General features: G+C 59.7%; 54 protein-coding genes and 1 tRNA gene (2 of these 55 only partly in view). 11 read left to right on the top strand and 44 right to left on the bottom strand.

The genetic code is table 11. The annotated features are described in order from the left end of the window. Together AC07OO_RS20375 and AC07OO_RS20370 are read right to left on the bottom strand one after the other, a co-directional pair. On the bottom strand, positions 1-1,397 hold the 5' portion of the coding sequence (locus AC07OO_RS20375; protein WP_495084120.1) for an acyl-CoA dehydrogenase. 460 nt of this gene lie to the left of the window's left edge; only the first 1,397 of its 1,857 coding nucleotides appear in the window; the start codon lies at positions 1,395-1,397; its stop codon lies beyond the left edge, outside the window. Positions 1,398-1,581: 184 nt separating this feature from the next. Beyond that, positions 1,582-4,929: a TonB-dependent receptor gene (locus tag AC07OO_RS20370; RefSeq protein ID WP_495083973.1), complete on the bottom strand. Its 3,348-nt coding sequence runs from the start codon at positions 4,927-4,929 to the stop codon at positions 1,582-1,584. Between the two features lie 409 nt (positions 4,930-5,338). Between AC07OO_RS20370 and AC07OO_RS20365 the strand changes: the two genes are divergently transcribed. Next, positions 5,339-6,943: a bifunctional metallophosphatase/5'-nucleotidase gene (locus AC07OO_RS20365; RefSeq protein ID WP_495083972.1), complete on the top strand. Its 1,605-nt coding sequence runs from the start codon at positions 5,339-5,341 to the stop codon at positions 6,941-6,943. Between the two features lie 95 nt (positions 6,944-7,038). Here the strand turns inward: AC07OO_RS20365 and AC07OO_RS20360 are convergent, their stop codons facing one another. Then, positions 7,039-9,012, bottom strand: a complete 1,974-nt coding sequence (locus AC07OO_RS20360) for a bifunctional 2',3'-cyclic-nucleotide 2'-phosphodiesterase/3'-nucleotidase (RefSeq protein WP_495083971.1) — start codon at positions 9,010-9,012, stop codon at positions 7,039-7,041. A gap of 101 nt (positions 9,013-9,113) precedes the next feature. Between AC07OO_RS20360 and AC07OO_RS20355 the strand changes: the two genes are divergently transcribed. Beyond that, complete coding sequence (locus tag AC07OO_RS20355; RefSeq protein ID WP_495083970.1) at positions 9,114-9,734, top strand: chromate transporter; 621 nt, start codon at positions 9,114-9,116, stop codon at positions 9,732-9,734. Beyond that, entirely contained in the window at positions 9,731-10,327 is a 597-nt protein-coding gene (locus tag AC07OO_RS20350) for a chromate transporter (protein ID WP_495083969.1), read from the top strand. The genes AC07OO_RS20355 and AC07OO_RS20350 overlap by 4 nt, the downstream gene beginning before the upstream one ends. A 10-nt stretch (positions 10,328-10,337) precedes the next feature. Here the strand turns inward: AC07OO_RS20350 and AC07OO_RS20345 are convergent, their stop codons facing one another. From AC07OO_RS20345 to AC07OO_RS20335, 3 genes are read right to left on the bottom strand one after another with little or no spacing between them, the layout of a single operon-like run. Continuing rightward, positions 10,338-10,688, bottom strand: coding sequence for a hypothetical protein (locus AC07OO_RS20345; RefSeq protein ID WP_495083968.1), 351 nt, complete (start codon positions 10,686-10,688; stop codon positions 10,338-10,340). A gap of 21 nt (positions 10,689-10,709) precedes the next feature. After that, positions 10,710-11,480: a 23S rRNA (guanosine(2251)-2'-O)-methyltransferase RlmB gene (gene rlmB, locus AC07OO_RS20340; RefSeq protein WP_495083967.1), complete on the bottom strand. Its 771-nt coding sequence runs from the start codon at positions 11,478-11,480 to the stop codon at positions 10,710-10,712. 29 nt (positions 11,481-11,509) lie between these two features. Continuing rightward, on the bottom strand, positions 11,510-12,181 hold the full coding sequence (locus AC07OO_RS20335; protein WP_495083966.1) for an ABC transporter ATP-binding protein: 672 nt from the start codon (positions 12,179-12,181) through the stop codon (positions 11,510-11,512). Here AC07OO_RS20335 and AC07OO_RS20330 point away from each other — a divergent pair. Together AC07OO_RS20330 and mnmH are read left to right on the top strand one after the other, a co-directional pair. Then, the gene (locus AC07OO_RS20330; RefSeq protein ID WP_495083965.1) at positions 12,165-12,839 is read left to right on the top strand and encodes an arylesterase; all 675 of its coding nucleotides are present in this window, start codon (positions 12,165-12,167) and stop codon (positions 12,837-12,839) included. The two genes, AC07OO_RS20335 and AC07OO_RS20330, sit on opposite strands and share 17 nt — an antisense overlap. Next, on the top strand, positions 12,836-13,903 hold the full coding sequence (gene mnmH / locus AC07OO_RS20325) for a tRNA 2-selenouridine(34) synthase MnmH (protein WP_495083964.1): 1,068 nt from the start codon (positions 12,836-12,838) through the stop codon (positions 13,901-13,903). Before AC07OO_RS20330 ends, mnmH begins: the two co-directional genes overlap by 4 nt. A 27-nt stretch (positions 13,904-13,930) precedes the next feature. Here mnmH and AC07OO_RS20320 read toward each other — a convergent pair whose 3' ends face one another. From AC07OO_RS20320 to AC07OO_RS20220, 21 genes are all read right to left on the bottom strand, one after another. After that, the gene (locus AC07OO_RS20320; RefSeq protein ID WP_495083963.1) at positions 13,931-14,125 is read right to left on the bottom strand and encodes a hypothetical protein; all 195 of its coding nucleotides are present in this window, start codon (positions 14,123-14,125) and stop codon (positions 13,931-13,933) included. A 69-nt stretch (positions 14,126-14,194) separates the two neighbouring features. Further along, positions 14,195-15,400 (bottom strand): PLP-dependent transferase, encoded by a 1,206-nt coding sequence (locus AC07OO_RS20315; protein ID WP_495083962.1) that lies wholly within the window; start codon positions 15,398-15,400, stop codon positions 14,195-14,197. A 19-nt stretch (positions 15,401-15,419) separates the two neighbouring features. Further along, entirely contained in the window at positions 15,420-15,944 is a 525-nt protein-coding gene (locus AC07OO_RS20310) for a phosphoribosyltransferase (RefSeq protein ID WP_495083961.1), read from the bottom strand. 78 nt (positions 15,945-16,022) lie between these two features. After that, positions 16,023-17,399 carry an adenylosuccinate synthase gene (locus AC07OO_RS20305; RefSeq protein WP_495083960.1) on the bottom strand — a complete coding sequence of 459 codons (1,377 nt, stop codon included), beginning with the start codon at positions 17,397-17,399 and terminating at the stop codon, positions 16,023-16,025. A gap of 61 nt (positions 17,400-17,460) precedes the next feature. After that, positions 17,461-18,609 carry an ATP phosphoribosyltransferase regulatory subunit gene (locus tag AC07OO_RS20300; protein ID WP_495083959.1) on the bottom strand — a complete coding sequence of 383 codons (1,149 nt, stop codon included), beginning with the start codon at positions 18,607-18,609 and terminating at the stop codon, positions 17,461-17,463. 54 nt (positions 18,610-18,663) lie between these two features. Beyond that, the gene (locus AC07OO_RS20295) at positions 18,664-18,855 is read right to left on the bottom strand and encodes a DUF2065 domain-containing protein (RefSeq protein ID WP_495083958.1); all 192 of its coding nucleotides are present in this window, start codon (positions 18,853-18,855) and stop codon (positions 18,664-18,666) included. Between the two features lie 12 nt (positions 18,856-18,867). Beyond that, positions 18,868-19,773, bottom strand: coding sequence for a protease modulator HflC (gene hflC / locus AC07OO_RS20290; RefSeq protein WP_495083957.1), 906 nt, complete (start codon positions 19,771-19,773; stop codon positions 18,868-18,870). 12 nt (positions 19,774-19,785) lie between these two features. Then, positions 19,786-21,093, bottom strand: a complete 1,308-nt coding sequence (gene hflK / locus AC07OO_RS20285) for an FtsH protease activity modulator HflK (RefSeq protein ID WP_495083956.1) — start codon at positions 21,091-21,093, stop codon at positions 19,786-19,788. Positions 21,094-21,198: 105 nt separating this feature from the next. Beyond that, positions 21,199-22,371, bottom strand: coding sequence for a GTPase HflX (hflX, locus tag AC07OO_RS20280; RefSeq protein WP_495083955.1), 1,173 nt, complete (start codon positions 22,369-22,371; stop codon positions 21,199-21,201). A 54-nt stretch (positions 22,372-22,425) separates the two neighbouring features. Then, complete coding sequence (gene hfq / locus AC07OO_RS20275) at positions 22,426-22,674, bottom strand: RNA chaperone Hfq (protein ID WP_495083954.1); 249 nt, start codon at positions 22,672-22,674, stop codon at positions 22,426-22,428. A 113-nt stretch (positions 22,675-22,787) separates the two neighbouring features. After that, positions 22,788-24,131 (bottom strand): ribosome biogenesis GTPase Der, encoded by a 1,344-nt coding sequence (gene der / locus AC07OO_RS20270; RefSeq protein WP_495083953.1) that lies wholly within the window; start codon positions 24,129-24,131, stop codon positions 22,788-22,790. A gap of 18 nt (positions 24,132-24,149) precedes the next feature. Further along, entirely contained in the window at positions 24,150-25,271 is a 1,122-nt protein-coding gene (gene bamB / locus AC07OO_RS20265; protein ID WP_495083952.1) for an outer membrane protein assembly factor BamB, read from the bottom strand. Positions 25,272-25,276: 5 nt separating this feature from the next. Then, complete coding sequence (locus AC07OO_RS20260; RefSeq protein ID WP_495083951.1) at positions 25,277-25,960, bottom strand: YfgM family protein; 684 nt, start codon at positions 25,958-25,960, stop codon at positions 25,277-25,279. A 70-nt stretch (positions 25,961-26,030) separates the two neighbouring features. Beyond that, complete coding sequence (gene ispG, locus AC07OO_RS20255) at positions 26,031-27,308, bottom strand: flavodoxin-dependent (E)-4-hydroxy-3-methylbut-2-enyl-diphosphate synthase (protein ID WP_495083950.1); 1,278 nt, start codon at positions 27,306-27,308, stop codon at positions 26,031-26,033. Beyond that, positions 27,308-28,375 (bottom strand): helix-turn-helix domain-containing protein, encoded by a 1,068-nt coding sequence (locus AC07OO_RS20250; RefSeq protein WP_495083949.1) that lies wholly within the window; start codon positions 28,373-28,375, stop codon positions 27,308-27,310. The genes ispG and AC07OO_RS20250 overlap by 1 nt, the downstream gene beginning before the upstream one ends. Further along, entirely contained in the window at positions 28,368-29,195 is an 828-nt protein-coding gene (pilW, locus tag AC07OO_RS20245; RefSeq protein WP_495083948.1) for a type IV pilus biogenesis/stability protein PilW, read from the bottom strand. Before pilW ends, AC07OO_RS20250 begins: the two co-directional genes overlap by 8 nt. Then, positions 29,188-30,348: a dual-specificity RNA methyltransferase RlmN gene (rlmN, locus tag AC07OO_RS20240; protein ID WP_495083947.1), complete on the bottom strand. Its 1,161-nt coding sequence runs from the start codon at positions 30,346-30,348 to the stop codon at positions 29,188-29,190. Before rlmN ends, pilW begins: the two co-directional genes overlap by 8 nt. 8 nt (positions 30,349-30,356) lie before the next feature. Continuing rightward, positions 30,357-30,782 carry a nucleoside-diphosphate kinase gene (gene ndk, locus AC07OO_RS20235; RefSeq protein WP_495083946.1) on the bottom strand — a complete coding sequence of 142 codons (426 nt, stop codon included), beginning with the start codon at positions 30,780-30,782 and terminating at the stop codon, positions 30,357-30,359. A gap of 78 nt (positions 30,783-30,860) precedes the next feature. Further along, positions 30,861-32,234 carry a pseudouridine synthase gene (locus tag AC07OO_RS20230; protein WP_495083945.1) on the bottom strand — a complete coding sequence of 458 codons (1,374 nt, stop codon included), beginning with the start codon at positions 32,232-32,234 and terminating at the stop codon, positions 30,861-30,863. Next, a complete protein-coding gene (gene scpB, locus AC07OO_RS20225; RefSeq protein ID WP_495083944.1) occupies positions 32,231-32,911 on the bottom strand; it encodes an SMC-Scp complex subunit ScpB in 681 nt (226 codons plus the stop codon). Before scpB ends, AC07OO_RS20230 begins: the two co-directional genes overlap by 4 nt. Before the next feature lie 115 nt (positions 32,912-33,026). After that, positions 33,027-34,019, bottom strand: coding sequence for an RluA family pseudouridine synthase (locus AC07OO_RS20220; RefSeq protein ID WP_495083943.1), 993 nt, complete (start codon positions 34,017-34,019; stop codon positions 33,027-33,029). 50 nt (positions 34,020-34,069) lie between these two features. Between AC07OO_RS20220 and AC07OO_RS20215 the strand changes: the two genes are divergently transcribed. Further along, a complete protein-coding gene (locus tag AC07OO_RS20215) occupies positions 34,070-34,876 on the top strand; it encodes an outer membrane protein assembly factor BamD (protein WP_495083942.1) in 807 nt (268 codons plus the stop codon). Here AC07OO_RS20215 and yoaA read toward each other — a convergent pair. Continuing rightward, positions 34,848-36,854: a DNA repair helicase YoaA gene (yoaA, locus tag AC07OO_RS20210; protein WP_495083941.1), complete on the bottom strand. Its 2,007-nt coding sequence runs from the start codon at positions 36,852-36,854 to the stop codon at positions 34,848-34,850. The two genes, AC07OO_RS20215 and yoaA, sit on opposite strands and share 29 nt — an antisense overlap. A gap of 4 nt (positions 36,855-36,858) precedes the next feature. Continuing rightward, positions 36,859-37,062: a YdcH family protein gene (locus AC07OO_RS20205; RefSeq protein ID WP_495083940.1), complete on the bottom strand. Its 204-nt coding sequence runs from the start codon at positions 37,060-37,062 to the stop codon at positions 36,859-36,861. 111 nt (positions 37,063-37,173) lie between these two features. Between AC07OO_RS20205 and AC07OO_RS20200 the strand changes: the two genes are divergently transcribed. Beyond that, entirely contained in the window at positions 37,174-37,935 is a 762-nt protein-coding gene (locus AC07OO_RS20200) for a PP2C family protein-serine/threonine phosphatase (RefSeq protein ID WP_495083939.1), read from the top strand. Positions 37,936-37,945: 10 nt separating this feature from the next. On the opposite strand, the gene AC07OO_RS20195 is transcribed toward AC07OO_RS20200, so the two are convergent. From AC07OO_RS20195 to AC07OO_RS20175, 5 genes are all read right to left on the bottom strand, one after another. Beyond that, entirely contained in the window at positions 37,946-38,572 is a 627-nt protein-coding gene (locus AC07OO_RS20195; RefSeq protein ID WP_495083938.1) for a hypothetical protein, read from the bottom strand. Continuing rightward, entirely contained in the window at positions 38,569-39,666 is a 1,098-nt protein-coding gene (zapE, locus tag AC07OO_RS20190) for a cell division protein ZapE (RefSeq protein WP_495083937.1), read from the bottom strand. Before zapE ends, AC07OO_RS20195 begins: the two co-directional genes overlap by 4 nt. Before the next feature lie 85 nt (positions 39,667-39,751). After that, a complete protein-coding gene (gene lpdA / locus AC07OO_RS20185) occupies positions 39,752-41,179 on the bottom strand; it encodes a dihydrolipoyl dehydrogenase (protein ID WP_495083936.1) in 1,428 nt (475 codons plus the stop codon). A 60-nt stretch (positions 41,180-41,239) separates the two neighbouring features. Further along, on the bottom strand, positions 41,240-42,508 hold the full coding sequence (gene odhB, locus AC07OO_RS20180) for a 2-oxoglutarate dehydrogenase complex dihydrolipoyllysine-residue succinyltransferase (RefSeq protein WP_495083935.1): 1,269 nt from the start codon (positions 42,506-42,508) through the stop codon (positions 41,240-41,242). 42 nt (positions 42,509-42,550) lie between these two features. Further along, positions 42,551-45,442 (bottom strand): 2-oxoglutarate dehydrogenase E1 component, encoded by a 2,892-nt coding sequence (locus AC07OO_RS20175; protein WP_495083934.1) that lies wholly within the window; start codon positions 45,440-45,442, stop codon positions 42,551-42,553. Positions 45,443-45,778: 336 nt separating this feature from the next. Between AC07OO_RS20175 and AC07OO_RS20170 the strand changes: the two genes are divergently transcribed. After that, entirely contained in the window at positions 45,779-46,237 is a 459-nt protein-coding gene (locus AC07OO_RS20170; RefSeq protein WP_495083933.1) for a YybH family protein, read from the top strand. Between the two features lie 191 nt (positions 46,238-46,428). Here the strand turns inward: AC07OO_RS20170 and AC07OO_RS20165 are convergent. The 10 genes from AC07OO_RS20165 to AC07OO_RS20120 all read right to left on the bottom strand — a co-directional run bounded on the left by AC07OO_RS20165 (position 46,429) and on the right by AC07OO_RS20120 (position 55,894). Then, positions 46,429-46,505 (bottom strand) — tRNA-Pro (locus AC07OO_RS20165). 39 nt (positions 46,506-46,544) lie between these two features. Next, positions 46,545-46,991 (bottom strand): MerR family transcriptional regulator, encoded by a 447-nt coding sequence (locus AC07OO_RS20160; RefSeq protein WP_495083932.1) that lies wholly within the window; start codon positions 46,989-46,991, stop codon positions 46,545-46,547. Positions 46,992-47,112: 121 nt separating this feature from the next. Next, positions 47,113-47,430, bottom strand: coding sequence for an integration host factor subunit alpha (locus AC07OO_RS20155; RefSeq protein WP_495083931.1), 318 nt, complete (start codon positions 47,428-47,430; stop codon positions 47,113-47,115). Positions 47,431-47,467: 37 nt separating this feature from the next. Beyond that, positions 47,468-49,903 carry a phenylalanine--tRNA ligase subunit beta gene (gene pheT / locus AC07OO_RS20150; protein ID WP_495083930.1) on the bottom strand — a complete coding sequence of 812 codons (2,436 nt, stop codon included), beginning with the start codon at positions 49,901-49,903 and terminating at the stop codon, positions 47,468-47,470. A gap of 29 nt (positions 49,904-49,932) precedes the next feature. After that, positions 49,933-51,003 (bottom strand): phenylalanine--tRNA ligase subunit alpha, encoded by a 1,071-nt coding sequence (gene pheS / locus AC07OO_RS20145; protein WP_495083929.1) that lies wholly within the window; start codon positions 51,001-51,003, stop codon positions 49,933-49,935. 116 nt (positions 51,004-51,119) lie between these two features. Next, the gene (rplT, locus tag AC07OO_RS20140; protein WP_495083928.1) at positions 51,120-51,479 is read right to left on the bottom strand and encodes a 50S ribosomal protein L20; all 360 of its coding nucleotides are present in this window, start codon (positions 51,477-51,479) and stop codon (positions 51,120-51,122) included. 25 nt (positions 51,480-51,504) lie between these two features. Next, positions 51,505-51,708 carry a 50S ribosomal protein L35 gene (gene rpmI, locus AC07OO_RS20135; RefSeq protein ID WP_094481090.1) on the bottom strand — a complete coding sequence of 68 codons (204 nt, stop codon included), beginning with the start codon at positions 51,706-51,708 and terminating at the stop codon, positions 51,505-51,507. 169 nt (positions 51,709-51,877) lie between these two features. Beyond that, positions 51,878-52,474, bottom strand: a complete 597-nt coding sequence (infC, locus tag AC07OO_RS20130) for a translation initiation factor IF-3 (RefSeq protein WP_495084119.1) — start codon at positions 52,472-52,474, stop codon at positions 51,878-51,880. 77 nt (positions 52,475-52,551) lie between these two features. Beyond that, positions 52,552-54,462, bottom strand: a complete 1,911-nt coding sequence (gene thrS / locus AC07OO_RS20125; protein WP_495083927.1) for a threonine--tRNA ligase — start codon at positions 54,460-54,462, stop codon at positions 52,552-52,554. A gap of 232 nt (positions 54,463-54,694) precedes the next feature. Continuing rightward, positions 54,695-55,894, bottom strand: a complete 1,200-nt coding sequence (locus tag AC07OO_RS20120) for a hypothetical protein (protein WP_495083926.1) — start codon at positions 55,892-55,894, stop codon at positions 54,695-54,697. Positions 55,895-56,049: 155 nt separating this feature from the next. Here AC07OO_RS20120 and AC07OO_RS20115 point away from each other — a divergent pair, with 155 nt between their 5' ends. The 3 genes from AC07OO_RS20115 to AC07OO_RS20105 form a co-directional block, all read left to right on the top strand. Then, positions 56,050-56,349 carry a flagellar basal body protein gene (locus AC07OO_RS20115; RefSeq protein WP_495083925.1) on the top strand — a complete coding sequence of 100 codons (300 nt, stop codon included), beginning with the start codon at positions 56,050-56,052 and terminating at the stop codon, positions 56,347-56,349. A gap of 282 nt (positions 56,350-56,631) precedes the next feature. After that, positions 56,632-56,922, top strand: a complete 291-nt coding sequence (locus tag AC07OO_RS20110) for a DnaJ domain-containing protein (protein WP_495083924.1) — start codon at positions 56,632-56,634, stop codon at positions 56,920-56,922. Further along, on the top strand, positions 56,919-57,225 hold the 5' portion of the coding sequence (locus AC07OO_RS20105) for a hypothetical protein (protein WP_495083923.1). It continues 224 nt past the right edge of the window; the window shows 307 of its 531 coding nt (coding positions 1-307); the start codon lies at positions 56,919-56,921; its stop codon lies off the right edge, out of view. The genes AC07OO_RS20110 and AC07OO_RS20105 overlap by 4 nt, the downstream gene beginning before the upstream one ends.

Genomic DNA, 57,225 nt, shown 5'->3' with positions numbered 1-57,225 from the left:
TCGTGGATCATGTTCAGGCGGTTGTCGCGCCAGTACTGCTCCACCGGGAAGTCACGGGTGTAGCCGTAGCCCCCATGGATCTGGATGGCGAGGGAGTTGGCCTCCAGGCAAAATTCGCTGGGCCAGCTCTTGGCGATGGGGGTCAGCACCTCCAGCAGCAGGCGGGCATCATTGGCCACTGCGCCACCGGCCGTGTGGTGTTCGTCGACCAGGCGGGCGCAGTACAACTCCAACGCCAGTGCGCCTTCACAGTAGGATTTTTGGGCCAGCAGCATGCGCTTGACGTCGGCATGTTCGATGATGGCGACCTGGGGTTGCGATGCATCCTTGCCACCGCCGCCAGCCTGGATGGGCCGGCCCTGCGGCCGGTTGCGGGCATAGTCCAGTGAGGCGTAGTAACCCGCCATGCCCAACATGGCCGCTGCAATGCCCACGCCAATGCGCACCTCGTTCATCATGTGGAACATGCATTGCAGGCCCTTGCCGGGTTGGCCCACCAGGTAGCCCACGGCGCCCGCGCCCTTGCCGTAGGGGCCGTCCTGCCCCACAGGGAATTTGCCTTCGCCAAAGTTCAGCAGCGTGTTGACCGTGCCGCGCCACCCGAGTTTGTGGTTCAGGCCGGCCAGGGCCACATCATTGCGTGCACCGCTCAGGCTGCCATCGGTATTGACCAGCTTCTTGGGCACGATGAACAGCGAGATGCCGCGCGTGCCGGGCACCAGCTTGCCGTTTTCATCCGGGATCTTGGCCAGCACCAGGTGGATGATGTTCTCGGTCAGCTCGTGTTCGCCGTTGGAAATCCACATCTTGTTGCCCTTGAGGCGGTAACGTGGTCCCAGGGGGTCTGCTTCAAAGCCCTCGCCGTCTGGCACGGCGCGGGTCGCCACATCGGACAGGCTGGAGCCTGCTTGCGGCTCGGACAGGCACATGGTGCCCGCCCAGCGGCCGGCAAACTCATTCTTGGCGAACACCTCTTTCTGCAAAGCCGTGCCATGGGTCATCAGCAGATTGGCATTGCCAATGCTGAGCATGCCAGCGCCCAGGCCCACCGAGGCGCAGGCGAAAAAGGCGTTGGCGGCGGCCTCCACGCTATAGGGCAACTGCATGCCGCCCATGTCGTAGTCTTGTGCCGCGCTGAGCATGCCGGACTCGGCATAGGCCCGGTTGGCATCGTGGTTGGCCTGCGGTTGAATCACTTTCTCACCATCAAACCGCGGCTCTTCGACATCGACCAGGCGGTTGAACGGGGCGAATTTTTCGCGGGCAATGCGCTCGCAGGTGTCCAGCACGGCGTCAAAGGTGTCGCGCGAATGGTCGGCGAAGCGAGGGCGTTGGGTCAGGGACTCGGTGTTGAGCCAGTCGTTGAGCAAAAAATCGATCGTGGGGCGCAGGTTCATGGTCGTGGTCGGTTCCAGCAAGAGATGGACCACAGCGTAATGGATGGCACGGCGCTTGGCTGGCACCAAAGAGACAAGCATCCCCAACGGGTGAGCAAAAAAAAAGCTCCTGCCATCACTGGAAGGAGCCTTAAATGCGCCGGGCGTTGCCACCCGGGCTGAGAAACCCGAAACTACCCCGAAATCAGAACTCGTAGCGTGCAGTGACTTGCAATGCCCACTGCGACTCGCCCTTGGCTTGGCGCAGGGTCAGGTCGTCTTCTGCAGACTTGACGGAGTACACATAACGGCCTTGGGAATCGATACCACCATAGTTCACGAAGGTACGGCGATTGCCACCAGAAGACTGGAAGCCCATTTCGTTGATACGACCCCATTCCTTGTTGATCAGGTTGCCGATATTCAAGATGTCGAAGGAGATCACGCCTTTGTGCTTGGGTGCGAAGCCAGGTGTCTCTTGGCTGATGCGCAAGTCAAAGTTGTGGACCACGGGGGCGTAGCTGCCATTGCGGCTGACCACGCTGCCCTTGGCATCCGACAATTCCTTGTTGGCGTTGACGATGGCCCAGAAGCGGTCTTCGTTAGGGTGGTTGGTGGCGGTATCACCCGCAAACACCACTTCGCCCGATTGAGGACCCTTGGGGATATACATCAGGTCATTGCCGGAGATGTTGTCACCGTTCATGTCGTTGGCATAGGTCCAGCTATAGGGCTTGCCGGAGCGGCCTTCATAGAACAGACCGAAAGTGGTCTTGTACTTGCCGAAGAACGCAGCAGACCAGTTGATGGACGCGTTCAGGCGATCCTTGACCAGGTAGGCGGAATTGGCAGCCACTTCTTCATTGGGGTTGAAGATGGAGCGGGCGTTGAAGTTGGACGAGGAAACCGACGATGTCAGCGGGCTGACTTCGGTCGCATCGGTGCGGGTGTAGGCCACATTCCAGTCCATGCCGTAGACGCGGGGACCGGTCAGCGTCAGCGTGACGGCATTGCCGCCGCCTTCGCTGGTCTTGCTGGCCTTCAGCACGTCGGCAAATGCCACATTGCTCATGGCCTTGGTGGACACACCGCAGGTGCTGACGGCACTGCCGTTAGCCCAGCAAGCTGGGTCGTAGCCCTTGGCGTTGTAGAACATCTGGCGGCCATCGGGCCCAGTGCGTGTGGGGCCACCCAGGTTCAGGTGCTGGTAGTAGATACCGTTCTTGTTCTTGGTACCCAGCCACTCGGCGCCGACCACCAGGCCTGCCCATGGCAGTTCGGCGTCAATCGCGAGGTTGGCCTTCCAGACTGAAGGTTGACCCAGACCGTTCTCAATGTAGTCCACATTGGATGCAGGGGATGCGCCGGAGAAGTTGGTAGGTTGCTTGGTTGGGTCAGCCGAGAAAATGCCGCCATCGGGTGGGCAAGCCGCAAAGCCCAAGGTACCGCATGCAATGATGCGGGTTGCCAAACCGGTGTTGGAATAGGGGTTGGACAGCCACACATTGGCCGCCGCACCCTGGAACAGGCCAAAGCCACCGCGAATCTGGGTCTTTTGCTTGTTCTCGCTGTCCAGCGCGTAGTTGAAGCCCACGCGGGGTTGGAACAGTTGCTGGCCGTCTACGGTTGCGGAGTTGTCCAGACCAAAACCACCGGTGTTGCGGGTGACAACACCAGCTGCCGTCACGTTGCCGGCCACGGTGGGCGCGGCGGCAGCGGCGTTGTACTGGGGTTTGTCATTGGTGTTGAGCTGGTCCATGCGCACACCGGCGGTCAGCGTCAGCTGCTTGCTGGCGGTCCAGGTGTCTTGGAAGAACACGCCGGTGTTGCGCAGTGTCCATTGGGCAATGCCGTTGTCCAGGGAGCCGCCTGGCACAGGAACCTGCACCTGGTAGCTGCTGGGGCGGCCACGGTTGAAGTTTTCCAGGATGGCTGCGTCGATTTGCGCAGCGGTTGCAGTGGCGCAATTGATGGAGCCGAAGCTGTAGGTGTAGGTCGCGCTGCTGTTCTGGCAACTGAAGGTGTAGTTGCCCTTGGTGTTCTGGAAGAAGGCGTTGTAGACCTTGTTGTTGTCCAGGTCGCCACCGAACTTCAGCTCGTGGGCATCCAGTGCCCAGGTAGCACCGAAATAACCGTTCAGCGTCTTGGTGTCCAGCACGTTGGTGTGGCGGCTACGCTCGGTACCGAAGTTCAGGAAGCGGCTGCCGGTGTTGACGCCAGCGGGTGCGCCATCGGGTGCCGGACCGGTGTACTGGAAGGCCATGGCGGGCAGATCGCTGTAGTTGATCGGCACGCTGTTGTAGTCGCGGTTGGAGAGCTTGAACTCTGTCGAGAATGTAGGCGTCCAGTCGGCAAACCATTGGGCCACCACGGTGTCGATCTTCTTCTTCTGATCCCACCATTGCGAGGTCAATTGCAGGCCGGTGGCGCTGTAGGTGGTGAAGGCGCCGTTGTTGGTGTCAAGCTGTTCGGTGCGCGCAAAACGGATATTGGCGCGGTGCTGCTCATTGATGTTCCAGTCCACCTTGAACAAATAGTCTTTGGCCGACAAGGTGGTGGGGCCGGTCACGTCGCCGGTGGCAAAGCCGTAGCGTGTGGCGGCGGCGTTCTTCAGTGCGTCGATGGACGACTGCGAAATCGCCACATTCGTCAGTTGGCTGCCTACGGCACCGAATTCGGGTTGCGCGCGGTTGCTCTTGAGTTCTTCGTAGCTGGTGAAGAAGAACAGCTTGTCTTCGATGATGGGGCCACCCAGAGTGAAGCCCTTGGTGTCTTCCTTGAAAGGCAAGAAGCTGAAGTAGCTGTCGGTGGTCTTGTTGTAGCGCTGGCCGCCCATGCCTTCGTTGCGGTACACGTAGGACACGGTGCCCTTGAGCTCATTCGTGCCGGACTTGGTGACGGCATTGATGTTGGCGCCGGTGTAGCCCTGTTGTGTGACGTCGTAGTTGGACAGGTTGACCTGCACCGACTGGATGGCATCAATGGAGATGGGCTGTTTCGTCGTCGGCAGGTTATTGGCTTCCAGACCAAAGGTGTCGTTGATACGCACGCCGTCGATGGTGATGGAGTTGTAGCGGCTGTTCTGGCCGCCTGCGGAGATTTCACCACGCTCCTTGTCGGTCTGCGACAGGCGGGGATCGGCACGGGCATAGTCTTGCAGGTTACGGCCGATGGAGGCGTAGGCTTCCAACTCTTTGCGGCCGATGTTGGTGCCGGAGCCCATGTTGGCGGAGTTGAACTTGCTGTTGGCGGCACCGGTCACCACCACGGTTTCCAGAGCGGGGCCACCAAGCTTCAGGTCCAGCGAAAAGGTTTCGGCCAACTGCAGGAACACGTCATCGCGTGTGGCCTTGTCGCTACCCTTGGTCACCACGATGGTGTAGGGACCACCGACGCGCAGACCACGGGCCGAGAAGCGGCCTTCGTTGTCGGTCGTCAGTTTGTTCGACGAACCCGACTCCGCGTGAACGATGCTGACCGATGCGCCGGCAACGGGCTTGCCGTCGGAGCCGGTTATCTGGCCGCCGATGGCAGCCGTGGTGTTTTGCGCCATGGCGGGCGCTGCAACAACGATCGCGACCGCTGCGCTAAGCACCGTCCGCGAAAAGGTGGAAAAAACGTGGTCCTGACTGCGCATCCTGAAAGCTCCTAAGCGAGATGGGCCCCAACGGGGTGATTTATTGGAAGAAGTAAAAAAACGTAAAGAACCGTAATACTACCCATGAAGTTAACCATATAGTCAGGAAAGTTTTGTGACAACTGTTGTATTCCAGACACCACCGCTATGATTCACCGCCCCCCGTCCGCCACGCCCTAAAACGGGTCCCTACTTTGGAGCAAAACCCTTGCAAACGCACCGTTTTCGCGCACTTTTGAAGCGCTTTTCTACGCCCGTATTAGGGTTTGTCCTGAGCAGTTTTTTTATAGGTTGCGCCACCCAAAGGCCGGCCGAAGCACCGTCCATGGCGGCGCCGTCGACCATCGAGCTCAGCATTTTTTCGATTAACGACTTCCACGGCCATATCCAGCCCAAGTTGCCCACGCCGATTTCGCCACGCTTGCCCGATCCCAAAACCGGCGAGGTCAAACCCCAAGCCGCCGGTGGCGTGGCCTACTTGGCGACGGTGTTGAACGGCCTACGCGCGCAGCGTAAGAACCAGGTGTTTGTCGCGGCGGGCGATCTGATGGGCGCATCGCCGCAGATGTCGTCCTTGCTGAAAGATGAACCCACACTGACCGCCTTGGGTGAGTTGGGTTTGTTGGCCACATCGCTGGGCAACCACGACCTGGACCAAGGGCTGTCGGAACTGCTGCGCAAGACCCGGGGCGAGTGTCCCAATGGCACCTGCGTTTGGCCTGAGTTCAAGGGGCCCGGCTTCCCGTATCTAGCCGCGAATATGTTTGAGATCGAAAGCGGCAAGCGCGTGCTACCCAGCCACATCATCAAAGAGGTGGGCGGCTTGAAGATTGCCTTTGTGGGTGCTGTGACGCGGGATACGCCCAAGGTGGTGATTCCCAAGAGCATCGTGGGCCTGCGCTTTGCCGATGAGGCCGAGACGCTGAACGCCCTGGTGCCCGAGTTGCGCGCGCAAGGCGCGCAGGTGCTGGTGGCCATCATGCACGAGGGTGCCATGTACGACGGCGATGCCACCGATCCCACCTACGCCTGCCCTGGCCTGCAGGGCCGCGGTATCGACGTGGCCAAGCGCCTGGACCCCGCCTACGCCATCATCGTCAGCGGCCACACGCACCAAGCCTATACCTGCAAGATCGATGGTCGCTTGATGGTGCAAGCCGGCAGCTTTGGCGGCTGGTTGACCGAGAGCCGTTTGACCTTTGACACAACTGGCAAGCTGCTGGATGCGCAGTCCGTCAACCACCCGGTGCTGCAGGGCGAGTACGCTCCCAATCCCGCCTTTGCGGCCCTGGTGCAACGCGCTTCCGCCTTGACGACGGCCGCACGCAACAAGCCCGTGGCCTTGTTGTCACGCGGCGCCACGCGCTCCGTGACACCGCCCTTTGGCGATTCCACGCTGGGCAATCTGGTGGCCGACGCGCATCTGGGCTTTGCCAAGAAGCGCACAGCGGTCGATATTGCAATGACCAACTCCGGCGGCATACGGGCCGATCTAACGGTGATACCCGGGCAGACCACCACGCTCAGCGATCTGTTTGCGATCCAACCCTTTACCAACGAACTGATCGCGTTGACTTTGACCGGTCCGCAGTTGCAGGAATTGATACGCCGTCAGCTCAAGAGTCGGCGCACCGATGGCCCCGCGACATTGCAGGTGTCCAACAATCTGCGCTACCAGTGGAGCCAAGCCCAAGGTGCCGAGCCGGTATTGGAGTCGGTCACCGTAGATGGAAAACCATTGGATCTGACGCGCGACTACCGCATCGTCGTCAACACCTTCATGGCCGAAGGTGGTAACGATTTGAACGTGCTCAAGCAAGGGCGCAACCGCGAGGTTGTGGGCATGGATATCGATGCCTTCGAGGAGTGGCTGCACGAAAACCCCAAGGCAGTGGACCAGATCGAATCGGGGCGTATCGTAAAGAAATAGCCCCCACGCTCCACCGCTACGCGGGTCGCTGCCCCCCGAGGGGGCTAAATCCGCTTGGGGCGGCCCGACGCGGATTTTTCGCCCCCACGCTCAGCTCAAGGCGTTACTTCGTACAGCGCTGAGCCATCACCGTTGTCCTTGATCAGGTGAATGTGGGGATGGCTGCTCAGGTAGCGCTTGCCGGCACTGGCCGATAGAAAGGTCAGGCGCACACCCGGCACCGGCGCGATGCGCCAATTGCCATCGGCTGAAGGGTTGACCTGCTTGTTGGCCGATAACGTGTCCATCATGCGCAGGTATTCGATCAGCACCTGGCGGTTTTCTTCTGGCGCTTCCAGAATCACTTTGCTGGCGTTCAAACCCGGGAAATTGCCACCGCCAAAGGCGCGGTAATTGTTGGTGGCGACCACAAACTTGGCATCAGACTGCACCGGTTGGCCCTGGTACTGCAGCTTCTTGACGCGGTGGGCGTCGGGGGCTACCAGCTTGCCGTTGGCGTCGTAGCGCGCGGGCTGGGTCACATCGATCTCGTAGCTGACGCCGTCCAAGGTATCGAAGTTATAGGAGCGGAAGCTGTCGTTGAGCAACGCTTGCTGGGCCGCGCCCTTGGGGTCGATCTGGTTGTATTGCCCTGCCGACATTTCAATCCACTCCTGCACCTCGGCACCAGTCAGCAGCATGGCCTTCAGCGAGTTGGGGTAGACATAAAGGTCGGCCACATTCTTGATGGCCAAGGGGCCAGCTGGAATATCGGTGTAGTAGTCCCACCCCTGACGGCCACCGGTCTTGAAGGGAGCGGCTGCCGACAGCACGGGGTACTTCTCGTAATCCGTGCCCTGCATGGCCCGCTTCACATAGGCGATCTGCGCATTGGCGACGATTTGCACGGAGGGATCATCGGCCACCAGCGCGAAATAGCTGTAGATGGGCGCGCTGCTGAAGGCCACCTTGTTGCGCACATAGTCCAGCGTGCCGGTTTGTTCGGCAGCCAATGTCTTCTCCACCAGCGGGTCGGCCGCCGCTACGGACTGGCGCGTGGTCTTGTCAAAGATGGGGTGTATCGTGGCTTTGCTGTTGAGCACTTTCCATTGGCCGCCGGTCTCGTTCAGCGTGAAGTCGATGACGCCCAGATGGTCGCCCCAACGGCCCGGCATGACGGCCGCTACGCCATTGATGGTGCCGCGCTCCAGGTTGACCTTGGGGTGCTCCGCGAAGGCGGCGCCGGGGAATTCGGCATGGGCGTGGCCGAACAGCACGGCATCGACACCCGCAACCTCGGTCAAGCCCCCAACCGCGTTCTCGGACAAGCGGGACACCGCTCCTTTCTCAAAGCCGGAATGGGGAATGGCAATCACCAGTTGCGCGCCCTGGGCCCGCATCAAGGGCACATATTTTTGGGCAGTCTCCACCATGTCGCGAACCACGACCTTGCCCTCCAGGTTGGTTTTGTCCCATTGCATGATCTGCGGCGGCGCAAAGCCGATGATGCCGATCTTGATGCGGTGGGGCTTGCCCTGGCCATCGACCAATTCGCGGTCCAACAGCACATAGGGGGTGAAGGCATGCTTGGCCTGGTCGGTGTCGCGATCCTTGTCGTCCAGGTAGACATTGGCGTTGACGTAGGGGAACTGCGCGCCCTTCAGCGAGCGGCGCAAAAAGTCCAGGCCAAAGTTGAAGTCGTGGTTGCCGATATTGGCCGCGTCATAGCCCATCTGGTTCATGACTTTGTAGGCGGGGTGGGTCTCGCCGTCCTTCAGCGGTTTGACCTTGGCCACATAGTCGCCCATGGGGTTGCCCTGCAAGAGGTCGCCGTTATCGAACAGCAGGCTGTTAGGGGCCTCAGCGCGCGCGGCCTTGATTAACGAAAAGGTACGGGCCAGGCCGTATTGGTCGGTGACCTTGTCTTGGTAGTAGTCGTAGCTCAGCATGTTCATGTGCAGGTCGGTGGTCTCCATGATGCGCAGGCGCACCTCGGTAGCCTGGCCTGCACTGGCCAGCAGCATCGCCATACCTCCAAAACCCAACAAGCGCACCACGGCGGGCACGCACTTCAAACGACCACAGCTCATTAATATCTCCTATGCACCACGCGGTGCTTGCTACAACAACGACAGCCTGCAACTGTAACCAATCTGACTACAAGGTCAGGTATTTCGGCTAAAGTGGGACTATGACATCCCAGGAACACGACCCGCAGCCGGCGGGCGCTGCGCCCCATCCGCGGCCGCAGTCCAAAACAGACCTCTTCATTTCATTCTCCGTGCTGGCACTGCAGGGCTTTGGCGGCGTGCTGGCCATCGTGCAGCGCGAACTGGTCGAAAAAAAGAAGTGGCTCACCCAGGAGGAATTTGTCGAAGACTGGGCCGTGGCCCAGATCCTGCCCGGGCCCAATGTGGTCAACCTATCCTTGATGATTGGTGACCGCTACTTCGGCTTCAGCGGCGCGCTGACGGCCCTGGCCGGCATGCTGGCCTTTCCGCTGGTCATTGTGCTGGCGCTGGCCGCAGTGTTTGGTGGCGTTGCAGATACCGCTGCAGCACAGGGCGCCCTGCGCGGCATGGGCGCCGTGGCCGCGGGCCTGATCACGGCCACCGGCATCAAACTCATCGGTGCGCTGAAGAGCAATGTGATGGGGCTGGCCGTGTGTTGGGGCTTGGCGGTGCTGAGTTTTGTGGCCATCGCGCTGCTGCGCCTGCCACTGGTGTGGGTGCTGCTCGGCGTGGGGGGACTGGCCTGCGTGTGGGCCTATACCCAACTGGCCAGTGCCCAGGCAACGGAGGGTGCGCGATGACAACCGGTTTCTCGGCCGCCGATTGGATGTCCCTGCTGCTGCACTTCATGTCGTTGTCGCTGCTGGCCATTGGCGGGGCCATCACCACAGCGCCGGAGATGCACAGCTACCTGGTCAACGACAAGGCCTGGCTCACCGACAGCCAGTTCACATCATCTATCGCGTTGGCGCAGGCTGCGCCCGGACCGAATGTGCTCTTCATTGCGCTGCTGGGGTGGAACGTGGGCATGAATGCGGGCGGCGGCATGGGGGCCGGCCTGCACGCTTGGTGGATGGCTTTGGGAGGCGTGGTGGTGGCCATGGTGGGCATCATGCTGCCCAGCACGACGCTGACCTTTGTTGCCGCGCGCTGGGGCCACCAGAACCGCGAACTGCGCGCCGTAAGGGCCTTCAAGCAGGGCATGGCCCCGATCGTCATTGCGCTGCTGATTGCCACCGGCTGGATTTTGGCCACCAGCCACGGCAATCCGCTGGAGCATTGGCGGCCGTGGCTGCTGACCGTGGCCACCGCTTTTCTGGTGTGGCGCACCAAGCTGCATATGCTGTGGCTGCTGGGCGCGGGTGCTGTGCTGGGCGCCCTAGGCTGGGTGTGACCGTGAAAACTTAGCGCGGGTTCTCAAAGAACACGTAGTTGGTCGCATAGTCACTGATTTCGAAGTAAACCTTCTTCTCGCCCGGGTCGGCCTGCATATTGAGGTTTTCGTCCAGCACGCCGTAGCCATAGCGGTAGGGTCTTGGTTTGTTGTCGTCGGTGCCCATGGCGGTGGAGAGCTTGTCGATCTTGATAAAGCGACGCACCAGCTTGTCGCCGGCGTAGATTTCCAGCACGCCATTGGTGCCGGTCCAGTTCTGGATGTCGCGGCTGATCTTGTTTTGCTGCTCCTGGGTGCAGGCACTCAAGACAAATAGGGCGATAGCCCCCGTCAATACTGCACAATACGCTCTGAATTTCATAGCAAACACAGGCACCCTCCCCTAGGCCGTGCGTTGGCGCAAGGCCTCGTACAGGCATACGCCACTGGCTACCGACACGTTCAGGCTCTCGACCGCGCCCCGCATGGGAATGCTCACCAAGGCGTCGCAGGTTTTAGCTGTCAGTTGGCGCATGCCGGCACCCTCGGCGCCCAGCACTAGGGCCACCGGGCCTTTGAGGTCTGTCTGGTACAAGGTGGCGGGAGCCTGGTCGCTGGTGCCGATGATCCAGATGTTGCGCTCTTTCAATTCATTGAGCGTGCGTGCCAGGTTGGTGACCATGAAGTACGGCACGGTCTCGGCCGCTCCGCTGGCGACCTTGGCCACAGTGGCGTTGATGCCGGCCGCATGGTCCTTGGGCGCAATCACGGCGTGGGCACCTGCGCCATCGGCCACACGCAGGCAGGCGCCCAGGTTGTGCGGATCGGTCACGCCGTCCAGCACCAAAATCAGCGGTGGATTGCGCTCTTCCTTCGGCAAGGCTGCGTTGGCGGCTTCCAGGTCTTCGAGCAATTCGTCCAGAGAATGCACCTGGGCCAGGGCCTGCACCTTGGCTGCTACACCCTGGTGCCCATGACCACCACACAACTTGGCTAAGCGCGCGCTATCGGACTCCACCAGCTTGACCCCCGCCTCATTGGCACGGTCCAGAAAGCTACGCATGCGCGCATCGCGGCGCGTAGGCTCAAAGTAAATCTCGATGATGGATTGCGGTGCGGTTTTGAGGCGCACGCCCAGGGCATGGAAGCCGAATAGAACTTTGGGGGATGACATGCGGGGATTATCGCCCCACCCCATCCACTTCAGACCACCCTTCCGGCCTCGATGGTGATGCGCCGGTCGCAGCGCGCAGCGATAGCGCGGTCATGGGTGACCAGCACCAGCGTCGTGCCCTGCTCCCGATTCAAATCAAACATCAACTCCATGATCTTTTCACCAGTAGCGAAATCCAGGCTACCCGTGGGCTCATCAGCCAGCAGTACGGCTGGGTGCACGACAAAGGCACGGGCCAGGGCCACGCGCTGTTGCTCGCCGCCGCTGAGCACCTTGGGATAAGCGCTCAGGCGCTGCGACAGGCCTACGCGGGCCAACATCTCGGTGGCGGCCTGCCGCGCGTCCTTGCGTGCGGCCAGCTCCAGCGGCAGCATCACGTTTTCCAGGGCTGTGAGATTGCCCAGCAGTTGAAAACTCTGGAACACAAAACCCACCTGACTGGCCCGTAAACCGGCCCGTTCGTCTTCACCCATGGCGAACAGATTGGCGCCGGCCAGATGAACCGAACCACTGGTGGGAGTGTCCAAGCCCGCGATGATGGACAGCAAGGTGCTTTTGCCCGAACCCGATGCGCCCACAATGGCGGCGGTCTCGCGTGCTTTTAGCGCAAAATCAATATCGCGCAGAATCTCCAGCGTGCCGGTGGAATCGGTCACCGACTTGCAAACGTGTTCAACAGAAATAATGACTTCTTCACTCATGGGGCTCTCTTTGGTTCGTCGACACTGTATCGCGCTGGGTCTGCTGGCCGGGTTCGCGGGGTTATTGCCCGCATGGGCCGCGCCAACACCGGCCCGCGCACCCGCAACCATCCTCGTGGTGGGCGATTCCCTGAGCGCCGAGTATGGCCTCAAACGGGGCAGCGGCTGGGTGGCCTTGATGGAGCAGCGCCTGACACAAGAGAAAATCACGGCCACCGTCGTCAATGCCAGCATCAGCGGCGACACGACATCGGGTGGGCGCTCGCGCCTGCCGGCCCTGCTGAGCAAACACCAGCCCACCCTGGTCATCATCGAACTGGGCGGCAATGATGCACTGCGTGGGCTGCCGCTGGGTATGACACAAGACAACCTGCAAGCCATGACCCAGGCCGCACAGGCCGCCAAGGCCAAGGTGCTGCTGCTGGGCATGCAGATGCCGCCCAACTATGGCCAGGATTACGGTGCACGCTTTACCGCCCTGTATGCCACTGTGGCCAAGGCCAACAGGGCAGCGCTTGTGCCCTTTTTGCTGAAGGATGTTGCGGATGGCCCCGATGCGCTACGCCTGTTCCAGAACGACCGCATACACCCCACCGAAGCCGCCCATCCCACGATACTGAACAATGTGTGGCCGACGGTGAAGAAGCAACTTTCATGAGCCTGCACATCCTGCCGGCCACTGCGGTGCTGGCGCAGCTGGATAGCTTCGATACCGTCATCGACGCCCGCAGCGAAGCCGAGTTTGCACTGGACCGGCTGCCCGGAGCGGTGAACTGGCCCACGCTGAACGATGAAGAGCGCAAACTCATCGGCACGATGTATGTGCAGGTCAATCCGTTTGAAGCCAAGAAGCGCGGAGCGGCCATTGCGGCACGCAATATCGCCCACCACATCGAAAGCCATGTGCTGGAAAAGCCCAAGGAATGGAGACCCCTGGCCTACTGCTGGCGCGGTGGCAAGCGCAGCGGGTCCCTATCGCTGGTGCTGGACCAGATAGGCTTTCGCGTGACGCTGGTCCAAGGCGGATACAAGGCATTCAGAGCCGCCGTGCTGGTGGATATGGCACAGCGAGTGTCGCAACTCAATTTACAGGTGGTCTGCGGCACCACCGGGTCGGGCAAGACCCGCTTGCTGCATGCGCTGTCCCAGGCTGGCGCACAGGTGCTGGACTTGGAAGCACTGGCCCAACACCGCAGCTCCGTATTGGGCGCCATTCCCGGGCAATCGCAGCCGGTTCAGAAACGCTTTGATACCTTGATTTGGGATGCCCTGCGGCACTTTGACCCACAACGCCCGGTATTTGTGGAAAGCGAAAGCAAGAAGGTGGGCAATGTGGCCCTGCCCATGCCCCTTGTCGAGCGCATGCGCGCCAGTCCTTGTTGGGATGTAAGCCTGCCCATGGTGGAACGGGTGGCTTTGCTGCTGGAAGACTATGATTTTTTCGTCAAGGACAGCCGCTACTTCTGCGAGCGCCTGGATGTGCTGGCCGAATTCCGCGGCAAGGCAGTTGTGCAGGCCTGGAAGGATTTGGTTGCCGTGGGCAACTGGGAGCCCGTGGTGCAGGACCTGCTGACGCAGCACTACGATCCCGTGTACCTGCAGTCCATGCAGCGCAATTTCACGCAATACGCCAACGCGCAAGCCATTTCATCCGGGGATAGATCGCAGGAATCCATGGGCCAACTGGCGCGGCGTATGTTGCAGGATTTGGAGAGGGCCTAAGCCCTTGTCAGAGTACCCGTTTGCGGGTCAATTCGCCGACGGCCTGGGAGCCGGACTGGGGTTGTCGGTGTGCAATGTGTCGTTGTCATCCGTAGCAACGCTGCCGTCATCGGCTGGGCCATGGGCCTTGCGCGCATTCTTTTCCTTTAGCTTCTCTTCCTTCTTTTTCTTCTTTGCCAGTTCTTTCTGGCGCTTTTCGTAGCCGTAATTGGGTGTTGCCAAGGTGTACTTTCTGTTGTTGACGACACTGTACCACCTTGGCAGCAGTGGCTAGTCACGCCCCGCTGTGTGTCAGGACAGGAATTGCAGGGCTTGTGCGATGTCGGCCTGCAAATCTTCCACCGCCTCCAGGCCAGCGGAGAAGCGCACCACGGTACCGCGGGCCAGGTAGGCTGGCCAGCCGGTGCGCATGCTTGGCAACGCGTAGGGCACCACCAGGCTGATGGGGCCACCCCAGCTATAACCCAGACGGAACAGGCGCAGCGCGTTGCAAAAAGCATCCACTTGGTCTTGGCTGTAGCGGGCATCGATTACCACGCTGAACAGGCCTGCCGCACCACCCATGCCGTTTTGGCACAAGGATTTCCAATGGGCATGCCCCGGTGAATCGGGCAACACGGGGTGCAGCACCTGGGCAAATGCCGGCTGTGCCTGGCACCACTGCGCCAGCGCGCGGGCCGTGGCATCGTGCGCCGCATAGCGCAGGGCGATACTGGGCAGGCCACGCAGCACGGCTTCGGCATCATTGGCACCCACACCCAAGCCCAGGCGCATATGGGTCAGCTTGAGCCGCAGGTGCAGACCCAAGTCACGGGTGATGACACTGCCCATCAGCACGTCACCGCCGCCGCTCGGGTATTTGGTCAGCGCATGGGTTGTGATATCGACGCCCAAGCCAGGTGCCTCTGAGGGCAACAGATCAAAGGGCTTGAATGCCAGGCCAGCACCCCAGGTGTTGTCCAACGCCACGCACACGCCCTTGGCTTTGCACAGACGCACCAGGGCTACCAGATCAGGAAACTCCAACGTCACCGAGCCGGCAGCCTCCACCCACACCAAGCGGGTGCGATCGGACAAGCGGGCTTGCAGATCCGCCGGGTTCATCGGGTCGTAGTACTGATGCGTGATGCCCCAGCATTGCAACTCGCCTTCGGCCAGCGTCTTGTTCGGGCCATAGACGTTATCGGGCATCAGCACCTCGTCGCCGGGCTTGAGCAGCGACAACGCCACCAGCGCTAAAGCGGCCAAACCACTGGGGGCCAGCAGACACTGCAGGCCGCCCTCCAGCGTACACAGGCGTTCCTCCAGCGCGTAGGTGGTGGGCGTGCCGTGCAGGCCGTAGGTATAGGCAGTCTTGTCCTTCCACTGGTGGCTGCGCATCGCGGCCACCGAGGGAAAGAAAACGGTGGAGGCCTTGAACACGCCCGGTTGCGGCGCTTCAAAACCCGATGGCGGCACGTAAGGGTGGTGGATCAGCCCGGTGGTCTGCTGGGTCATGGGAAGAGGCCCTCGCCAGCTACACGCTCCATTTCTGGATCAGTTGTTCGGGACGCATCGCGTCGTAGCCCTCGAAAGGTTGGTGGATCCAGGGGTTGGTGGGCAGATACTCCACCGAGTAGTCGGGTGAGAATGTGGACAGTGCCTTGGTCCAGATGACGGCGCTACGCAGTTCGCTGATGGGGGCGTAATCGTGGCGGAGCTGGTGCACCACCGCATTCAGCGTGTGGCCGGAGTCGGCCAAGTCATCGACCAGCAGAACCCGGCCTGCGATCTCGCCCTTGGGCGTGGTGATGTAGCGCGCAATGTCCAGCTTGCCCTGCTGGGTGCCGGCCTCGGCCCGGTAGGAGCTGGTGGACATGATGGCCAGGGGCTTGTCAAAGACACGCGACAAGATGTCGCCCGGGCGCATGCCGCCGCGGGCCAGGCACAGTATGGTGTCGAATTCCCAGCCCGACTGGTGGACTTTGATGGCCAGTTTCTCAATCAGGTTGTGGTACTCGTCATAGCTCACATAGAGGTGCTTGCCGTCTTCTGTCAACATAAGATGCTCCTGTATTTATAGCTGTCTACGTAATGTTTACGAGGGCTAGCGCCCCATTTTCCTTAAGCGACTGGTGAATCACTCGGCCAGGTAGGGGTGGCGCATCATGATGGTGTGGTCGCGGTCCGGGCTGGTCGACACCATATGGATGGGCACGCCGGTGACCTGTTCGATGCGCTGCAGGTACAGGCGGGCGGCCACCGGCAGCTTGTCGTACTGGGTCACGCCCACGGTGCTGTCGCTCCAACCTTCCATGGTTTCGTAGATCGGCTTGCAGCGCGCAATGTCGTCTGCACCCATGGGCAGGATGTCAATGGTTTCGCCATCCAGCTCGTAGCCGGTGCACAGCAGCAGTTCTTTCAACCCGTCCAGCACATCCAGCTTGGTGATGCACAAGCCCGACAGGCCATTGACCTGGGCCGAGCGCTTGAGCAAGGCAGCGTCAAACCAGCCACAGCGGCGTGAGCGGCCGGTGGTGACGCCCTTCTCTGCCCCCACGGTGCTCATGTGGTAGCCCGGCGTGCCCTCCACTTCCCAGTCCAGCTCGGTAGGAAACGGTCCACCACCGACGCGGGTGCAATAGGCCTTGGTGATACCCAGGATGTAGTGCAACATGCCAGGGCCAACACCAGCACCGGCTGCGGCGTTACCGGCCACGCAGTTGCTGGATGTAACGTACGGGTAGGTTCCATGGTCCACATCGAGCAGCGTGCCCTGTGCGCCTTCAAACAGGAGGTTGGCGCCGTGGTGGTGGGCTTCGTTCAACTCACGCGAAACGTCAGCCATCATGGGCTTGAGCAGCTCCGCATGGCGCATGGCTTCGGCGTACACGGGCTCGAACTGCACCTGGCCGTCCTTCATGTAGGGGGCCAGCGTGGGGCCAAAGTCGAACGCAGCCGAGCCCAGGTAGCTGGTCAGCACATGGTTGTGCAGGTCCAGCAGCTCGCGCAGCTTGGCGGCGAAGCGCTCGGGGTATTTCAAATCCTGCACGCGCAGCGCGCGGCGGGCGATCTTGTCTTCGTAGGCCGGACCGATGCCGCGGCCGGTGGTGCCGATCTTGTCGGTGCCCCCCTTTTCGCGGAAGGCCTCGCGCGCCACGTCCAGTGCGGCGTGGAACGGCAGGATCAGCGGGCAGGCCTCGCTGATGCGCAGGCGCGAACGCAGCTCCACGCCGACTTTTTCCAGGCCTTCGATCTCTTCGAACAACTTGGCAGCCGACAGCACCACACCGTTGCCGATATAGCACTTCACTCCGGGACGCATGATGCCGCTGGGGATCAAATGCAGCGCCGTCTTCTTGCCGTTGATGACGAGCGTATGGCCCGCATTGTGGCCGCCCTGGAAGCGGACCACGCCCTGCGCGCTTTCGGTGAGCCAGTCGACCAGTTTGCCCTTGCCTTCATCGCCCCATTGCGTGCCGACGACGACGACGTTGCGTCCTTTGGTTGTGTTCATGTGATGTCCAAATGGTTGGGGACAGAGCTTCGCTGCGCGACGAACTGGCCCACAAGGGTTTTCATAAAACTTTGACAAGCCATTGGCCGGCGGACTGCTGCAGTTCGCGGTCGCAATGGAATTCATCAACTTCGCTTTCGTGGCCCGGCAGCACGCAGACCACGGTTTCACCTTGGCGGCGCAGCGCGGCTATCGCCGCACGCAGTTCGGCAGCCTCCCCCCAGGGCGCGCGGATGGCGGCCCGCAGGGGGCGGTCCGCGGCCACGGCGGTCAATGCCTTAATGTCCAGGCTGAAACCCACGGCTGGACGCTTGCGGCCAAATACCAGGCCCACCTCGTCATACCGCCCACCGCGTGCCAACGCAACGCTGGCACCGGGCGCGTAGAGCGAGAAGGTCGCGCCGCTGTAGTAGGCATAACCCCGCAGGTCGGCCAGGTCGAACGACACACTGGCTCCTTCCACATGGCTGGATAGCCATTTCAAATGAGCCAAGGCGGCTTGAATCTCGGGTGTGTCGGGCAGTAGCTTCTGGGCTTCTTGCAGAACAGCGGCGTCACCATAGAGCTGCAGCAAATTCACCAGGGTGTTTGATGTGCTGGCCGACACCTGGTGCAACAGGCTCTTGAGCGCGCTGGCGTCTTTGGCGGCCAGCGCGGCATGGACCTGTGCCAATTGGGCGGCATCCAGCTGCAGGCCTTTGAGCAAAGCGTGCAGGATGCGGGCGTCGGCCATATCGACGCTGATATTGCCGACCTGGGCGGCCTTGACGCAGTCCAGTGCCAGGGTCAGTATTTCCAGATCGGCCTCCAGGCCCGTGTGGCCATAGAGTTCGGCGCCAAATTGCAGGGGTTCGCGCGTGGCGTGGGGGCCATCAGGCCGTGTGTGCAACACAGGACCGCAGTAGCACAGACGGGCAACGCCCTGGCGGTTCAACAAATGGGCATCTATGCGGGCAACCTGGGGTGTGCTGTCGGCGCGCAGGCCCATCATGCGACCCGACAATTGGTCCACCAACTTGAAAGTCTGCAGGTCTAGCGCCTCACCGGTACCGGATAGCAGCGACTCCAGGTGCTCCAGCAACGGAGGCATGACCAACTCGTAGCCATAGCATCTCGCCATGTCCAACAGGTCTCTTCGTATTTCTTCGATGTGGCGCGCCTCGGAAGGCAGCACATCGGCAATGTGATCCGGTAAGACCCAGGCTGACATGTGAAAAGTGCAGGCTATTAAAACCCAGATTTTACCGGGCTTGGCGCCCGGTTTTCAGGATGCGAGCAGCCAAATCATCAGCAACCCACCCAAGATGCTGCATACACCAAAGAAGCGAATCTGCCCATCGCTGAGTGTCAGCAACTGGGCAAACATGCGACGCCAACCCGCAGGCGACAGAAAAGGGAACAGCCCTTCGATGACCAATACCAGCGCAATGGCCAGCCAAAGGGTGTCGCTGTTCAAGGCCGTCTGCTATTACTTCTTGCCAGGGGCAACGGCCGGCGCAACACCGCCGCGGAAGACCTTGAAGAACTCGCTGGAAGCGGGGTCCAGCACCATGACGTCGCTCTTGTTGTTGAACGTCGCCTTGTAGGCATCCAGGCTACGGTAGAACTGCGCGAACTGCGGGTCCTTGCCAAAGGCCTCGGCATAAATGCGCGCCGCCTCGGCATCACCCTCGCCCTTGATTTTTTGTGCATCGCGGTAGGCATTGGCAATCGTCACTTCGCGCTGGCGGTCGGCGTCGGCACGGATTTTTTCACCCTCGGCGGCACCGGTGGACCGCAACTCGTTGGCAACGCGCTTACGCTCGGCTTCCATGCGGCGGTAGACCGATTCGGTGATCGCTTCCACATAGTCAACACGGGTGATACGCACGTCCACGATGTCAACGCCCCAGGGTTTTGCACCCTTGACCTTGGCCAGCACCTCGGCCTTGACGTCTGCCATCAGATCTTCGCGCTTGAGCGACAGCAACTCCTTGACAGTGCGCTTATTGACTTCTTCCTGGAAAGCATTGCGGACCACACGAGTCAGCTGGAGGGTGCCGGCACCTTCATTCGAACCCACGTTGCGGATGTACTCGGCAGGCTCCGAGATGCGCCAACGCACATACCAATCTATCACCACGCGCTGCTTCTCGGCTGTCAGCATGGGTTCTGTATCCGAGCTGTCCAGCGTCAACAAGCGCTTGTCGATGTACAGCACATTTTGAAACGGCGGTGGCAACTTGAAGTTGAGGCCGGGCTCTTGGATCACTTGCGCGAGCTTGCCGAACTCGTAGACCAATCCAAATTGGCGCTGATCCACGACAAACAAAGTAGAACTCGCCAGCGCGATCAACACCAACAGCGACGAAAAAACAAATCCAATACGGTTCATGGCAGGTGGCTCCTAGCGGGATTCGCGGTCACGTGTGCGGGCAGCATCACGGCTGCGGGCGTCGTTGGTCGCGGCGGCGGGTGGCGTCACGTGAACGGGCGGCATTGTGGCAGGCGATGTGTTCACCCCGGTGTCACCCGGAGCCCCACTCATCTGCATGATTTTGTCCAGCGGCAAATACAAGAGGTTGGAGCCTTGCTTGGAATCCACCAAGACCTTGGTCGCATTGCCGTAGATTTGTTGCATGGTGTCCAGGTACATACGATCACGCGTCACCTGTGGCGCTTTCTGGTATTCGGCAAACACCGATCGGAAGCGCTGGGCATCACCTTGGGCTTGCGCCACGACCTTGGCTTTGTAGGCTTCGGCTTCTTCCTTCAGGCGAGATGCAGAGCCCACCGCGCGCGGGATCACATCGTTGGCATAAGCCTGTGCCTCATTCTTGGTTTTTTCGCGCTCTTGGCCGGCTTTCAGCACATCGTCGAATGAGGCCTGGACCTGTTCGGGCGGACGTACGCCGCCGGATTGAAGGTTGATGCCCACTACTTCGACCCCTACCTTGTAGCGGTCCAGAATGGTCTGCATCATGGTTCGCACGCGAGGCGCGATCTGGTCGCGCTCTTCAGACAACGCTGCATCCATCCTCATCTTGCCCAAAACCTCACGTACCGAGGTTTCTGCCGCCTGCACAACAGCATCCCTTGGATTCTTGCTTTCGAACAAGAATGCCCGTGCGTCGTTCAAGCGGTATTGAACCGAGAACTTGATATCCAGAATGTTTTCATCCTGGGTGAGCATGGCGGATTCGCGCAAACCCGTAGCCTTTATCACATTGTCACGCCCTACATCCAGGGATTGAATCTGCGTGACGAACACCGGTTCGTGGCTTTGTATGGGGTACGGCAAACGCCAGTTAAACCCAGTATTTACCACGGTGCCCTTGTACTTGCCAAACTGGGTGATGACGGCCTGCTGGCCTTCTTGCACAATAAAGAAACCGGTCCCAAACCAGAACAAGACAAGCACCGCGACAACCAAGCCCGCGCCAATACCCGCATTCTTCATATCGGGCTGGAACCCGCCCCCTGATCCACCCCGTGGCGGCTGCGACGGCTTACCAAACAAGCCACCCAGCTTGCGGTTGAAATCTTTCCACAGCTCGTCGAGATCGGGAGGACCACCTGCCGGTGTGTTCTTGCGGCCGTTGTCGCTGGGTGGTTTATTGGGGTCGTTGTCGGGCGGCGGCGCGCCCTCCCCTTTGCTTCCTTCTGTAGGCTTGTCGTCACCACGGCCCCAGCGCGAATCATTCAGGTTGAACATTCTTTGCGCCCATCGCGGCAGCAGGGTGCCAGCGGAAGGAGTAAGAGCACGAACGGTAGGTTTCATATCGTCGGTTTTCATAAATCTGTGTCGGATTGTGCCAACTCAGTAATCGTCCCCAAGCTTTGCGGGGGAAAGTTCTTCAGGATTGCCTGCAGACTCCGATGGCCGCGCAATCTCGGCCAGACGCTTGCGCAGGATCGGCAATCCGGATGCGTCACGGGCGCTGACAAAGATGCGGGGCGTTTGCACGCCATCGATTTCGAACTCATCTTCCAGCTTGAGGGGTTGGTGATCCGCATCCAGTGCATCGATCTTGTTGAAGACCAATAACTGCGGAATACCGTCCGCACCGATTTCCTTCAGCACGGTTTGCACTTGCTCGATCTGCTCGGAGAATCTGGGATTGGCCGCGTCGACCACATGCAACAGCAAATCTGCGTCTATGGCCTCCTGCAAGGTCGCTTGGAAGGCATCGACTAGGCTGTGCGGCAAGTCGCGGATAAAACCCACGGTGTCTGACAGGGACACAGAACGCTCAGCCTCACCCAAATACAGCTGCCGAGTGGTTGTGTCCAGCGTGGCAAAAAGTTGGTCCGCTGCATAAGCCCGGGCTTTGACCAAGGCATTGAACAGCGTGGATTTGCCGGCATTGGTGTAGCCAATCAGCGAAATATTGAAAGCGTCTCTGCGCTCGCGCTGGCGCCTTTGCGTCTGGCGTTGCTTTTTGACCTTGCTCAAGCGTTCCTTGGTGCGCTTGATGGTCTCTGCAATCATGCGTCGGTCCAGCTCGATCTGCGCCTCTCCAGGGCCGCCACGCATGCCGATGCCCCCGCTCTGGCGCTCCAAGTGGGACCAGCGGCGCACCAGGCGTGTGCTTAAGTACTGCAATCGAGCCAACTCAACCTGTAACTTGCCTTCATGGCTGCGGGCGCGTTGGGCAAATATCTCCAAAATCAGGAAGGTGCGGTCGTTGACTGGAAGCCCCAGATGACGCTCCAGGTTGCGCTGTTGACCGGGGCTCAGACTCTGATCAAACAGCACCTCTTTAGCACCAACTTGGGTGGCCAGCAATTTGACTTCGTCCGCTTTGCCCGAGCCAATGAAGAGTGCAGCATCCGGTGCCCTGCGCTTACAGGTGACGCGGGCAACGGGCGCCATACCGGCCGTCTGGGCCAGCAAGCCCAACTCCTCCAACTCGCCATCAAAGTTGGGAACGCCCAGATCTACACCGACCAAGATGGTCGGTGTATCTGCGGTTTGAAGCGCTGCTGTCAAATTAACCAGAGGAAAGCGGGCTTGCCGAAAACAGGGCCACTAGGGCCCGGGCACTTAAGCAGCGTCAGCCGCATCCCCGCTCGGTGCGGCGAAATTGACCGCACGCCCGGGAACGATGGTGGAAATGGCATGTTTGTATACCATTTGCGTGACCGTATTGCGCAGCAACACTACATATTGGTCAAAGGACTCAACTTGCCCTTGCAGCTTGATGCCATTGACCAGGTAAATGGAGACCGGAACATGTTCTCTCCGCAATGCGTTGAGGAACGGGTCTTGCAGTAACTGCCCTTTGTTGCTCACGATATTCTCCGTGTTCAAAAAATGAAGAAGATTGGACGATACCACACGAAAACGCAGACTCGATAACTATGCGGCTATATCAGGGGTAAAAGAGGTCTTTTACCCTCGAAAAGCTAGCTATCGTCCTTGTCCGCGTAGGGATTTGCTGCGGATTTCATCTGAATGCGCAGGGGCGTGCCCACCAAATTGAATTCTTTGCGGAACCGCCCCTCTAAAAACCGCTTGTAGGCCTCAGTAACGTGCTCCAGGGAGTTGCCATGGATGACGATAATGGGCGGATTCATGCCGCCCTGATGGGCATAGCGCAACTTGGGCCGGTACATGCCGGTCTTCTTGGGCGTCTGGAACTGCACCGCCTCCAGCAAGAGCCGTGTCAGCACTGGGGTTGGCATCTTGCAGTTGGCGGCCTTATGGGCCTGTGCGATGGAATCCCACAATGGGCCAAGCCCCTGGCGTTTTTGGGCCGAAATCAGGTGCAGCGCCGCGAACTTCAAGAAACCCAGTCGGGTTTCTATGGAACGCTTGACCAACTCACGCGCATAGTCGTCTATTGCATCCCATTTATTGACCGCAACAACCACCGCACGACCGGACTCCAAGATATAGCCTGCAATATGGGCATCCTGGTCCGTGATCCCTTGGGTGGCGTCTATCAGCAATAGCACGACGCTGGCGGACTCAATCGCCTGCAGGGTTTTGACCACAGAGAATTTTTCTATAGCTTCAAAAACCTTGCCTTTGCGCCGCAGCCCGGCTGTATCGACCAATTCGAAGCGTTGCCCCTTGCGCTCAAAGGGAACGGATATCGCGTCCCGTGTGGTACCGGGCATGTCGAAGGCAACCAGACGCTCTTCACCCAGCCAGGTGTTGATCAGTGTCGACTTTCCGACATTGGGACGACCTGCAACTGCCAGTTTGATAACGCCTGGCTCATCGGCAGTCTCTTGAGCTTCCTCCTCGGGTACAACCAAGGGACCCAAAGCCATGTCAACCAAAGACCGTATACCTTGGCCATGGGCTGCCGAAATAGGAAGAACCTCGCCCAAACCCAGCTCAAAAAATTCGGAGAGCTGTCCACCGGCGATCATCCCTTCGGCTTTGTTGGCCACGAGGATGCAGGGCTTGCCCAGTTTGCGCAGGTACTTGCCAATCTCGTGGTCCTGTGCCGATAGGCCGGCACGGGCATCCACGACAAACAACACAACGTCGGCCTCGGCTACAGCCTGCCGGGTTTGCTTGGCCATTTCCTTGTAGATACCGGAAGCGGCATCGGGTTCGAAGCCGCCGGTATCAATGACAATGAATTCGTGCTGCCCTTGCTTGCCATTGCCATAGTGCCGGTCCCGCGTGAGACCCGCGTAGTCGGCCACGATGGCATCCCGGCTTTTCGTGAGCCGGTTGAACAGGGTTGATTTCCCCACGTTGGGGCGACCAACCAATGCAATGACAGGTTTCATGTTCTGGTGTTCAGACCGTTACTCGGGCTTGAAACCGAAGACGCCACCATGCTGGGTTACCGCCACCAGGGTTTGGCCGACTAAAACGGGGGCGGATTGGATGGCAGAACCATCGGTAGATACGCGGTTCAACGGAGAGCCGTCTTGACGCGACAGAAAGTGCAGCGTTCCTACTTCATCACCAATGACGATGGATCGACCGACCAGGACGGGGCCTGTCAGGCTTCTGAAGCGCAGGCGTTCGTTCGTCCACAGGCGCTCGCCGTCTGAACGTTTCCACGCAATGACCCGGCCATCGCTTTCGGTACCAAACAGTTCCGCATCGTCGCCGTCGATCCCGGTAGAGCCGGAAGCCGTTTTGCTCCAGGCCAAGCTGCCCTTGGCGCCGTCCACACAGCCAACGGCGGATTGGAAGGCCCTCACACACACCTGGTTGCCCTGACGGCTGACGCCCGACACCAGATCCACCAAGCGCTCCACTTCATTGGTTCCGCGGCTGTTGGCAACCTGCGCCTCCCAACGGATCTTTCCGTTCGAAGGATTCAAACCGACCAAGCGCCCCGACAGGCCCGTGACCAAGGTGTCGCCAACAGCCATCACGATGCCAGAGCGTCCCAGCACCAAAGCCTCACCGCTGCGTTGCTGCTGCCATAGCTTGCGACCATTGGCTACGTCAAATGCGGATACGGACCGGTCAGCCGATAGCGCAAACACGCGCCCACCGGCTACAAAAGGGGCTGACAGTGTGACAGCAGCGAGTTTCTGGCGCCACAACTCCTTGGCACCATCCAGCACGATGAGTTCATTCTCCTTGCTGACGACAGCGACATAACGGCCATCGCTACCGACGCCTGCCGACAACTTCGTACCCAGCGACGTGCGCCACAGGTCCCCACCGGTCCTAGCATCAATGGCGGCAACCGTACCTTCGGTGCTGGCGACATAAACCAAGTTGCCGACCGGCCGAATGTCCAGAGGGAAGCCCACGGCGCCAATGCTGGAAGACCACGCAGAGCGCACGCCAATCAGTGCCGTATTGGGTCCGAGGTCCAACTGTTTGGATTTGTCGGTAGCAGCGCACGCGCTGAGAAGTAGCACCGTCCCCAAGGACAGGGCCAATTGCCGCATTTTTTGGTTCATACGCGTCACTTCGCCCCCTCCGTCACTGCAGCTGTTTTCACTTCGGCTTGCGGATTCACTCCGAGTGCATTGAGTTTGACAACAACCAACCGGCGGTATTCCGACTGCTCATCAAAGGCTTTATAGGCTTTTTCGTATTCGGCCTTGGCTTCGGACTTCTTGCCCTGCAAGATATAGATGTCCCCTTTTCTGTCATTGGCCAAGGCAACAAACTCGTCCGCAACGCCGGTACCCAAGAGTGCCAGCGCTTCGTCATAGGCTTTAGCGTCCATCAACACAGCCGATAGGCGCAATCGCGCAACCGATGCATAACCCTTGTCGGCCGCGTTGTCCACCAGCCATGTCAGCGTAGCCTTTGTCGTATCCAGCTTGCCAGCCTCAAAACTCATCTTTGCCAGCATCAAGCCTGCCTGCTGTGTATAGGTGGCTTTGGCAAAGCGTTCTTTCATATCGGAGAAGGCACGCTCGGCTTTTTGCGCATCGCCAGCCCGCACCACTTTGTCCATCTCGTCATACAAGGCCGCTGCCTGCATCGACTGGGTGTGTTGCCAACGGCTATAGCCATTCCAAGTCGCGATGGCTCCCAGCACCACGATCAGTCCCCAGGTAATCAGGTTTCCGTACTGCTTCCAAAAATGCTTGAGTTGATCGAGCTGCTCTTGTTCTTCGAGGTCTAGATGGTTTGCCATGTGAGTATTCAGTTAAGCCGCGGATTGTAGGCTGTTGGCCCACCGCACAGAAGGATTCAATGCCGACGGACTAAGAGAGAGAGGGTGAGGTCGTGGTGGTTCCAAAACGCTGCTGAATGTAGTTTTCGACCACCGTTTGGAACTCGGCCGCGATGGAGTCGCCCCGCAGCGTCATGCGCTTCTCGCCGTCAATGAACACCGGTGCGGCGGGCGCCTCTCCGGTGCCGGGCAGGCTGATGCCGATATCCGCATGCTTGCTTTCCCCGGGGCCATTGACGATGCAACCCATGACAGCGACCTTGAGGTTCTCCACGCCAGGATAGCTCTTGCGCCACACCGGCATTTTCTCGCGTAAAAAATCATCGATCTGCTGGGTCAGTTCCTGGAACGTGGTGCTGGTGGTACGGCCACAACCCGGGCAAGCTGTCACGCTGGGCACAAAATTGCGCAGTCCCAGGGCTTGAATGATCTCCGACGCAACGACGATTTCTTGTGAACGGGATTCACCAGGAGCCGGCGTCAGCGATACACGTATCGTATCCCCGACCCCTTCTTGCAGCAGAACACCCAAAGCCACCGAGGATGCAACGGTTCCCTTGGTCCCCATCCCCGCCTCGGTCAAACCTAGATGCAAGGGATAGGCACAGCGACGCCCCAGTTCGCGGTACACCGCCACCAGATCCTGCACGCCGCTGACCTTGCAGGACAAGATGATTTGGCCGGGGGCCATGCCAAGGGCTTCCGCCCTTTGGGCCGAATCAATGGCCGATGTAATCAAGGCCTCATACATTACTGGCTTGGCATCCCAGGGCACTGCGCGGCGACTGTTCTCGTCCATCAGCGATGCGAGCAGTTCTTGGTCCAAACTCCCCCAATTCACACCAATGCGGATGGGTTTGTCCCAACGCATGGCAGCCTCAATCATTTGTGAGAACTGCTTGTCGCGCTTATCCCCCTTGCCCACATTGCCAGGGTTGATACGGTATTTGGACAGGGCTTTAGCGCACTCAGGGTACTCGGTCAGCAAACGGTGTCCATTGAAATGGAAGTCACCAATCAAGGGGACATCAATGCCCATGCGATCCAATTGTTCACGCACATAGGGCACCGCCTGCGCAGCCTCAGGTGTGTTCACAGTGATGCGGACCATCTCCGAACCAGCCAGCGCCAATTCCTTGACTTGAATGGCCGTCCCAATCGCGTCTGCCGTATCCGTGTTGGTCATGGATTGCAAACGCACGGGCGCGTCGCCCCCCAAGGTAACAATGCGACCGCCCCACACCACGCGGGCTTGCAGTGACTGGCGCCGAACCGGGGTCGCCAGGGCAATGGCTAAATTGGATTCCACTACTTCACCTCAAATCGCGCGACGTTTTCTTTGGAAACACCCGTCAAGATGTAGGGTTTGCCGTGCACCTCAACCTCGGTCACATCGACACGCCCAACAACCACCGACAGTGGGGCCACACCAGATGCGCCAACGACCTCGCCATCCACAATAGTCTTGCTCAATTGCACAACGCCTTTGGCGTCAACAACCTTGACCCAGGTTGCGCCCTTGGCTTTGAAAACAACCATGCCCGTTGTGGGCAACGTCGGGGCCGAGGCTGGACGGCTGGCCGCAGCGGCAGGTAAGCTGGCCGCGACCATCGGTTTGCTCGCGGCAATCGCTGGCCGACTGGCAGCTACCAAGGCCTGGCTGGCGGTGACAGCAGGAGCGAGAGCAGGTAATACCGTAGCCTTGGGAGTAGCAGCCTCAACACTGGATGCAACGGTTACCGGCGACAAAGGGGCAACCTCACTTGCGGTACTGGGTACATTGGGTACAACAGCCGGTGGCGCAACGGGCTCAGGGGCGGATTCCACCACTTCAGGCGGAGGCGTCACCGACGAGGGCGTGTTTGAAACATCCGATGACTTTGTGGACTGGCTGGCCAATTCTGCTGACCAATCCGGCATCTTGATATCTGGAACGAAGAAAACGGCAATACCGGCGACAACCAATGCCAGCACGATCAACGTGGCGGGCTTGGTTAGCAACTCGGGAATGGCCATGCCCGCCGCATCGTTGGGGGTGTGAAACGGAGCATTGATGCCACGTTCATCGGGATTCAGCTTGGGAGCTGTGTTGAGCGGCAACTTGCTGAGAACGGGAGTCGGATCCATTTTCAACGCACGGCACACGCTGGCGGCCAGGGCTCGCACAAAAACAGCATCGTGCAACAGGTCCAAACGATCCGCTTCAAGCGCTTCCAGCTTCTTGACCGGAATCTTCATGGATACCGCCAAAGCTGCCACATGCAAGCCTGCAGCCTCTCTAGCGGCCCGCACCATGGCACCAGCGGTAATGCCATCGCTGACAGACATGGCCTCGTGCGCTAAGCCGCCCGCTTCCGAGAAGCCCGCGTCACTCATTGAATGCACCCCGCTCCAAAGCCAGATTTTCGCGGGATTGGGGATAACGCTTCTTCAGCTGTGCGCTCAACTGCGCCATCGCATCGCGGTTTTCCATGCGTCGTTCTACCTTTATTCCCAACCACAGAGATTCTGCGTTGGCCAACTCGCTGTTATTCAATCGCCGGACATAAAACTGGGCGCGCACAAACTCGCTGCGCTGGTACAGCAGAAGCGACAGGTTGTACGCAGTGATGGGGTTGCCCGCGTCGAGCTCGTAGGAGCGCAGGAAACTATTCTCAGCGTCGGTCGGCTGGCTGCCCTTCATCTGACACAGCCCCAGGGCCATCCATGTTTTGGCGCGCTCACCGTAGGCCGGATTGGCCAATGCACTATTGAACAATTGCGTTGCCTCTGCAAGGCGCGATTGCTGGCATAACAGCCAACCGTAGTTATGCTGGATCGTCGCAGCCTTGGGATTGATTGAAAGAGCCCGACGGAAACTCTCTTCTGCAAGAGGAACATCGTTGAGCCGCATGTAAATCAAGCCGCGCAGGTTGTACGCCTCAAACAGAGAAGGGTCGGCAGCAATGGACTGCTTCAGGTGGTCCAACGCATCGGTCGTCTGACCCTTGTCAAAGTAGGCCACGGCCAACTCCAACCGCAACCTCGCCCGTTTGCGGGCCTCCGGCTCGTCCGATTCAGTCACAGGCTCCGCGTTCATGCCGGCGCCCGCCATATTGGAAGCACAGCCGGTCAGCACGACAGCCGTCGAGCCAACCAAGCAAGACCAGAGAATCCATGAAAGCGCCGCAACGCCAATCCGCAACTTATCAGTCATTCACAATGTCCTCTCGCCCATGTGGAGTCATTTCGTTTTCGGGCCTGATGATGATAGTGCGTCGTTTGCTGATTCGCGTCTGAATATTCGTTCTATCTTGCACATCGCCTGCCAATTGACCGCAGGCCGCATCGATATCGTCGCCACGCGTCTTACGGATAGTCGTAACAATGCCGGCATCGCTCAAGATTCTGGAAAAGGCCAACACCGCTGCCTGCGGCGAACGCAGCAAACCGGACGCAGGAAAGGGGTTAAAGGGGATGAGGTTGAACTTGCACCACGGCCGTTCACCCGGATCGGGTCGCACCAGCTTGACCAGCTCGACTGCATGCGCGGGCGTATCGTTAACCCCGTCCAGCATGCAATACTCAAAGGTGATGAAGTCCCTGGGCGCGACTTCCAGATAGCGCTTGCAGGTCTGCAACAACTCGGCAATGGGGTACTTGCGGTTCAACGGAACCAAGTCGTCACGCAACGCGTCATTGGGCGCGTGCAATGACACGGCCAGCGCAACCGGGCAGTCTTTGCCCAGTCTATCCATCATAGGAACCACACCCGAAGTAGACACCGTTACGCGGCGTCGCGACAAACCATACGCATGGTCATCCAGCATGACCTTCAGCGCTGGGACCAGTGCTGAGTAATTCTGCAAGGGTTCGCCCATGCCCATCATGACCACGTTGGAAATGACGCGCTCGTCCGTCTTCAGGTGTTTGCGCAAAAAGTGCTCGGCAAACCAGAGCTGGGAAATGATCTCGCCTACCGTCAAATTGCGACTGAATCCCTGGTGTCCGGTGGAACAAAACCGGCAGGCTACGGCACAGCCGGCCTGTGACGACACGCACAATGTGCCGCGGTCGTCTTCGGGAATGAATACGGTCTCAATGGCATTGCCATCGCCGACGTCGAATAACCACTTGATCGTCCCATCCGCAGACATGTGCTGCGACAGCACGGGCAGTGCCTGGACATGGGCTGTGGTTTTCAGCTTCTCGCGCAAAGACTTGGCGAGATCGCTCATATCCTCGAATTGAGCGGCGCCTTTTTGGTGAATCCACCGAAAAAGCTGGGTCGCGCGGAAGCGCTTTTCCCCGAGCCGCTCACAAAAAGCGGCCAATCCCTCTAGATCGTAATCAAGCAGGTTGGCCGTCATTGCATAACTTAGCGGGAGAAAACGTTCATGCCAGCGAAGAAGAACGCGATTTCGACGGCTGCGGTTTCTGCGGCGTCGGAACCGTGCACGGCGTTGGCATCAATGCTGTCGGCAAAATCGGCGCGAATGGTGCCGGGTGCTGCCTTCTTGGGATCGGTTGCGCCCATCAGATCGCGGTGCTTCAGAATCGCGTTTTCGCCTTCCAGTGTCTGGATCATGACAGGACCGGAGATCATGAAATCCACCAGGTCCTTGAAGAAAGGACGAGCCTTGTGCACGGCGTAGAACGCTTCAGCTTCGCCGCGCGACAAATGGGCCATACGCGCAGCAACCACCTTCAGGCCGGCTGCTTCAAAGCGCGCATAAATTTGACCAATGACGTTCTTGGCGACAGCGTCGGGCTTGATGATGGAGAGAGTACGTTCGATTGCCATAGTATTTTCCTGAACAGATTGAGAATTGGCCTAATTGCTCCGAAGTGGGGCAAAGCCTATTATTTTAGCATTGGCGGCCTACCGATTACGTCCTTTGCGGCGTTGGCCACCCGCCCCGCCCGATGGTCTTTGGCCGGCACCTTGGCGCTGGCGGGTAAAGCTGTCCGCGCCAATATAGCCAAAAGCGGTTTTCATCGGATCGGGCTGCCCGGCCGCACCACGGTTGTCCCTTGCCCCGCCGTCTGATCGACCGCCGCCTTTGGCATTGGCTGCACCATTGCCACCCTTGAATCCACCGGCTGCCGGGCCACGCTGCCCTGCGTTGGCTCCGCGCGGGCCACCCGAGCGGCCGCCTCGGCGCTGACCATTACCCTGTGGGCCACGTGGCGCGTTGTTGCCACGGGGAGCAGCATCTTCCCGTTTACCTTCGGCGGCGGCACGCCCTCCACCAGCGGCCTGCACCAACGACCGGATATCCGCTTCGTCCAACTCCATCCAGGCGCCACGCTTGAGACCCCGGGGCAAAACCATGGCGCCGTATCGGATACGGATCAGGCGGCTCACCGCATGGCCCACGGCCTCAAGCATGCGCCGCACCTCGCGGTTGCGCCCTTCGGAGATCGTCACGCGATACCAGCAATTGGAGCCCTCGCCGCCGCCTTCTTCGATAGATCCGAACTGCGCCATACCGTCATCCAGCTTGACGCCTTCCAGCAGCATGCTCTTCTCTTCCTTGCTCAAAGAACCCAACACCCGAACCGCATACTCGCGCTCCAGACCAAACCGGGGGTGCATCAGGTTATTGGCCAGCTCACCTGAGCTGGTAAATAGCAGCAAACCTTCCGTATTCAAATCCAGTCGACCGACCGACTGCCACTTGCCCTGGTGTAGCTTGGGAAGCCGCCTAAACACGGTTGGCCGGTTCTGTGGGTCATCGTGGGTGACCACCTCTCCCACGGGTTTGTGGTAGGCAATCACTCGGGCCGGCGGGGGATCAATGCGAAAGCGGATCGGCTTGCCATTGACCTTGATGTTGTCACCAAACTGTATGCGCTGGCCGATATGGGCGGGTTCGTTGTTGACCGAAATCCGACCTTCCATGATGAGTTGCTCCATCTCCAGCCGCGAGCCCATGCCAGCCTGGGCCAAGACCTTGTGCAACTTGGGCGTTTCGGCCATAGGCGCCAAGACCCGCTTGGGAGGTGCCAGCTCGACTAGCTCTTCGTCTGCGTCAAACTGACCGGAGATGACATCGTTGAATCGGTTGTCGAAACCGGCGTTTGCTGACTCAGTGGGAACAGACGCAACTCCACCCTCCCCAACTGCCCCAGACACAGCAGCCGACGCTTCCGCGGCATCAGCATCGAGGTCGGTACTGGGCGCTACAGTGGGGGACTCACCGGTGGGCACGACCTCCAAGGACGTTGGTTGTGCGGGTGTGTTTTCGTTCATTCGGGAATTCCATTCAAAGGTGGAGGCGTTTCCTCCGCTGGAGCCGCCTCCAGCGGCATATCCAATTGCAAGCTTTCATCGCCTACTGCCGGTTCGTCGACCACCGGCCGCGGTACAACTTCTCCGGCCGACTCTACCAACGCACCAAAGACGCCGTCCTGATTGGCAACACTCTCCAGCAAGGGGAGCTGGTCCAATGATTGCAGACCCAGATCGTCGAGAAACTGCCGGGTGGTCGCATACAGCGCCGGACGCCCGGGAGCCTCTCGGTGGCCAATCACCTCGACCCACCCTCGATCCTCCAACTGCTTAATCAACAACGAGCTGATGGTCACGCCGCGAATATCCTCCATGTCGCCCCGAGTCACGGGCTGGCGATAGGCAATGATGGCCAGCGTCTCCAGCGTCGCCCGTGTGTACCGGGGCGGCTTTTCCGGATGCAAACGGTCCAAATACTCACGCATCTCGGGCCGGCTCTGGAACCGCCAGCCCGACGCGATGCTGACCAACTCGATGCCACGGCCCGACCAGTCGTTGCCTAGCTCCTCCAACAAACTCTTGATGGTGTCGGCGCCCAATGACTCATTGAAGAGCGAACGCATGTCGCGCAACGGCAAAGGTTGCTGTGAGCAAATCAACGCGGTCTCCAAGACCCGTTTTGCGTCTGCCATGTTCATAGTCAGGCTTTATCGGAAACGCCACCAGCACGGTGGTCAGTCAATGAGATTCCAAACGGACGGCAGCAGATGTGAAGGATTCACCGTGCCTGGCCCTGGCAATGTCCCAAGGCGCCTACGGGTTTTCAACCCGCGCACTGGAATTGTAGCGCAGGCCCCAGTTGGAGAGAAGGGAATTGAAATCCTCTGGCGGCGCAACCTCAAAGACCAGGGGCTGCGCTGTGATCGGGTGCACAAAGGCCAAGCGAACAGCATGCAAAGCCTGCCGCTGCATGCCGGCGACCGGGCTCCCACCATACACCCCGTCTGCAACAAGAGGATGGTCCAAAGAAGCCATGTGTACGCGGATCTGGTGGGTTCTACCCGTGTGCAAAATGCAGCGCACAAAGCACCCTTCGTCTGCATTGCCTAGCAGCACAAAGTCGGTCTTGGCCGTCTTTCCTGCCTGGCTTTCTATATCCACAACCGCCATGCGCAAGCGATTGCGAGGATCTCTGCCGATCGGGGCCTCCACGGTGCGATTCGTCGGCCCACTCCAAGTGCGATGGGCTACCGCAAGGTATTGTCGACTGACATCGCGCGCGGCAATGGATTGCACCAAGGCATCCATGACCGTACGGCTGCGCGCCACGACCATCAAGCCACTGGTATCTTTATCCAGGCGGTGGACGATGCCAGCCCTTGGAACCATGGCAATCGCCGGGTCGTGGGCCAATAAACCATTGAGCAAGGTGCCGCTCCAATTGCCAGGTGCGGGATGCACAACAAGCCCCGGTGGTTTGTTGATCACGATCAGATGCTCATCTTGAAACACCACGTCCAGCCGCATGGCCTGCGGGGTGAAAGCCTGGCTCTGGGGCGTAGGGCGCAATTCGATGACCAGCAGGTCACCGGCTTTGACCTTCTGCGAGGCTTTGTGCGCGGTCTGCGTGTTGACCGATACCAAGCCCGCTTCGATGAGTTGCTGCAAGTAGCTTCTGGAAAACTCAGGGGCCGCATCGACCAGGGCCCGGTCTAAACGGGCGCCGTGCTGCTCGGCCGAAACGCTGTACTTGCGCCACTCGACCTCGGTTGTGGCATCCTCCACCTCTTCGGCGTCCGTCGCCATGGCGTCGCTCGATATAATTCCTGCGCTCTGTTTCAAGAAAGTTTCCTAACATGCTTCGTGTCAAATTATCGGTCGTTTGCGTTTCACTGCTTGCGACCGTCGCACTCTTGACCGCCGGTTGCTCCAGCACACCGATCGACAAGACTGCCGCGATGAGTCCCACCAGAATCTACGCAGAGGCCAAGGAGGAGATGGCGGCAGGGCAATGGGAGCGCGCCATTCCGCTGCTGGAAAAACTGGAGTCGCGTGCCGCCGGCACGCCCCTGGCACAACAGGCCCAGTTGGAAAAAGCCTACGCACAGTACAAATCTGCAGACACGGCACAGGCATTGGCAACGCTGGAGCGCTTCATGAAGTTGCACCCGGTCAGTCCGGCCATGGACTATGCGATCTACCTCAAGGGCGTGATCAACTTCAATGACGACCTTGGCTTGTTTGCAAAGTTTACGCGCCAGGATTTGACGGAGCGCGATCAGAAGGCATCCAAAGAGTCATTTGAAGCCTTCAAAGAATTGGTAGACCGCTTCCCGGATTCTCGCTACGCCAACGACGCGCGCCTGCGCATGAACTACATCGTAAGCTCCTTGGCGCAATACGAGGTGCACGTGGCACGCTACTACTTCAAACGCGGCGCCTACCTCGCTGCCGTGAACCGCGCCCAAGTGGCTGTGTCCGACTACCGAGAGGTGCCCGCCATCGAGGAAGCCCTGTACATCATGTACCGTTCCTACGAAGCCCTGGGCATGACGCAACTGCGTGACGACACCAAACGCGTGCTGGAGAAGAACTACCCCAAGTCAGACTTCCTGGTCTACGGCTCGCGTGCCATCAATGACCCATGGTGGAAGGTCTGGTAAGGTCAGACAGCGCCTGTGCAAACTGCGGCTGCGTCGTAATGCGCTGCATTGGCGGCAAGGCGGCCAAAATTCTGCGCCCATAGCCCATTTGGCTTAGACGCACGTCGCACACCACCAAGATTCCACGGTCCGTCTCGCGGCGGATCAAGCGCCCGGCTCCCTGCTTCAAGGCGATCGCCGCCTGAGGCACGTGATAGTGGTGGAACGGGTTACCGCCGTCGGCCTCCAATTGCCTGGCCCGTGCTTCCACAACCGGGTCACCAGGCGGCGAGAACGGCAGCTTGTCCACTACCACCAACTGCAAGGCCTCGCCCGGCACGTCGATCCCCTCCCAGAACGAGGCCGATCCGACAAGGATGCAACCATTGTTGCCCGGCACCGCGGCCCGCACAAATCGCTCCGTCAGCTCGCGCTTGGGTGACTCGCCTTGCAGCAAGACGTCCATGCAGGACAGCGGGCCAAAGTGCTCCCTGAGGGCGGTGGCAATATCGCGCATGGCGCGCAGCGTTGTCGTCAGCACCAGGGTCCGTCCGCCCAGCGCCTCCGCCCCCTGCGCCACCAAGCGCGCCACTGCGGCGCTATGGCCCGCGGCATTGGGTTTGGGTAGATCGCTGGGCAGGTACAGCGTGGCCTGGGCTTGGTAGTCGAAGGGGCTTTGCACCTGCAAGATCCGCGCGCCGTCCAAACCACAGGAGGCTACAAAATGTGCCATGGTTTCGTCATGCCCCAATGTGGCCGACGTAAAAATCCAGGACTTGCGGCTACCCGGCTCGGCCTGCGGTGCAAGAACACGTGTGCGCATGGCCTCGGCAACATCCAATGGCGATTGCACCAGCCTGACCTGCGACGCGCCAGCCTCCAGCCAACGCACGGCACCGGGCTGTACCGCATGCGAAAAAATGTCCAGTTCCGCCATCAAGCGCGAAGCCCGTTCATGCAAAGCCTTGAGTTCGGGTGATAAATCCTCCATGCTGCGCAACACCACATCGGTCTGTTGCAGCGCCGTATGCACATCCGCCACCACCTGCTGCCAGGCTATGGCATCTATGCCCGATGGCTGCGCTTCGTCCCAGGCCAAACGTGCGGGCGAGTTCGCCCCCCCGCACAGCAGGCGCAGGTCCGCCACACCGCGGGTAAGTGCCTCCTGCATGCTGGCCCAGTCTGGGTGGACCAGCAGCATCTTGTGGCCTTCCAACGCCAAATCGCGCCAGAAGTTATCCAACTGATGGGTTGTCAACTGGCGGCTGAGAAACTGCACACCAATTTCATTGAGTTGGTGGGCTTCGTCAAAGATCACCGACTGCACACTGGGCAGCAGTTCGGCCACGCCGGATTCGCGAATATTCAGGTCCGCAAAGAAAAGGTGGTGGTTGACGACCACCACGTCCGCCGCCAAGGCCTCGCGCCGGGCCAGATTGACATGGCAGTTGTGAATCTGCGGGCAGCGCGCGCCCAGGCAATTGTCCCGCGTGGATGTCACCAGCGGTATCGCTGGCGAACGCTCATCCAACTGCGTCAGTTCCGCCAAATCTCCCGCGCGGGTAGCCATAGCCCAGGTCTCGACCCGCGCCAAGTCCCGCTGTACCGTGACGCGGTGGGCGAGTTCATCTTGTCGGGCCAGACCCAGGCGGTGCATGCACAAATAGCTGCTACGCCCTTTGAGCAGCGCGGTGCGCACCGGTAGGCCCATTGCCTTGACCAAGCGCGGAATGTCACGGCCAAACAACTGGTCTTGCAGGGTTTTGGTGGCGGTAGAGACCAGCACTCTTGCGCCACTGAGCAGGGCTGGTACCAGATACGCAAAGGTCTTGCCAACACCCGTGCCGGCTTCCACGACCAGCACGCCCCCCGCCTCCATCGTGGAGGCCACGGCCTGGGCCATCTGGGCTTGCCCGCCACGGGGTGTGAACTCTTCTACACACCGCGCCAACACACCGTCCACGTCGAAGGCTTGCGCCACCGCAACCTGCAGGCCCATGGCTTCAGGCCGGCTCGTTGGGCTGGAGTTCGCGCTCGACCCGGGCAATTTCATCGCGCAACAGCAAACGGCGCTTCTTCAGGCGGCGTATCATCAATTCGTCGACCGGAGAATCGGTGGCGGCGCGGTCTATCAGGGCATCCAGATCGGCATGCTCCATGCGCAATTCAATCAAAAATCGCTCGGGCGAGTGGAGATTTGTTACCAAGGGTAATGGGGTTCAGTACGGGTTTAAACTACGGCAACAACGGTCGTGCTAGCTTGATAATACGACCATACTGTCCTTTTGCAGAAAGTATTGCTTCACCAGCAACCCAACATGGCCACAGGTTACCGACTCACTGCTTCTACCGGCATCCACAAAGGCGACCGCGAATACCAGCAGGACCAGATTGCGCTGCTCAAGCACCCCCGGGTCAATGGTTGCGTTCTGGCCATCGTTGCCGATGGCATGGGGGGCCGTAGTGGCGGTCGCAAAGCGTCGGACCAGGTCATGATGACCTCCAAGCAGTTGTTCGAGCGTTACGACCCCGACACCGATGACGCCTCCTCCATACTGTCCCAAGTGGTACAAGAGGCGCACGTTGTCATCAAGTTGACCGCCATCTCGTCAGAAGAAGAGCCGCACAGCACGCTAGCAGCATTTCTGATCAATGCTGGTGGCGATTGTCACTGGGCCCACACCGGTGATTCCCGCATTTACCACTTCCATGGAAACCGCTTTGTGAAGCGCACCATGGATCACTCCTATGTACAAGCCCTGGTCAACCGCGGTGAGATCACCGAGGAGCAGGCGGCGGTGCACCCCCAGTCCAACATTCTGATGGGCTGTCTGGGCACCGAAAACGATCCGCCCGTGGACTTCCACTTTATCCCGCAACTGCGCCCCGGTGATGTGCTGATGGCATGCAGCGACGGCGTTTGGCACTACTTCAATACCGGCGAGCTGGGATCGGTGTTGTCCACGCTGAGCGCACGCGAAGCCACCGAGTTTTTGATCGAAAAAGCCCGGGCGCGCGGCCGTGGTGTGGGTGACAACCTGTCGCTGGTCATCGTCAAGCTCGAACCGCTGACCCCCTGATTCAGTCCGCTTACTGCGGCGCCAGTGGCAAAGGTGGGCCGGCATCCTTGCCATGGTCCAACAGACGCTGATCGCGCTCTTTGCGCCGCTTCTCCAGGGCCTTTTGCTTTTCCGTATAGGCCGCGCGGTTTTGCTCCACCGTTGCGGCGTCCAAGCCTGACGCGGATTTGCTGCCCGCAGCCCTGGATGCGGCGCTCTGGGCTTGGTTACGGTGGTCACGCGCCTTGTCATCCAAGGCTTTTTGTCGGCCAACTTCGGTGATCTTCTCGGCTTGGGCCTCGACGTCTCTGTCGCGCTGCATGCGGTCTACCGCCTTGTCGCGTTCCTTTTGTAATTGGTCCTGACCTTTTTGTTGGCGCTGTTCGGCGTTCAACCGTCCCTCATGGCGTTTCAGATCGGCCAGCATCTGGCGCCTGCGTACACCTACCTGGTTTTGGCAATCGGTAACGGCAAATTTGGACCGGCAGGCCGCTTCTTCGGCATCCAGTTCAGCGGTTCTTTGTTGGCGGATGGCCTCTATGCGCGCCCGCTCCGCGTCGGCGCCGTTGGGCGCAGGCAGCACATCCCCCTGGGCCCAGGCCGAAGTGATGACAGTCACCATGCACAGCAATGCGGCAACACGCAAGTAGGCGGTCATGTGAGCCTTGTGTCCACCGTACGCCGCTCCAGCGACAGGTACTCGGCCGTTTGCATTTCACTCAGGCGCGACACCGTGCGCGGGAATTCATGGGCCATGGGGCCCTCGGTGTACAAATCCATGGGAGCCACTTCGGCCGACATCACCAACTTGACGCGCCGGTCGTACAGCACGTCAACCAACCAGGTGAAGCGCCGCGCTTCGGACGCCATGCGCAATGGCATGTAGGGCACATCGCTCAAAAAGACCGTGTGGAACTGGGTTGCGATTTCCAGATAGTCGTTCTGGGAACGCGGGCCGCCGCACAGCGATTTGAAGTCGAACCACACCACGCCTCCGGCCTTGCGGCGCGCCCAGATATTGCGTGCTTCGATATGCAGCACGGGTTCTTCATCATGGGTTTCGACCAGGGCATTGAAGGCCTGCTCCATCGCGGCGTCCGCGTCAGGCCCATTGGGCGTGTGGTACAGCGTCAAGGCCTCCAGCGTGCGCTTGCGGTAGTCCGTGCCATTGTCGACATTGATGACGTCCAGCTTGTCGTTCAACAGCGCAATGGCGGGCAATATGCGGTCGCGATGCAGGCCGTTGGGGTAGAGGTCATCGGGCCGGAAGTTGGACGTGGTGACCATGCCCACACCATTGTCAAACAGTGCCGCCAACAGCCGGTGCAGGATCATGGCATCGGTGATGTCAGCCACATGGAATTCATCAAAGCAGATCAGGCGAAAGCGCTTGGCAATGCGCCTGGCCAACTCATCCAGCGGATTCACCGTGCCCTGCAACTCGGCCAACTCGCGGTGCACCTCGCGCATGAACTCGTGGAAGTGCAGGCGGGTTTTGCGCCTGAGCGGCACCGCGTTGTAAAAGCAGTCCATCAAAAAGCTTTTGCCCCGCCCTACCCCGCCGTGCATGTACACACCGCGTGGGATATCAGGCCGGTTGATCAGCTTCTTGAAGGCATTGGAACGCTGCTCCTTGAACTCAATCCACTCCTGGGCACAGCGCTCCAGCGCGTCCACGGCGCGCAGTTGCGCCGGGTCAGCCACATAGCCACGCACGGCCAACTCGGCTTCGTAGGTCTCTTTGACGTTCAAAACAACGGCTTTCTGATTGCTATCAACTCAATAGCTACCAGCGCTTATTCCACGAGGGCTAGCGGCTACTTTCATCGAAGGGTAATCAGAAATTCAGGGTGCGCTTATCCACCGCCAATGCAGCTTCCTTGGTCGCCTCGCTCAGGGACGGGTGGGCGTGGCAGATGCGGGCGATGTCCTCGGCACTGGCGCGGAACTCCATGGCCACCACAGCCTCGGAAATCAGCTCGCTGGCCTGGGGGCCGACGATGTGCACGCCCAGGATTTCATCCGTTGTGGCATCGGCCAGAAACTTGACGAAACCGGTCGTGTCGCCCAAGGCGCGTGCGCGACCATTGGCCAAGAATGGGAAAGAGCCCGCCTTGTAGGCGCGGCCACTCGCCTTGAGTTGTTGCTCGGTCTGACCGACCCAGGCGATCTCGGGGCTGGTGTAGATGACCCATGGCACGGTGTTGAAGTTGACGTGCCCGTGTTGACCGGCAATACGCTCGGCCACGGCAACGCCCTCTTCTTCCGCCTTGTGCGCCAGCATGGGGCCGCGCACCACATCGCCCACCGCCCACACATTGGGCAGATTGGTCTTGCAATCGTCGTCCACGACGATGGCGCCACGCTCGTCCAGCTTCAGGCCTACTGTCTCGGCACCCAGGCCAATGGTGTTGGGCACGCGGCCAATGGAGACGATGAGTTTGTCCACTTCCAACGTCTGGGCTTCGCCCTTGGCGTTGGTGTAGGCAATGGACAGGCCCTTCTTGTTGGACGTGATCTCGCCGACCTTGACGCCCAGTTCGATCTTCAGGCCCTGCTTGGTGAAGGCCTTGAAGGCCTCCTTGGCGACCTGCTCGTCCACCGCGCCCAGGAAGGTCGGCAGGCCTTCCAGAATCGTGACTTCGGAACCCAGGCGGCGCCACACGGAGCCCATTTCCAGCCCAATGACGCCGGAGCCGATCAGGCCCAACTTCTTGGGCACCGCGCCTACACGCAAGGCGCCGTCGTTGGACAAAATGCGCTCTTCGTCGAAATGCGCACCTGGCAACGCACGGGCATTCGAACCCGTGGCCACGATGACGTGCTTGGCCAGCAACGACTCTTCGGTCGCACCCGCTACATTGATGACATAACCATCGGCACCTGCACTTACAAAAGAGCCACGGCCGTGGAAGAAGGCGATCTTGTTCTTCTTGAACAGGTACTGGATGCCGTCGTTGTTCTGCTTGACGACCATGTCCTTGCGCGCCAGCATCTTGCCCACATCCAGGTCCAGGCCCTTGACGGAGATGCCGTGGTCGGCAAAGTGGTGGCTGGCATGGTCAAAGTGTTCAGACGACTGCAACAGCGCCTTGGATGGGATGCAACCCACATTGGTACAGGTGCCGCCCAGTGCCGGGCCACCCTTGCTGTTCTTCCACTCGTCGATACAGGCTACGTTAAAGCCCAGTTGGGCTGCGCGGATGGCGGCCACATAGCCACCGGGGCCGCCACCGATGACGACCACGTCGAATTGTTTGCTCATAGTTTTCCTAATTAGTGGGGGACAGAGCTTCGCTACGCTACGGTCTGTCCCGCAAAGTCATCAAATATCAAACAACAAACGGGCTGGATCTTCCAGCGCGTCTTTCATGGCAACCAAGCCCAACACGGCTTCACGGCCGTCGATGATGCGGTGGTCGTAGGACATCGCGAAGTAGTTCATGGGGCGTACAACGACCTGCCCGTTTTCCACCATCGCACGTTCCTTGGTGGCGTGCACGCCGAGGATGGCCGACTGCGGTGGGTTGATGATGGGGGTAGACATCATGGAGCCGAACGTGCCGCCATTGGAGATGGAGAAGGTACCGCCGGTCATGTCTTCAATGCCCAGCTTGCCGTCCTTGGCCTTTTGGCCGAATTCGGCGATCTTCTTCTCGATGTCGGCAAAGCTCATCTGGTCCGCGTTGCGCAGAATCGGCACTACCAGACCGCGGGGGCTGCCCACGGCGATACCGATGTCGAAGTAGCCGTGGTAGACGATGTCGTTGCCATCCACCGACGCGTTCAGGACTGGGAACTTCTTCAGCGCGTGCACAGCCGCCTTGACGAAGAAGCTCATGAAGCCCAGCTTGACACCATGTTCCTTCTCGAAGCGCTCTTGCATGCGCTTGCGCATCTCCATGACCGGGGCCATGTTGATTTCGTTGAAGGTAGTCAGGATGGCGTTGGTCGATTGCGATTGCAACAGACGCTCGGCCACGCGGGCACGCAGGCGGCTCATGGGCACGCGCTGCTCGGGGCGGTTGCCCAGGTGCAAAGCCGTGGGCGCCGCGACCTGTGGCAGCGATGTGGCGGGAGCCCCCGTGGGAATTACGGCAGCCGCTACGGTTTTCGTAGCAGCACCAGCGGCTACCGCACCCAGCACGTCACCCTTGGTGACACGGCCGTCTTTGCCGGTGCCGGCCACGGCACTGGTGGACAGGTTGTTGTCGGCCAGCAGTTTGGCTGCGGCAGGCATGGCCACGCCGGCCATGGAGTTGCCGGCCGGTGCAGCCGCAGCGGCCGGAGCAGAGGCTGGTGCCGCTGCAGGTGCAGCAGCTGCAGCAGGGGCCGCGGCCACGCCGGGTTTGCCATCGGTGTCAATGCGGGCGATCAATTGCTCGGCGGCGACGGTAGCGCCATCGCCTTGCACGATCTCGACCAGCACGCCAGCGCTGGGGGCCGGCACTTCCAGTACCACCTTGTCGGTTTCGACTTCGATCAGGATTTCGTCGGCAGACACCGACTCACCCGCTTTTTTCTTCCACTGCAGCAGGGTGGCTTCGGCCACGGATTCAGACAGCTGGGGAACTTTGACTTCTACGATTGCCATGTTGATCTTTCAGAATACTTTTATGGGGTTGACGGCTGCGGCTTACTTGGAGAGGACAAAGCCCTTGAGCTTGCCAAACGCACCCTCAACCAATGCTTTCTGTTGCTCCTGGTGCAGGTGGGCATAACCCACCGCCGGCGAGGCCGACGCCGCGCGACCGGAGTACCCCAGACGCTGGCCGTCCACCATGTTCTCGTGGATGTTGTGCTGGATGAAGAACCAGGCGCCCTGGTTCTGCGGCTCATCCTGGCACCACACGATGTCAGTCGCATTCGGGTACTTCTTCAGCTCGGCCCCAAAGGCCTTGTGCGGGAACGGGTACAACTGCTCGACGCGGATGATGGCCACGTCATCGTGCCCTTTTTCCTCGCGCTTCTTGACCAGGTCGTAATACACCTTGCCGGAGCAGGCGACGACGCGCTTGACCTTGTCGGCCTTCAGCGCAGCGCTCTCGCCAATCACGGTCTGGAAGCCGCCCTTGGTGAACTCGGTCAGCGGCGAAGTAGCGTCCTTGTTGCGCAACAGCGACTTGGGCGTGAAGATGATCAGCGGCTTGCGCAGGTTGCGGATCATCTGGCGGCGCAGCACGTGGAAGATCTGCGAGGCTGTGGTGGGCTGCACGATCTGCATATTGGTGTCTGCCGCCAATTGCATGAAGCGCTCCAGTCGGGCCGAGCTGTGCTCGGGGCCTTGGCCTTCGTAGCCGTGGGGCAGCATCAGCGTGATGCCGTTGACGCGACCCCATTTCACCTCGCCGGAGGCGATGAACTGGTCGATAACCACCTGGGCGCCATTGGCGAAGTCGCCAAACTGGGCTTCCCAGATCACCAGCGTGTTGGGATCATTCGACGCGTAGCCGTATTCATAGGCCAGCACCGCCTCTTCGGACAGGATGGAGTCAATGACGACAAACGGAGCCTGATTCTCGGCCACATTCTGCAGCGGCGTATAGGTGCCGGCATCCCACTTTTCGCGGGCCTGGTCATGGATCACTGCATGGCGGTGGGTGAAGGTGCCACGGCCGCTGTCCTCGCCAGACAAGCGGACGGGGTAACCACTGGCCACCAGGGATGCAAAGGCCATGCTCTCGCCCATGCCCCAGTCCACATTGACCTCGCCGCGGCCCATGGCTGCACGGTCGTCGTAGACCTTTTTCACCAGGGAGTGGGGCGTGATGGTGGGAGGCAAGGTGGTGAACTTTTCCACCAGGCGCTTCCACTCGGTCAGCGGGATGGCGGTGTCGCCGGCATCGGTCCACTTCTTGCCCAGGAAGGGCGACCAGTCCACTGCGTATTTGCTCTTGAAGTTGGTCAGCACCGGGTCCACCGTGTGTTTGCCCGCGTCCATCGCAGCACGGTAGGCCTTGACCATATCCTCACCCAGCGTTTCACCCAAGCCTTGCGCAGCCAGCTTGTCGGCGTACAGCTTGCGGGTGCCGGGGTGGGAGGCAATCTTTTTGTACATCAGCGGCTGGGTCAGCGCGGGTGTGTCCTGCTCGTTGTGACCCAGCTTGCGGAAGCAGGTGATGTCCACCACGACGTCCTGGCGGAATTCCATACGGTATTCCAGCGCCAGTTGGGTCGCCAACACCACGGCTTCGGGGTCGTCGCCGTTGACGTGCAGCACGGGTGATTCGACCATCTTGACAATGTCGGTACAGAACGCGCTGGAACGCATGTCGCGCGGGTCGGATGTCGTGAAGCCGATCTGGTTGTTGATGATGATGTGCACTGTGCCGCCGGTGGCGTAACCACGGGTCTGGGCCAGGCACAGGGTTTCCTGGTTGACGCCCTGCCCGCCAAAGGCCGCATCGCCGTGCACCAGCACGGGCAACACCTGCTTGCCCAGCGCGTCGCCACGGCGGTCCATGCGGGCACGTACCGAGCCTTCGACCACTGGGTTCACGATTTCCAGATGCGAAGGATTGAAGGCCAGCGACAGGTGAACCGGGCCGCCAGGGGTGGATACATCGGAACTGAAACCTTGGTGGTATTTCACGTCGCCGGCAGTCAGCTCTTCGGGGGCGGTGTGGTCAAACTCGGCGAACAGGTCGCCCGGCATCTTGCCCAGGGTGTTGACCAGCACGTTCAGGCGGCCGCGGTGAGCCATGCCGATGACGATTTCCTGCACGCCCTTGGCGCCGGCTTGCTGGATCAACTCGTCCATGGCAGCAATGAAGCTTTCGCCACCTTCCAGTGAGAAGCGCTTTTGCCCTACGTACTTGGTGTGCAGGAAGCGCTCCAGGCCTTCGGCCGCGGTCAGGCGGTCCAGAATCTGCTTCTTCTTATCCGCGCTGAATTGGGGCTTGCTGCGGATGGATTCCAGCTTTTGTTGCCACCAGCGTTTCTGATTCTGGTCGGTGGCATACATGTACTCCACGCCAATGGTGCCGCAGTAGGTTTCATGCAAGGCATTCATCAGGTCGCGCAGACTCATGGTGTCGCGGCCGAAGAAGGTGTTGCTGGTGTTGAAAACGGTTTCCTGGTCCGCATCGCTGAAGCCGTAGAACGAGAGTTCCAGCTCAGGAATGTTGTCGCGCTCCTGGCGCTTCAGCGGGTCCAGATCAGCCCAACGGGCGCCGACATTGCGGTAAGCCGCGATCAATTGCTGTACCGCGGTGCGCTTGCGGCCCATTTCCGAGTCTGCACCGGTGGCCAGCACGACTTGCGTGCCACCTTGCTTAGCCCGTTCGGCAAAGGCGTTGATGACGGGCAGATGGGGCACATCGCGCGCATTGGTGCCGTCGACGGCGGGCACGTGCTGCAGGGCGTCGAAGTAGTCGCGCCAGGTATCGGGCACGCTGCCGGGATTGGCAAGGTAGTTTTCGTACATCTCTTCGACGTATGGCGCATTGCCACCAAAGAGGTACGTATTGTTCGCGTATGTGCTGTAGACAGACGCTGTGCTCGTCTTCTGCGACGTGGACTCACTCATATTCCGCTGACCTCCGTTTCCCTTGAGGAAACATTAGCTGGTTAAAGCTGGTTTGATTAACCTTCCGCGGCACGGCTGAACCGTTTGGCGGATGCGACTGTGGCGTGGGAAGGGCCTAGTAACGGGGTGGATTGTGCCACCGTTTTCCAAACCGACAAATTTCCAGGGGCAGTCTGTCGGGATATCGCGACATCCGCGCACGCCTGCCGCAAGGGGCTTGTGCCTGCGGCCCCTCAGCGGCAATATGCAAGGCTTTGGTGGTCGTCAATCGCTTGCACACGCGTGCCGCCGGCGGTTGTCGCCCCCTCGTTTCCACTCTATTTGGAGCTTTTCTATATGCGAATCAGCGCTGCGCTGTTGTTGAGTCTTTGCGTCGCCAGTTGCGCCACGTCCCAGCCCCCGGCTATCGACCCGGCAAGCGCCAAAGAACAGGTTTTCGCCACAGAACGCGCTTTTGCCAAAACCATGGCGGACCGGGATCTGGCGGCATTTGCCAGCTTTGTGGCCAACGACACCGTGTTTTTCTCGGGGCCCAAGCCCTTGCATGGCAAACAGGCGGTCGTGGACTTTTGGTCCAAGTACTACAAAGCCCCGCAAGCCCCGTTCTCATGGGAACCCAAAGAGGTTGAGGTGCTGGACGCCGGCGATCTGGCCATCAGCTCCGGTCCGGCCTACGGCGCCGACGGCAAACAGTTCGGTACCTTCACTTCCATCTGGCGCCGTGAGGCACCCAATACGTGGCGCATCATTTTCGACAAGGGCAACCCGGTATGTGATTGTGTGAAGGCGCAGTAGAAGGAATACTCGCAGGCCATCAGCTATACATTTAGTAGCTGATGAAGCATATTCCACGAGGGCTAGAGGCCGATTAACCTCAAATTCGCGGATAATGGTTGTCAACATACCCAATATAGGTATTTTTTGCATCTCCCCGAAAGCAAAAAGCCTCCAAGGATTTCTCCTTGGAGGCTTTTTAACTTTTTAATTGGTCGGTGTGAAAGGATTCGAACCTTCGACCCCTTGCACCCCATGCAAGTGCGCTACCAGGCTGCGCCACACACCGATCGAGCCTCAAATTATAACCCGGCAAAAGGGCTAATTTTTAATTGGCAGCCAGTAACTCGCGAATTTCGAACAATTCCCTACGGACCTGCAGCAAATGCGCAGCGCTCTCGTCCGACATTTCGGGCGATTGGCTGTCTTCAAAGTCTTCCAGGTCGGCGTCATCGACCTCCAAAACTTCGACGCCCTCCAGCATGACTTCGCCATTGCGCTTTTTGTCGCGCTCGGTTTGCAGCAATTCCTGCATCTTGTTGCGGGCGCCGCTAATCGTGAAACCTTGGTCGTACAGCAAATCGCGGATGCGACGGATCATCAACACCTCATGGTGTTGGTAGTAGCGCCGATTGCCGCGCCGCTTCATCGGGCGCAGTTGCGTGAACTCCTGCTCCCAATACCGTAGCACATGGGGTTTGACGCCGCACAAATCCCCCACCTCACCGATGGTGAAATAACGCTTGGCGGGTATGGGGGGGAGAGTTTTCTCCATTGAAATCAATGCTGTACGAGGGAAAGCGTAGAGGTTACTCTAACTTTTGCCTCCGTGCAAAGATTCCATGAGATGAGGCCGTACAAACTGTTACGTTTGTGTCAAAAATGCCAGATAGGGCTCAGGACGTTTCCTGAATTTGCTCTTTGAGCTTGTGGCTGGCGTGGAAGGTCACCACACGGCGGGCGCGAATGGGGATGGCTTCGCCCGTGCGCGGATTGCGACCTGGACGCGGGGCCTTGGTGCGAATCTGGAAATTGCCGAAGCCAGAAATCTTGACGTCAGTCCCATCCACCAGGCTGGCGGCGATCAGATCGAAAAAGGCATCGATCATGTCCTTGGACTCGCGCTTGTTCAGACCAATCTGCTCAAACAGCAAATCGGCAAGCTGCGCCTTGGTCAGTGCCGGTGTCTCCAGACTTTCAACAGAGAAATCCATGGCTGCGCTGTCCTTTTCTTGTAACACGATGACTCCGTCAGACGCGCTGGCGGCCGCCCAAGGGGCCGGTCAGCTGTTCCACAATGGCTTTGACAGCCGACTCGATCTGCTCTTCGGACAGCGTGGCTTCATCGCTGTTGAGTGTCAGGCGCACGGCCAGACTGCGGTCCGCAGCGCCTTCGGCCACCACAGCATCCTTGGCCAGCTTGGGGCGGTAAACGTCGAACAGTTGCGCATCACGCAGCAGGCCTGCAGTGGGGGCCGCCCAGATGGCGGCCATCAGGGCGGCGTGGGTCACCTCATCCGGCACAACGATGGCAATGTCGCGCTGTACAGGCTGCAGCTTGGCAACGGGCTTGAATTCGGCGAGCTTGCGTTGCAGCACGGCATCGAGGTCCAACTCGAACAGCACTGGGGCCTGGGTCAACTCAAACTGTTGGCGCCATTGTGGATGGAGTTCCCCCACAAAACCAATGGACTTACCGTGCAGCAAGACCTCCGCACAACGGCCAGGGTGCATGGCGGGGTGCGCGCCGGGGACGAACTGGGCTTGCAGCGGCGCCAACAGCGCTTCGACATCGCCCTTGACATCAAAGAAGTCCACACCCTGCTCTTTGCGCCCCCACTGCAGCGCATCCGCGCCACCGCTGGCCAAACCGGCGATGCGCATGGGCTGGGCAAAACCGTCTACCGTAGCGTCCGTATTCTTGACCGATGCATCACGCAGGAAGACACGGCCCAGTTCGAACACGCGCACGCGCGGCTGTTTGCGCGCCTGGTTGAATTTCAGCACTTGCAACAAAGAGCCCAACAGCGATGAGCGCATGACGCTCATCTGGCTGGCGATGGGGTTGAGCAGCTTGATCGGGTTGGGGTTGCCCACCAGACCATGCTCCCAGGCTTCTTCGACAAAGCTGAAGTTGATCGTTTCCTGGTAGCCCAGGGCCGCCAGGGAGCGCCGCAACGCGAAGGGGCCGCGCTCGGATTCGGTGCGTACCTTGGCCGTGATCGGCGCCAGGGGTGGCGTATTCGGTAGGTTGTCGTAGCCGACCATGCGGCAGATCTCTTCGATCAGGTCTTCTTCAATCTGCAGGTCAAATCGGTAGGACGGCGGCACCAGGGTCAGAACGCCGTCTTTCAGCGTGGGCTTCAATCCCAAGCGAACCAAAGCATCCGTGCACTGGGCATCAGTCAATGGCATGCCGATGACCTTGCTGGCACGGGCGACGCGCACGCTGACCGGCGCGGGCACCGGCATGCGCGGCTGGTGGTCGTCCACCGGGCCGCAGCTGGTGCTGGGCGTGCCACAGATGTCGATGATGAGTTGGCTCAGGCGCTCAATATGTTCAACCGTCAGTTGCGGGTCCACACCCCGTTCAAAGCGATGGCCGGCATCCGTGGAGAAATTGAAGCGGCGCGAACGCCCGGCGATGGATTTGGGCCACCAGAAGGCTGCCTCGACATACACGTTTTGGGTGTCGTCCGACACCGCCGTGGCGTCACCGCCCATGATGCCGGCCAGGGACTCGACCTGCACGTCGTCGGCGATCACGCCCACTTTTTCATCGACGGTAACGGTATTGCCATTGAGCAGCTTGAGCTGTTCGCCGGCCCTGCCCCAACGCACGTCCAGGCCACCGTGGATCTTGTCCAGGTCGAAAATATGGGATGGGCGACCCAGCTCGAACATCACGTAATTGGAGATGTCGACCAGGGCCGTCACACTGCGTTGGCCGCAGCGGGCCAGACGGTCCACCATCCATTGGGGCGTTTTGGCCTTGGTGTTGACATTGCGGATCACGCGGCCGGAGAAGCGGCCACACAGGTCAGGGGCGCTGACCTTGACGGCGAGCTTGTCGCTATTGCTGACGGCTACGGCCAGGAATTCGGGCGCCAGTAGCGGCGCACCGGTCAGGGCGGACACCTCGCGCGCCACACCATAGACGCTCAGGCAATGCGCCAGATTGGGTGTCAGCTTGAGTGTGAACAGCGTGTCGTCCAGGTTCAGGTGTTCACGGATGTTCTGGCCCAGGGGCGCATCCGAAGCCAGTTCCAACAGACCGCCGTGGTCGTCGGCCAACTGCAGTTCCTTGGCGGAGCACAGCATGCCCTGGCTTTCCACACCGCGCAGCTTGCCGACCTTGATCACAAAGGGTTTGCCGTCCTCGCCCGGTGGCAGCTCGGCGCCTACCAATGCGCAGGGCACGCGAATGCCGACGCGGGCGTTGGGTGCGCCACAGACAATGTTGAGCAGCTCGGCTTGGCCCACGTCAACGGTACAGACCCGCAAGCGGTCGGCATTGGGGTGTTGCTCCGCAGTCTTGATTTCACCCACCACGATCCTGGTAAAAGGAGGCGCAACCGGCTTGAGTTCCTCGACTTCGAGGCCAGCCATGGTGAGGGTCTCGGCCAATACGGTGGTCGAGATGGGAGGATTGCAAAAGGCACGCAGCCAGGATTCAGGAAATTGCATGTTCGGACCGACTGTTTGTTTTGATGGGATTACTGAAATTGCGACAGAAAACGGATGTCGCCATCAAAGAACAGGCGCAGATCATTGACACCATAGCGCAGCATGGCCAACCGGTCGATGCCGGAGCCGAAGGCAAAGCCGATGTAACGCTCGGGGTCCAAGCCCATGTTGCGGATCACCTGGGGATGCACTTGGCCCGAACCCGAGACCTCAAGCCAGCGGCCTTTGAGCGGACCGGACTCGAACATGATGTCGATTTCGGCGCTGGGTTCGGTGAACGGGAAATAACTCGGCCGAAAGCGCAATTGCAGCGCATCGGTCTCGAAGAAGGTGGTGATGAAATTCAGGTAGATGGACTTCAAGTCCTTGAAGCTGATGTTCTCGCCCACCCACAGGCCTTCGACCTGGTGGAACATCGGCGAGTGCGTGGCATCGCTGTCCACACGGTAGGTACGACCGGGCGCAATGACACGAATCTCGGGCATGGCGCCACTGTACAAACCGTCGCCAGCATCACCGGCTGCGGCGCGGTGCTTCTTGACGTGCTGCACGGCGTAGCGGATTTGCATGGGGCTGGTGTGTGTGCGCAGCAAATTAGGCGCAGTGGCAGAGCCACCTTCCACGTAGAAGGTGTCGTGCATGGAGCGCGCGGGATGGTCTTCCGGCGTATTGAGCGCCGTGAAGTTGAACCAGTCGGCCTCGATCTCGGGGCCCTGGGCCACATCAAAGCCCATGGAGCCGAAGATGGCCTCGATGCGTTCCTGCGCCAGGGATACGGGGTGCAAACCGCCCTGCCCGCGCTGGCGGCCCGGCAGGGTCACATCCAAGGCTTCTGCTCGGAGTTGTGCGGCCAACTCGGCATCGGCCATAGCCTGGCGCGCGCTGGTCAACGCGGCTTCAATCGCCTGCTTGGCCAGGTTGATCGCGGCTCCGCGGGTCTTCTTTTCTTCGACACTCAGGGCGGCCATGCCCTTCATCAGCTCGGTCATGCGGCCAGACTTGCCCAAAAATAGGGCCTTGGCGTTTTCCAGATCGGCAGGGGTGGCGGCCTGTTGGAATGCGGCCTGGGCGGCGTCAACTATGGGCTGGAGGTCGTTCATTTGTGCGAAGTAAAACTGTGTCGGAGAGAATTGAAAAAGGGCTAGTGCTTTTTCAAGCCCTAGCCCTTGTTCTTGGTGCGTAGAGCGCTATTGAAACAATAGCGCTCGGTCGCGAATCAAGCAGCCAGCTTGGCCTTGACTTGCTCCACGATGCCAGCAAAAGCCACCATGTCGTGGATAGCGATATCGGACAGAACCTTGCGGTCGATCTCAATATTGGCTTTCTTCAGACCGTTGGCGAATTGGCTGTATGTCAGACCGCACTGGCGTGCTGCGGCATTGATACGGGCAATCCACAACTGGCGGAAGACACGCTTCTTGGTACGGCGGTCACGGTAGGCATATTGCCCAGCCTTCATTACCGCTTCTTTAGCGATACGGAAGACATTACCGCGGCGACCACGGAAACCTTTTGCAAGGGCCAGAACTTTTTTATGGCGGGCGCGAGCCGTTACACCACGTTTGACGCGAGGCATGTGATTACTCCTTGTTCGTCGTTAATTAAATACCACGGCCTGGCAGCATCTGTGCCATGTGACCCATATTGGTCTCATGAACTCCAGTGGAGCCGCGCAAGTGGCGTTTATTTTTGGTGGTCTTCTTGGTCAAGATGTGACGTTTGAAGGCTTGGCCGCGCTTGACGGTTCCACCAGGACGGACGCGGAAGCGTTTCTTCGCCGCGCTCTTGGTCTTCATTTTGGGCATGTAATGCTCCTTCTACTTTGTGCTCGTGAGGCGTCTGGAAACTGCTTCCAGCCTTGTTGGCCCCGAGCCACTTTTAAGTGGCGCCTTTCAGCATTCCACTTGTGTGGCGAGTTTCTAGGCTCTCCACTTCATTTCTGCCGGTGACCGTACCGGCAGAAAGAATCTTTGTTTACGCCGCCGCTGCGGGTGTTTCCGCCGCGGGCTTGGCTGCGCCACCGGGCTTCTTACGGCCTGGCGCGATCATCATGATCATCTGGCGACCTTCCAGCTTGGGGAACTGCTCCACGATGATGGTGTCGCCCAGTTCGTCGCGCATACGCTGCAACATCGCCAAACCAATTTCCTGGTGGGTGATTTCGCGACCCCGAAAACGCAAAGTGATCTTGCACTTGTCGCCATCGGCCAAGAAACGCCGAATATTGCGCATCTTGATGTTGTAGTCGCCGTCATCGGTACCCGGACGGAACTTGATTTCCTTGATTTCGATAACCGTCTGCTTGGCTTTCGCTTCCGCCGCCTTCTTCTGCTCCTGGTACTTGAACTTGCCGTAGTCCATCAACCGGCATACCGGCGGATTGGCCGTAGCCGCAATCTCAACCAGATCAACATCCAGATCGCCTGCCATACGCAGGGCTTCCATCAGGCTGACGACACCTAGCGGCTCATTATCGGGGCCGGAGAGGCGAACCTCTGGGGCCATGATTTCCCGGTTTAGGCGGTGTTTACGTTCTTCACGCTGACGGCGGTCACGAAATTCAGTAGCGATGGCTCAGTTCCTTCACAATATCTTTGCTACCAAAAAAGTAGCTACAGCCGCACAATCCACGCGGACAAACCAACTCATTAAGCCGACTTGTTGGCAATGTCACCCAGGATTTTCTGCACAAAGGCATCAAGGGGCATTGCACCGAGGTCTTGACCACCCCGGGCGCGCACTGCAACAGCACCTGCTGCCATTTCCTTATCGCCAATAACGACGAGGTACGGCAGCTTCTGCATCGAATGCTCCCGTATTTTATACGTAATCTTCTCGTTGCGCAGGTCTAAATTGACTCTAAGCCCTTGATTTTGCAGCGTTTTAGCCACGGAACGGGCATATTCGGCTTGGGCGTCGGTGATATTGAGCACCGCCACCTGGACCGGCGCCAGCCATGCCGGCAAAGCGCCAGCGCTGCCTTCGATCAAAATTCCGATGAAACGCTCCAGGCTACCCACAATGGCGCGGTGCAGCATGATCGGGCGGTGGCGGGCCCCGTCTTCACCGACAAATTCGGCGTCCAGACGCTCTGGCATATTGGGGTCGATCTGGATGGTGCCGCACTGCCAGGGGCGGCCCAGCGCGTCTTTCAGCGTGTATTCGATCTTGGGGCCGTAGAAGGCGCCCTCGCCCGGCAGGTACTCAAACTCACATCCGGATGCACGCAGGCCTTCCGCCAGGGCGGCCTCGGCGCGGTCCCAGCTTTCCTCGGTGCCGATGCGCTGATCAGGGCGTGTCGCGATCTTGTAGATGATGTTGTGAAAGCCAAAGTCCGCGTAGACCTTTTGCAGCAGCATGGTGAAGGCCTTCACTTCGCCCTGGATCTGGTCCTCAGTACAAAAGATGTGGCCATCGTCTTGTGTAAAAGCGCGCACACGCATGATGCCGTGCAGGCCGCCCGAGGGCTCGTTGCGGTGGCAGGCACCGAATTCACCAAAGCGCAGCGGCAGGTCGCGGTAGCTCTTGACGCCGTGCTTGTAGATCAGGATGTGACCGGGGCAGTTCATCGGCTTGAGCGCGTAGTCGCGCTTTTCCGACTCGGTGACGAACATGTTCTCGCGGTACTTGTCCCAGTGGCCGGTCTTCTCCCACAGCCCCTGGTCCAGGATCTGCGGACCTTTGACTTCCTGGTAGCCGTTGTCCTGGTAGACCTTGCGCATGTACTGTTCCACGCCCTGCCACAGCGTCCAGCCCTTGGGGTGCCAGAACACGGTGCCGGGGGAATGCTCGTCAATGTGGAACAGGTCCAGCTCACGGCCTAGTTTGCGGTGGTCGCGCTTCTCGGCCTCTTCCAGCATTGTCAGATGCTGCTGCAATTCATCCTTCGTGGCCCAGGCTGTACCGTAAATACGCTGCAGCATTTCGTTCTTATGGTCACCACGCCAGTAAGCACCGGCCACTTTCATCAGCTTGAAAAACTTCAGTTTTCCGGTGCTGGGCACGTGAGGACCACGGCACAGGTCTTCAAACTTGCCTTCGCGGTACAGCGACACGTCCTGATCCGCAGGAATGCTTTCAATGATCTCGGCCTTGTAGTGCTCGCCCAAGCTTTTGAAATAGGCCACGGCCTCATCGCGCGGCAACACCCGGCGTGTGACCGGTTCGTCCAAAGCCGCCAGCGCCGTCATCTTTTTCTCGATGGCAGCCAAGTCTTCGGGTGTGAATGGGCGCTTGTAGGAAAAGTCGTAAAAGAAGCCGTGCTCGATGACCGGGCCAATGGTCACCTGCGCCTCGGGGAACAATTCTTTCACCGCATAGGCCAATAAGTGGGCCGTGGAGTGGCGAATGACCTCCAGGCCGTCGGCGTCTTTACCGGTAATGATGGACAGCGCACTATTGGCTGTCATCTGGAAGCTGGTGTCCACCACCTTGCCATCCACCTTGCCCGCCAGCGCGGCCTTGGCCAGGCCTGCACCGATGGATGCGGCGACATCGGCCACGGTGACGGGGCCGGGAAATTCACGTTGGGAACCATCGGGAAGCGTAATTTGAATCATGGTGGGTACCTAAAAAGAGTCGATCAGAAAAGCAAAAAGCGCGGAACGGTCCGCGCTTAACTATGAATTTGGTAGCTGGCGACGCACAAGGCGCGCGGACTACGGCCTTATTCGCTTGTCGTGAATGTCGCCGGTGTAGTTCGCGGTGTCATAACCAGATTGCCTTTCTCGCTCTTATACAAAGTTGATAGCAGGATTTTAACCGCATTCAGTCCGCGCTAAATCGTCGCAGTCAGTCGCTCCAGACGGCACTGACGATCGCCCAGTTGGTATTGCCTGGCCCTTCATCCATCGCATTGGACGTGGACGCCGCCACGTAGACACGGTATTTGCCATCCTGTGTGTGCACCATGACGGGGTCATTCAGTGAATAAATGGTGACGCCGACACTGGCAAAGTCCGAGGTCTTCAGGCGTACGCCGGGCTCGCGCGCGTAGGTCAGGCCGTCGCCGCTGATGAAGCTGTGAATCTCATTGGCCCGCATCGTCACCATGCGCCTGCGGCCATCTGCCAACAACAGTGTCTTGTTGTCGATGAAAGAACTGCCACCGCCACCCGCGTCATCATCGCCAAGGACATTGCCCTTCAAGAGGCTGAAGCTCAGGCCATTGTCGGTCGATCGGGCCATGCGCAGATTGTTCTTGCCAGCCAAGTCACCCACATAGATCAGCACCACGGAGCCGTCACCAGCAACATAACTGTCGTACACACCCAGGCTGTTGTTGTCTGCCGCGGCGGGGGCGTAGCGTGTGCCGGCGTCGGCGGCGAAGCTATTGCCGTCCGCGGAGCTGTAACTTCCCATGGTCTTGGCGACCAGGTCGTATTGGTAGAGCCGCCACGTCTTGCCGTCGGGCATCAGGGTTCTGCGCGAGTCCACCGATCGGTTGCCATAGGTCAGCACGGTGGGATTTGCAAAATTCAGCCCGTCGCTGGCCGACTGGAAGCGCGTGGCGCTGCCGCCGCCTCGGTCTTGATAGCCCAGGTAGGTGATACCGTTGCTGGCAACCGAGGCAAATGGATTGCTGGCCATGGCAACACGCACACCGGGATCGGGCACCAGGCGCGGGCTTTTGCGGGCCACGATCTGACCGAATTGCAGAGGGTTGCTGCCAGGCACGAGCACCAGGGTGGCGGCGTAGTAATCGCTGCCAACCCCCACCGATGGAATGCTGACGGTACTTCCGTCATACGTAGCAGGGTCATAGCAGGCATTTGTTGTCACGGCGGCGCCATCCAGCTTGAACGCCATCGCCGAACCACCCAGCAGCGATAGCGTGGCCGCATATTTGGTAGCGCCAACCACCGCCGCCGGCACAGCCAGTGCCCCCGTCGACGCGTTGTAACTGGCGTTACAGGTGGCGCGCTGGGCTACAGCCGCGCCGCAGCTGGCGGTCAACACCAAGGCCATAGGCCATGACCAAAGGAACTTCATACGCACACCTCCTGCTGCGCCGCAGCGGTCGGCCCTGGCGGCGAAACGCCGGCCTTCCACTCTATGGCTTTTATCGCGTTTGTATCCAAGCCCGATTTGGACTATTGTTGAGCCATAGAGCACATCACCCCAATAAACGCCCCGCACACAACACCATGGCATCCGTTGCATCCATTTCCCTATCGGGCATGAACGCTGCACAAGCGCGGCTGGACACATCTGCCCATAACGTCGCCAATGTCGAAACCAGCCCGTTCAAACGGCAAGAGGTGGTGCAGACCGAGCAGAAGAATGGCGGTGTCACAACGGCGTTCAGTAAGTCCGGCGTCGAGGGCTCGGCTCTGGAAACCGACATGGTTGCGCAGTTGCAGGCCAAAAACGCTTTCCTGGCGAACCTCAATGTGTTCAAAACCAGCAGCCAGATGAGTGGGACGTTGTTGGATCTAAAGGCCTGAAGGCCCAGAAAAAATCCCCCAAGCCAGTGAAGGCTGGGGGATAAAGTGAGGTCAGACAAACAACCTCACCAGGAGACGACCCTCAGTCGCAATCGAACTAAGCAACATTGATGCCAGATTGATGCTGCTGGCCTTTCGACTCCATTGCACCAATCAACCCCTATGCCCTGAAGGCGCCGTATTCAGGCCTCCGGGTTAAAATAGCAGACGCCCATTTTTCGGAACCCCTGCATGCATGCCCACGCCACGCGAGCCATGAATGCTGCACTGCGCAGCATTTGAGTGAAAGACCACTACGCATCCTTGGGGCTCAACAGTTCGGCCACTTTGGCCGATATCAAGAAGGCCTTCCGCCAACAGGCATCCCTACACCACCCGGATCGCAACAGCGACCCCGGAGCGCCCGCGCGTTTTCGTGCGGTGCAAGAGGCTTATGACGTGCTGTCGGACGACGGCAAACGCCAAGCCTATGACGACAACCGCCGCCGCAATCTGTTGGACAGCCCCATCGACACCGCCCGCGAAATTTGGCAAACCTATTTCAACCGACTCAACCTAGACCGACCTGAATGAACATTTCCCCCTACTTTCGCAACCTGCGCTCGGCCTATAGCGCGGAACTGGAAGACCTGAGCTTTGACTCCGAAGGCGTCCATATCCTGGACAAGCGTTTGGCGCAACGGCGCAAGGAAATGGAATTCCTGGTCCACATGATGGAGATCAGCCCCGAGATGGTGGCGGTCGTTTTCCACAAGGGCTTTCGCTTCAACTCCTTAGCGGCCATGGACGACTTGCTCAGCCACGAGCCCGACAACCTACCCGACTGGGACAGCTTGGCCCACGCCATCGAAATGGCGCCGTGGACCGATGCCTTGG

It is taken from the genome of Rhodoferax sp. GW821-FHT07G04 (assembly GCF_059418585.1).
The sequence above is the reverse complement of the archived record's forward strand: the minus strand, read 5'-3'. Positions and strand labels throughout refer to the sequence as shown.

Excerpts from the sequence above, each read along its gene's own strand:
- AC07OO_RS20215 (WP_495083942.1), top strand. The coding sequence starts at position 34,070 with ATGCTTCGTGTCAAATTATCGGTCGTTTGCGTTTCACTGCTTGCGACC.
- rlmN (WP_495083947.1), bottom strand. The coding sequence starts at position 30,348 with ATGACGGCCAACCTGCTTGATTACGATCTAGAGGGATTGGCCGCTTTT.
- AC07OO_RS20300 (WP_495083959.1), bottom strand. The coding sequence starts at position 18,609 with ATGTCAGCCTGGGTCTTACCGGATCACATTGCCGATGTGCTGCCTTCC.
- rplT (WP_495083928.1), bottom strand. The coding sequence starts at position 51,479 with ATGCCTCGCGTCAAACGTGGTGTAACGGCTCGCGCCCGCCATAAAAAA.
- AC07OO_RS20155 (WP_495083931.1), bottom strand. The coding sequence starts at position 47,430 with ATGGATTTCTCTGTTGAAAGTCTGGAGACACCGGCACTGACCAAGGCG.
- AC07OO_RS20200 (WP_495083939.1), top strand. The coding sequence starts at position 37,174 with ATGGCCACAGGTTACCGACTCACTGCTTCTACCGGCATCCACAAAGGC.
- AC07OO_RS20120 (WP_495083926.1), bottom strand. The coding sequence starts at position 55,894 with ATGAAGTTCCTTTGGTCATGGCCTATGGCCTTGGTGTTGACCGCCAGC.
- AC07OO_RS20115 (WP_495083925.1), top strand. The coding sequence starts at position 56,050 with ATGGCATCCGTTGCATCCATTTCCCTATCGGGCATGAACGCTGCACAA.
- pheT (WP_495083930.1), bottom strand. The coding sequence starts at position 49,903 with ATGCAATTTCCTGAATCCTGGCTGCGTGCCTTTTGCAATCCTCCCATC.
- rpmI (WP_094481090.1), bottom strand. The coding sequence starts at position 51,708 with ATGCCCAAAATGAAGACCAAGAGCGCGGCGAAGAAACGCTTCCGCGTC.
- AC07OO_RS20345 (WP_495083968.1), bottom strand. The coding sequence starts at position 10,688 with ATGAAATTCAGAGCGTATTGTGCAGTATTGACGGGGGCTATCGCCCTA.
- rlmB (WP_495083967.1), bottom strand. The coding sequence starts at position 11,480 with ATGTCATCCCCCAAAGTTCTATTCGGCTTCCATGCCCTGGGCGTGCGC.
- AC07OO_RS20360 (WP_495083971.1), bottom strand. The coding sequence starts at position 9,012 with ATGAGCTGTGGTCGTTTGAAGTGCGTGCCCGCCGTGGTGCGCTTGTTG.
- der (WP_495083953.1), bottom strand. The coding sequence starts at position 24,131 with ATGAAACCTGTCATTGCATTGGTTGGTCGCCCCAACGTGGGGAAATCA.
- pheS (WP_495083929.1), bottom strand. The coding sequence starts at position 51,003 with ATGAACGACCTCCAGCCCATAGTTGACGCCGCCCAGGCCGCATTCCAA.
- AC07OO_RS20170 (WP_495083933.1), top strand. The coding sequence starts at position 45,779 with ATGCGAATCAGCGCTGCGCTGTTGTTGAGTCTTTGCGTCGCCAGTTGC.
- odhB (WP_495083935.1), bottom strand. The coding sequence starts at position 42,508 with ATGGCAATCGTAGAAGTCAAAGTTCCCCAGCTGTCTGAATCCGTGGCC.
- hflC (WP_495083957.1), bottom strand. The coding sequence starts at position 19,773 with ATGAACCGTATTGGATTTGTTTTTTCGTCGCTGTTGGTGTTGATCGCG.
- AC07OO_RS20260 (WP_495083951.1), bottom strand. The coding sequence starts at position 25,960 with ATGGCAAACCATCTAGACCTCGAAGAACAAGAGCAGCTCGATCAACTC.
- lpdA (WP_495083936.1), bottom strand. The coding sequence starts at position 41,179 with ATGAGCAAACAATTCGACGTGGTCGTCATCGGTGGCGGCCCCGGTGGC.
- AC07OO_RS20365 (WP_495083972.1), top strand. The coding sequence starts at position 5,339 with ATGGCGGCGCCGTCGACCATCGAGCTCAGCATTTTTTCGATTAACGAC.
- AC07OO_RS20355 (WP_495083970.1), top strand. The coding sequence starts at position 9,114 with ATGACATCCCAGGAACACGACCCGCAGCCGGCGGGCGCTGCGCCCCAT.
- pilW (WP_495083948.1), bottom strand. The coding sequence starts at position 29,195 with ATGACTGATAAGTTGCGGATTGGCGTTGCGGCGCTTTCATGGATTCTC.
- AC07OO_RS20250 (WP_495083949.1), bottom strand. The coding sequence starts at position 28,375 with ATGAGTGACGCGGGCTTCTCGGAAGCGGGCGGCTTAGCGCACGAGGCC.
- AC07OO_RS20330 (WP_495083965.1), top strand. The coding sequence starts at position 12,165 with ATGACTTCTTCACTCATGGGGCTCTCTTTGGTTCGTCGACACTGTATC.
- bamB (WP_495083952.1), bottom strand. The coding sequence starts at position 25,271 with ATGAACCAAAAAATGCGGCAATTGGCCCTGTCCTTGGGGACGGTGCTA.
- hflK (WP_495083956.1), bottom strand. The coding sequence starts at position 21,093 with ATGTTCAACCTGAATGATTCGCGCTGGGGCCGTGGTGACGACAAGCCT.
- AC07OO_RS20175 (WP_495083934.1), bottom strand. The coding sequence starts at position 45,442 with ATGAGTGAGTCCACGTCGCAGAAGACGAGCACAGCGTCTGTCTACAGC.
- AC07OO_RS20230 (WP_495083945.1), bottom strand. The coding sequence starts at position 32,234 with ATGAACGAAAACACACCCGCACAACCAACGTCCTTGGAGGTCGTGCCC.
- AC07OO_RS20370 (WP_495083973.1), bottom strand. The coding sequence starts at position 4,929 with ATGGCGCAAAACACCACGGCTGCCATCGGCGGCCAGATAACCGGCTCC.
- AC07OO_RS20310 (WP_495083961.1), bottom strand. The coding sequence starts at position 15,944 with ATGTTGACAGAAGACGGCAAGCACCTCTATGTGAGCTATGACGAGTAC.
- AC07OO_RS20305 (WP_495083960.1), bottom strand. The coding sequence starts at position 17,399 with ATGAACACAACCAAAGGACGCAACGTCGTCGTCGTCGGCACGCAATGG.
- AC07OO_RS20350 (WP_495083969.1), top strand. The coding sequence starts at position 9,731 with ATGACAACCGGTTTCTCGGCCGCCGATTGGATGTCCCTGCTGCTGCAC.
- AC07OO_RS20335 (WP_495083966.1), bottom strand. The coding sequence starts at position 12,181 with ATGAGTGAAGAAGTCATTATTTCTGTTGAACACGTTTGCAAGTCGGTG.
- scpB (WP_495083944.1), bottom strand. The coding sequence starts at position 32,911 with ATGAACATGGCAGACGCAAAACGGGTCTTGGAGACCGCGTTGATTTGC.
- thrS (WP_495083927.1), bottom strand. The coding sequence starts at position 54,462 with ATGATTCAAATTACGCTTCCCGATGGTTCCCAACGTGAATTTCCCGGC.
- ndk (WP_495083946.1), bottom strand. The coding sequence starts at position 30,782 with ATGGCAATCGAACGTACTCTCTCCATCATCAAGCCCGACGCTGTCGCC.
- yoaA (WP_495083941.1), bottom strand. The coding sequence starts at position 36,854 with ATGGGCCTGCAGGTTGCGGTGGCGCAAGCCTTCGACGTGGACGGTGTG.
- AC07OO_RS20160 (WP_495083932.1), bottom strand. The coding sequence starts at position 46,991 with ATGGAGAAAACTCTCCCCCCCATACCCGCCAAGCGTTATTTCACCATC.
- AC07OO_RS20195 (WP_495083938.1), bottom strand. The coding sequence starts at position 38,572 with ATGACCGCCTACTTGCGTGTTGCCGCATTGCTGTGCATGGTGACTGTC.
- mnmH (WP_495083964.1), top strand. The coding sequence starts at position 12,836 with ATGAGCCTGCACATCCTGCCGGCCACTGCGGTGCTGGCGCAGCTGGAT.
- AC07OO_RS20220 (WP_495083943.1), bottom strand. The coding sequence starts at position 34,019 with ATGGCGACGGACGCCGAAGAGGTGGAGGATGCCACAACCGAGGTCGAG.
- AC07OO_RS20315 (WP_495083962.1), bottom strand. The coding sequence starts at position 15,400 with ATGACCCAGCAGACCACCGGGCTGATCCACCACCCTTACGTGCCGCCA.